At 37.9% G+C, this 57,671-nt stretch carries 61 protein-coding genes (2 of these 61 running past the window's edge); 16 read left to right on the top strand and 45 right to left on the bottom strand.

Going from position 1 to position 57,671, the window contains the following annotated elements:
- The 17 genes from CYP43_RS04535 to rpmH all read right to left on the bottom strand — a co-directional run.
- On the bottom strand, window positions 1-983 hold the 5' portion of the coding sequence (locus tag CYP43_RS04535) for a peptidase M50 (RefSeq protein WP_103582649.1). It extends 208 nt beyond the left edge of the window; the window shows 983 of its 1,191 coding nt (coding positions 1-983); its start codon is at window positions 981-983; its stop codon lies beyond the left edge, outside the window.
- 1 nt (window position 984) lies between these two features.
- Window positions 985-1,323 (bottom strand): hypothetical protein, encoded by a 339-nt coding sequence (locus CYP43_RS04530; protein WP_072594920.1) that lies wholly within the window; start codon window positions 1,321-1,323, stop codon window positions 985-987.
- Between the two features lie 73 nt (window positions 1,324-1,396).
- Window positions 1,397-2,437, bottom strand: coding sequence for a peptide-methionine (R)-S-oxide reductase MsrB (msrB, locus tag CYP43_RS04525; RefSeq protein ID WP_103582648.1), 1,041 nt, complete (start codon window positions 2,435-2,437; stop codon window positions 1,397-1,399).
- A gap of 80 nt (window positions 2,438-2,517) precedes the next feature.
- The gene (gene purH / locus CYP43_RS04520) at window positions 2,518-4,050 is read right to left on the bottom strand and encodes a bifunctional phosphoribosylaminoimidazolecarboxamide formyltransferase/IMP cyclohydrolase (protein WP_103583036.1); all 1,533 of its coding nucleotides are present in this window, start codon (window positions 4,048-4,050) and stop codon (window positions 2,518-2,520) included.
- Window positions 4,051-4,073: 23 nt separating this feature from the next.
- Entirely contained in the window at window positions 4,074-4,676 is a 603-nt protein-coding gene (locus CYP43_RS04515; protein WP_103582647.1) for a hypothetical protein, read from the bottom strand.
- 30 nt (window positions 4,677-4,706) lie between these two features.
- Window positions 4,707-5,273, bottom strand: coding sequence for a hypothetical protein (locus CYP43_RS04510; RefSeq protein WP_103582646.1), 567 nt, complete (start codon window positions 5,271-5,273; stop codon window positions 4,707-4,709).
- Window positions 5,274-6,008: a TerB family tellurite resistance protein gene (locus CYP43_RS04505; RefSeq protein WP_103582645.1), complete on the bottom strand. Its 735-nt coding sequence runs from the start codon at window positions 6,006-6,008 to the stop codon at window positions 5,274-5,276.
- Between the two features lies 1 nt (window position 6,009).
- Window positions 6,010-7,071, bottom strand: a complete 1,062-nt coding sequence (locus tag CYP43_RS04500) for an SDH family Clp fold serine proteinase (protein WP_103582644.1) — start codon at window positions 7,069-7,071, stop codon at window positions 6,010-6,012.
- 3 nt (window positions 7,072-7,074) lie between these two features.
- Entirely contained in the window at window positions 7,075-9,264 is a 2,190-nt protein-coding gene (gene purL / locus CYP43_RS04495) for a phosphoribosylformylglycinamidine synthase subunit PurL (protein WP_103582643.1), read from the bottom strand.
- Between the two features lie 343 nt (window positions 9,265-9,607).
- Window positions 9,608-10,345 (bottom strand): hypothetical protein, encoded by a 738-nt coding sequence (locus CYP43_RS04490; protein ID WP_103582642.1) that lies wholly within the window; start codon window positions 10,343-10,345, stop codon window positions 9,608-9,610.
- A 32-nt stretch (window positions 10,346-10,377) separates the two neighbouring features.
- Window positions 10,378-11,112, bottom strand: a complete 735-nt coding sequence (locus CYP43_RS04485) for a hypothetical protein (RefSeq protein ID WP_103582641.1) — start codon at window positions 11,110-11,112, stop codon at window positions 10,378-10,380.
- A 26-nt stretch (window positions 11,113-11,138) separates the two neighbouring features.
- Window positions 11,139-12,464, bottom strand: coding sequence for a tRNA uridine-5-carboxymethylaminomethyl(34) synthesis GTPase MnmE (gene mnmE / locus CYP43_RS04480; protein ID WP_103582640.1), 1,326 nt, complete (start codon window positions 12,462-12,464; stop codon window positions 11,139-11,141).
- Window positions 12,461-13,519 (bottom strand): Jag N-terminal domain-containing protein, encoded by a 1,059-nt coding sequence (locus tag CYP43_RS04475; protein ID WP_103582639.1) that lies wholly within the window; start codon window positions 13,517-13,519, stop codon window positions 12,461-12,463. The genes mnmE and CYP43_RS04475 overlap by 4 nt, the downstream gene beginning before the upstream one ends.
- Window positions 13,519-15,072 carry a membrane protein insertase YidC gene (yidC, locus tag CYP43_RS04470; protein WP_103582638.1) on the bottom strand — a complete coding sequence of 518 codons (1,554 nt, stop codon included), beginning with the start codon at window positions 15,070-15,072 and terminating at the stop codon, window positions 13,519-13,521. Before yidC ends, CYP43_RS04475 begins: the two co-directional genes overlap by 1 nt.
- A 1-nt stretch (window position 15,073) precedes the next feature.
- Window positions 15,074-15,415: a membrane protein insertion efficiency factor YidD gene (gene yidD, locus CYP43_RS04465; protein WP_103582637.1), complete on the bottom strand. Its 342-nt coding sequence runs from the start codon at window positions 15,413-15,415 to the stop codon at window positions 15,074-15,076.
- Complete coding sequence (gene rnpA, locus CYP43_RS04460) at window positions 15,412-15,747, bottom strand: ribonuclease P protein component (protein ID WP_072594909.1); 336 nt, start codon at window positions 15,745-15,747, stop codon at window positions 15,412-15,414. Before rnpA ends, yidD begins: the two co-directional genes overlap by 4 nt.
- Window positions 15,735-15,869 carry a 50S ribosomal protein L34 gene (gene rpmH, locus CYP43_RS04455; RefSeq protein ID WP_002940373.1) on the bottom strand — a complete coding sequence of 45 codons (135 nt, stop codon included), beginning with the start codon at window positions 15,867-15,869 and terminating at the stop codon, window positions 15,735-15,737. The genes rnpA and rpmH overlap by 13 nt, the downstream gene beginning before the upstream one ends.
- A 122-nt stretch (window positions 15,870-15,991) precedes the next feature.
- Here rpmH and CYP43_RS04450 point away from each other — a divergent pair, with 122 nt between their 5' ends.
- The gene (locus CYP43_RS04450; RefSeq protein WP_072594908.1) at window positions 15,992-16,645 is read left to right on the top strand and encodes a uracil-DNA glycosylase; all 654 of its coding nucleotides are present in this window, start codon (window positions 15,992-15,994) and stop codon (window positions 16,643-16,645) included.
- Entirely contained in the window at window positions 16,642-17,892 is a 1,251-nt protein-coding gene (locus CYP43_RS04445; protein WP_103582636.1) for a hypothetical protein, read from the top strand. Before CYP43_RS04450 ends, CYP43_RS04445 begins: the two co-directional genes overlap by 4 nt.
- Before the next feature lie 43 nt (window positions 17,893-17,935).
- Here CYP43_RS04445 and CYP43_RS04440 read toward each other — a convergent pair whose 3' ends face one another.
- From CYP43_RS04440 to CYP43_RS04380, 14 genes are all read right to left on the bottom strand, one after another.
- Window positions 17,936-18,325: a YbgC/FadM family acyl-CoA thioesterase gene (locus CYP43_RS04440; protein WP_103582635.1), complete on the bottom strand. Its 390-nt coding sequence runs from the start codon at window positions 18,323-18,325 to the stop codon at window positions 17,936-17,938.
- Window positions 18,326-18,334: 9 nt separating this feature from the next.
- Window positions 18,335-18,466, bottom strand: coding sequence for a hypothetical protein (locus CYP43_RS09665; protein ID WP_258032160.1), 132 nt, complete (start codon window positions 18,464-18,466; stop codon window positions 18,335-18,337).
- A gap of 10 nt (window positions 18,467-18,476) precedes the next feature.
- The gene (locus tag CYP43_RS04435) at window positions 18,477-19,670 is read right to left on the bottom strand and encodes a Cj0814 family flagellar-dependent secreted protein (protein ID WP_103582634.1); all 1,194 of its coding nucleotides are present in this window, start codon (window positions 19,668-19,670) and stop codon (window positions 18,477-18,479) included.
- A 152-nt stretch (window positions 19,671-19,822) separates the two neighbouring features.
- A complete protein-coding gene (locus tag CYP43_RS04430) occupies window positions 19,823-20,332 on the bottom strand; it encodes a threonine/serine exporter family protein (RefSeq protein ID WP_103582633.1) in 510 nt (169 codons plus the stop codon).
- Window positions 20,325-21,107 carry a threonine/serine ThrE exporter family protein gene (locus CYP43_RS04425; protein ID WP_103582632.1) on the bottom strand — a complete coding sequence of 261 codons (783 nt, stop codon included), beginning with the start codon at window positions 21,105-21,107 and terminating at the stop codon, window positions 20,325-20,327. Before CYP43_RS04425 ends, CYP43_RS04430 begins: the two co-directional genes overlap by 8 nt.
- The gene (locus tag CYP43_RS04420) at window positions 21,091-21,570 is read right to left on the bottom strand and encodes a DUF4149 domain-containing protein (RefSeq protein WP_103582631.1); all 480 of its coding nucleotides are present in this window, start codon (window positions 21,568-21,570) and stop codon (window positions 21,091-21,093) included. Before CYP43_RS04420 ends, CYP43_RS04425 begins: the two co-directional genes overlap by 17 nt.
- Window positions 21,571-21,580: 10 nt before the next feature.
- Entirely contained in the window at window positions 21,581-22,393 is an 813-nt protein-coding gene (gene prmC / locus CYP43_RS04415) for a peptide chain release factor N(5)-glutamine methyltransferase (RefSeq protein WP_103582630.1), read from the bottom strand.
- The gene (locus tag CYP43_RS04410) at window positions 22,383-23,585 is read right to left on the bottom strand and encodes a M48 family metallopeptidase (RefSeq protein WP_103582629.1); all 1,203 of its coding nucleotides are present in this window, start codon (window positions 23,583-23,585) and stop codon (window positions 22,383-22,385) included. Before CYP43_RS04410 ends, prmC begins: the two co-directional genes overlap by 11 nt.
- Window positions 23,586-23,596: 11 nt before the next feature.
- Window positions 23,597-24,970, bottom strand: coding sequence for a sodium-dependent transporter (locus CYP43_RS04405; protein ID WP_103582628.1), 1,374 nt, complete (start codon window positions 24,968-24,970; stop codon window positions 23,597-23,599).
- Window positions 24,971-25,158: 188 nt separating this feature from the next.
- Window positions 25,159-25,599, bottom strand: coding sequence for a hypothetical protein (locus tag CYP43_RS04400; RefSeq protein WP_103582627.1), 441 nt, complete (start codon window positions 25,597-25,599; stop codon window positions 25,159-25,161).
- Between the two features lie 106 nt (window positions 25,600-25,705).
- On the bottom strand, window positions 25,706-26,506 hold the full coding sequence (locus tag CYP43_RS04395; RefSeq protein ID WP_103582626.1) for a 3'-5' exonuclease: 801 nt from the start codon (window positions 26,504-26,506) through the stop codon (window positions 25,706-25,708).
- A complete protein-coding gene (rpe, locus tag CYP43_RS04390; RefSeq protein ID WP_103582625.1) occupies window positions 26,503-27,150 on the bottom strand; it encodes a ribulose-phosphate 3-epimerase in 648 nt (215 codons plus the stop codon). The genes CYP43_RS04395 and rpe overlap by 4 nt, the downstream gene beginning before the upstream one ends.
- A gap of 9 nt (window positions 27,151-27,159) precedes the next feature.
- Window positions 27,160-28,509: a hypothetical protein gene (locus tag CYP43_RS04385; RefSeq protein ID WP_180998641.1), complete on the bottom strand. Its 1,350-nt coding sequence runs from the start codon at window positions 28,507-28,509 to the stop codon at window positions 27,160-27,162.
- Between the two features lie 20 nt (window positions 28,510-28,529).
- The gene (locus tag CYP43_RS04380; RefSeq protein ID WP_103582623.1) at window positions 28,530-29,276 is read right to left on the bottom strand and encodes a hypothetical protein; all 747 of its coding nucleotides are present in this window, start codon (window positions 29,274-29,276) and stop codon (window positions 28,530-28,532) included.
- A 173-nt stretch (window positions 29,277-29,449) separates the two neighbouring features.
- Between CYP43_RS04380 and rpmB the strand changes: the two genes are divergently transcribed.
- The 3 genes from rpmB (at window position 29,450) to CYP43_RS04365 (ending at window position 31,112) form a co-directional block, all read left to right on the top strand.
- A complete protein-coding gene (gene rpmB, locus CYP43_RS04375; protein WP_021090707.1) occupies window positions 29,450-29,641 on the top strand; it encodes a 50S ribosomal protein L28 in 192 nt (63 codons plus the stop codon).
- A 23-nt stretch (window positions 29,642-29,664) separates the two neighbouring features.
- A complete protein-coding gene (locus tag CYP43_RS04370; RefSeq protein ID WP_021090478.1) occupies window positions 29,665-30,795 on the top strand; it encodes a potassium channel family protein in 1,131 nt (376 codons plus the stop codon).
- 116 nt (window positions 30,796-30,911) lie between these two features.
- Window positions 30,912-31,112: a YdcH family protein gene (locus CYP43_RS04365; protein WP_021091004.1), complete on the top strand. Its 201-nt coding sequence runs from the start codon at window positions 30,912-30,914 to the stop codon at window positions 31,110-31,112.
- Window positions 31,113-31,137: 25 nt separating this feature from the next.
- Here the strand turns inward: CYP43_RS04365 and epsC are convergent, their stop codons facing one another.
- From epsC to yajC, 13 genes are all read right to left on the bottom strand, one after another.
- Entirely contained in the window at window positions 31,138-31,689 is a 552-nt protein-coding gene (gene epsC, locus CYP43_RS04360; protein WP_103582622.1) for a serine O-acetyltransferase EpsC, read from the bottom strand.
- 4 nt (window positions 31,690-31,693) lie between these two features.
- The gene (cysK, locus tag CYP43_RS04355) at window positions 31,694-32,599 is read right to left on the bottom strand and encodes a cysteine synthase A (protein WP_103582621.1); all 906 of its coding nucleotides are present in this window, start codon (window positions 32,597-32,599) and stop codon (window positions 31,694-31,696) included.
- Window positions 32,600-32,717: 118 nt separating this feature from the next.
- Complete coding sequence (locus tag CYP43_RS04350; protein WP_103582620.1) at window positions 32,718-33,386, bottom strand: endonuclease III domain-containing protein; 669 nt, start codon at window positions 33,384-33,386, stop codon at window positions 32,718-32,720.
- Window positions 33,383-34,147 carry an ATP-binding protein gene (locus tag CYP43_RS04345; RefSeq protein WP_103582619.1) on the bottom strand — a complete coding sequence of 255 codons (765 nt, stop codon included), beginning with the start codon at window positions 34,145-34,147 and terminating at the stop codon, window positions 33,383-33,385. The genes CYP43_RS04350 and CYP43_RS04345 overlap by 4 nt, the downstream gene beginning before the upstream one ends.
- A complete protein-coding gene (gene mfd / locus CYP43_RS04340; protein ID WP_103582618.1) occupies window positions 34,144-37,089 on the bottom strand; it encodes a transcription-repair coupling factor in 2,946 nt (981 codons plus the stop codon). The genes CYP43_RS04345 and mfd overlap by 4 nt, the downstream gene beginning before the upstream one ends.
- Window positions 37,070-38,272, bottom strand: coding sequence for a Mur ligase family protein (locus tag CYP43_RS04335; RefSeq protein ID WP_103582617.1), 1,203 nt, complete (start codon window positions 38,270-38,272; stop codon window positions 37,070-37,072). Before CYP43_RS04335 ends, mfd begins: the two co-directional genes overlap by 20 nt.
- Window positions 38,269-39,843 carry a GGDEF domain-containing protein gene (locus tag CYP43_RS04330; RefSeq protein WP_103582616.1) on the bottom strand — a complete coding sequence of 525 codons (1,575 nt, stop codon included), beginning with the start codon at window positions 39,841-39,843 and terminating at the stop codon, window positions 38,269-38,271. The genes CYP43_RS04335 and CYP43_RS04330 overlap by 4 nt, the downstream gene beginning before the upstream one ends.
- Window positions 39,824-40,363, bottom strand: coding sequence for an LPS assembly lipoprotein LptE (lptE, locus tag CYP43_RS04325; protein WP_103582615.1), 540 nt, complete (start codon window positions 40,361-40,363; stop codon window positions 39,824-39,826). The genes CYP43_RS04330 and lptE overlap by 20 nt, the downstream gene beginning before the upstream one ends.
- A 3-nt stretch (window positions 40,364-40,366) precedes the next feature.
- On the bottom strand, window positions 40,367-42,832 hold the full coding sequence (gene leuS / locus CYP43_RS04320; protein WP_103582614.1) for a leucine--tRNA ligase: 2,466 nt from the start codon (window positions 42,830-42,832) through the stop codon (window positions 40,367-40,369).
- Between the two features lie 8 nt (window positions 42,833-42,840).
- Window positions 42,841-43,179 (bottom strand): DUF6394 family protein, encoded by a 339-nt coding sequence (locus tag CYP43_RS04315; RefSeq protein ID WP_103582613.1) that lies wholly within the window; start codon window positions 43,177-43,179, stop codon window positions 42,841-42,843.
- A gap of 9 nt (window positions 43,180-43,188) precedes the next feature.
- On the bottom strand, window positions 43,189-44,160 hold the full coding sequence (gene secF, locus CYP43_RS04310; protein ID WP_103582612.1) for a protein translocase subunit SecF: 972 nt from the start codon (window positions 44,158-44,160) through the stop codon (window positions 43,189-43,191).
- A gap of 2 nt (window positions 44,161-44,162) precedes the next feature.
- A complete protein-coding gene (gene secD, locus CYP43_RS04305) occupies window positions 44,163-45,743 on the bottom strand; it encodes a protein translocase subunit SecD (RefSeq protein WP_087582390.1) in 1,581 nt (526 codons plus the stop codon).
- On the bottom strand, window positions 45,743-46,015 hold the full coding sequence (gene yajC / locus CYP43_RS04300) for a preprotein translocase subunit YajC (RefSeq protein WP_021090619.1): 273 nt from the start codon (window positions 46,013-46,015) through the stop codon (window positions 45,743-45,745). The genes secD and yajC overlap by 1 nt, the downstream gene beginning before the upstream one ends.
- Here yajC and CYP43_RS04295 point away from each other — a divergent pair.
- Window positions 45,991-47,283, top strand: coding sequence for an apolipoprotein N-acyltransferase (locus CYP43_RS04295; RefSeq protein ID WP_180998640.1), 1,293 nt, complete (start codon window positions 45,991-45,993; stop codon window positions 47,281-47,283). The two genes, yajC and CYP43_RS04295, sit on opposite strands and share 25 nt — an antisense overlap.
- Window positions 47,284-47,327: 44 nt before the next feature.
- On the opposite strand, the gene metK is transcribed toward CYP43_RS04295, so the two are convergent.
- The gene (gene metK, locus CYP43_RS04290; RefSeq protein WP_103582610.1) at window positions 47,328-48,533 is read right to left on the bottom strand and encodes a methionine adenosyltransferase; all 1,206 of its coding nucleotides are present in this window, start codon (window positions 48,531-48,533) and stop codon (window positions 47,328-47,330) included.
- A 137-nt stretch (window positions 48,534-48,670) separates the two neighbouring features.
- Between metK and sstT the strand changes: the two genes are divergently transcribed.
- The 10 genes from sstT to flgB all read left to right on the top strand — a co-directional run.
- Window positions 48,671-50,038, top strand: a complete 1,368-nt coding sequence (gene sstT / locus CYP43_RS04285; RefSeq protein WP_430622337.1) for a serine/threonine transporter SstT — start codon at window positions 48,671-48,673, stop codon at window positions 50,036-50,038.
- A gap of 88 nt (window positions 50,039-50,126) precedes the next feature.
- Window positions 50,127-51,848 carry a M3 family oligoendopeptidase gene (locus CYP43_RS04280; RefSeq protein ID WP_103582609.1) on the top strand — a complete coding sequence of 574 codons (1,722 nt, stop codon included), beginning with the start codon at window positions 50,127-50,129 and terminating at the stop codon, window positions 51,846-51,848.
- 1 nt (window position 51,849) lies between these two features.
- Window positions 51,850-52,299: a hypothetical protein gene (locus CYP43_RS04275; protein WP_103582608.1), complete on the top strand. Its 450-nt coding sequence runs from the start codon at window positions 51,850-51,852 to the stop codon at window positions 52,297-52,299.
- 51 nt (window positions 52,300-52,350) lie between these two features.
- A complete protein-coding gene (locus CYP43_RS04270; RefSeq protein WP_103583034.1) occupies window positions 52,351-54,420 on the top strand; it encodes an ATP-dependent helicase in 2,070 nt (689 codons plus the stop codon).
- Window positions 54,417-55,238 carry a tRNA pseudouridine(55) synthase TruB gene (gene truB / locus CYP43_RS04265; protein WP_103582607.1) on the top strand — a complete coding sequence of 274 codons (822 nt, stop codon included), beginning with the start codon at window positions 54,417-54,419 and terminating at the stop codon, window positions 55,236-55,238. Before CYP43_RS04270 ends, truB begins: the two co-directional genes overlap by 4 nt.
- Window positions 55,232-55,462 (top strand): carbon storage regulator CsrA, encoded by a 231-nt coding sequence (gene csrA, locus CYP43_RS04260; RefSeq protein WP_021090864.1) that lies wholly within the window; start codon window positions 55,232-55,234, stop codon window positions 55,460-55,462. The genes truB and csrA overlap by 7 nt, the downstream gene beginning before the upstream one ends.
- Complete coding sequence (locus CYP43_RS04255) at window positions 55,459-56,202, top strand: 4-(cytidine 5'-diphospho)-2-C-methyl-D-erythritol kinase (protein ID WP_103582606.1); 744 nt, start codon at window positions 55,459-55,461, stop codon at window positions 56,200-56,202. Before csrA ends, CYP43_RS04255 begins: the two co-directional genes overlap by 4 nt.
- 14 nt (window positions 56,203-56,216) lie before the next feature.
- Window positions 56,217-56,669 (top strand): SsrA-binding protein SmpB, encoded by a 453-nt coding sequence (gene smpB / locus CYP43_RS04250; protein ID WP_035142320.1) that lies wholly within the window; start codon window positions 56,217-56,219, stop codon window positions 56,667-56,669.
- Between the two features lie 8 nt (window positions 56,670-56,677).
- Window positions 56,678-57,274 (top strand): thioredoxin, encoded by a 597-nt coding sequence (locus CYP43_RS04245; protein WP_103582605.1) that lies wholly within the window; start codon window positions 56,678-56,680, stop codon window positions 57,272-57,274.
- 62 nt (window positions 57,275-57,336) lie between these two features.
- Window positions 57,337-57,671, top strand: partial view of a flagellar basal body rod protein FlgB gene (gene flgB / locus CYP43_RS04240; RefSeq protein WP_103582604.1) — the 5' portion only. It continues 100 nt past the right edge of the window; only the first 335 of its 435 coding nucleotides appear in the window; its start codon is at window positions 57,337-57,339; the stop codon falls past the right edge of the window.

The raw sequence follows: 57,671 nt of genomic DNA, 5'->3' as shown, positions 1-57,671 counted from the left end.
TTTACCTTTCCAACAAAAGGTGCTACATAGTGATACCATATGAGAAATGGTGCAATCTTGTAAAGATGGGCTACGATAAAAGCAAATAAAAAGCCATATATTAAAAAATATGCAGCTAAATTTAATTTATCCAAAGCTATAAAAACAGCAGCACCAAGTAAAGCCACCAACGAAAGCACGATATTTACATTCCAGTAATCATACGCCTTTCTAACGCGTTTTTTTAAAATATAAAGTGCTTGAGCTATAAAAAGTAAAGCCGCTAAACATATTGACAAAATAGATAAATTTTCATTAAAAGCTAGCAAGATACCACCCAAAATATAGCATGCTAGTGAGGCCTTGCTAAGTGTAAATTTTAGATCGTGAGCTAGCGCAAACATAGGTAGGAGTACGCTAGCAGCTCCAAGTATCACAAGGAACACAAATCCCAGTACAAAATAAACGTGAAATTTTAGTGTCATCTCAAAATCAAGCATCAGCGTGCCACTAAGTATCATAAGCAAGCAAAAACCAAGCGTTATTCCAATTATCAAAAAGATAGCTGAAATAAAAAGTGCAAAGGCTGCAAAGCTCTTTTTTTCATTATCCATAAAGCTTAATGCGTACGTCGTAGCAAAAAAAGCGAGTGAGCAAAAAAGCAAAACTCCACTAATTTGTAAAATTTTAGCCTCAGCAAATAACATCCCGTAGCACATGCCCAGCAACGATAGACAAAAAATAGCCAAATTTAAAATAGCACCTTTTGCTGTAAAAAATGGCTTTTCTAAGATGACTGAAGTTAGCTGATAGAGCGCTCCGATGATAATGCTCATAACAAAGCCAACAAAAAATATATGCAAAAAACCAGCTGTATTTAGTGAGCTAATCGCATCAAAATCTGCATAAAAGAATGCCGGCACACTTAATGCCAAAAACAAAATTCCAGCAATAAAATATCCACCGACTAACTTAAATGGTGGTGCATAAGTATTTAAAAGCATCTTAGTGGCAAAGACTCGTATCTACGTCTTCTATATTTGCGCCGTCTTTTAGGCTAAAAACCATCTTTACAGCCCCACCATCTATATCTTCACGCTCTATATCAAAGCTCTTATCTATCTTTGGTATAAGACCAGCTGGAAATTTATGATTTAGCATCATAATTTTTGTATTTTTATCAGCAAATTTAATAGCGATTAATGCATTGACCATTGGCTCTGGCGGCACGCAAGGACGTGAATCAAAGCCAACAAAATTTACACCATTTTCATTAAATTTATAAAATGGCACAGTTGCACCATCGACATTAAACTGCTCTGCGTTTTTGAAAAAATCGCTCATTTTTTCTCCTTTTAATTTTGGAGAATTATACTCTGATTAAACTTTTCAAACTATTGATTTGCTTCAACAAAAGCTATTTTACGTAAGGTATAAATTCCTCATATCCCAGCCTAGCCATGTCTTCAAGCGGTATAAATTTAAGACTTGCACCATTTATGCAGTACCTTAGCCCACCCTTATCGCTTGGACCATCATCAAAAACATGCCCAAGGTGCGCATCGCTGTTTTGAGACCTAACTTCAACCCTTTTCATCATAAATGAGTTGTCCTCGCTATACGCAAGCGCCGTTGTCGTGATAGGCTTTGTAAAGCTTGGCCAGCCACATCCTGCATCAAATTTATCTGCGCTTGAGAAAAGTGGCTTTCCACTCGTTATATCTACATAAATGCCTTTTTGATTAAATTTATCATACTCGCTGCTAAATGGCCTCTCGGTCGCTGCTTCTTGCGTCACGGCATACTGCTCGCTACTTAATTTTTTCTTTAGCTCATCTTTACTAAGCGGCTTAAATTTCGCCTCATCGTAAAGTGGTTTATTGGCTAAACCTAGGTCGATGTGACAATATCCAAAAGGATTTTTATCAAGATAGTCTTGATGATACTCTTCGCCTAAGACGAAATTTTTAAGTGGCGCCACCTCAACCACGATCTTATCTTTAAATTTCTTTTGCTCTATTTTCATAAAGCTCTCTATCGTTGGCAGATCACTATCACTAACATAGTAAATTCCGCTTCTATACTGCCTACCTACGTCATTACCTTGTTTATTTAGAGAGGTCGGGTCGATCACTCTAAAAAAATGAGCCAAAATTTCAGCCAAAGCGACTCTATTTTCGTCGTATTTTACATAAAGCGTTTCAGCATGATCACTTTCATGAAGCTCGCGGTAGCTAGTATTTTCGCTCTTGCCATTCGCGTAGCCTACCTTTGTATCCACTACGCCAAATATCTTTTTAAAATATCCCTGCATACCCCAAAAGCAACCACCTGCTAGATAAATTTCTTTTAAATTTTGCCCTGCCATCGTCTGCTCCTTTATAAGCTCATCTTTTGCCATCAAATTTAGACCAAAAAACACTGTTGCCATTAAGATAAATTTTAAGATCTTTTTCATTCTATCTCCTTTTATTTTTGAAAGATTATACGAAAATTAAAGTTATAAAGTGTGAAGAAAGGGGCAAGCGCCCCTAAATTTTAGTGTAAAAAGTGTCTAACGCCAGTAAAGTATAGCGACATGCCATGCTCATTGGCAGCCTCTATCACCTCATCATCTCTGATGCTGCCACCTGGCTCGATGACACATTTTACGCCGACCTTACTAGCGATGTCAATGCTATCTCTAAATGGGAAGAACGCCTCACTTGCAAGTACGCAGCCGCTTAGATCGATCTTTAGCTCTTTTGCCTTTGCTACGGCTGCACGTGCAGCATCCACACGGCTTGTCATACCCATGCCAATAGCTACCATTGCGCCATCTTTTACATAAACTACGCAGTTGCTCTTCGTTAGCGCAGCCACTTTCCACGCGATCTGAGCATCTTTTAGCTCGCTACCAGTTGCAAATTTCTTGCTCATTTGCTTCATATTTTCAAGCTCTTCGTCCCTTACATAGTCTCTTTCTTGAAATACAAATCCACCATCAACGTGCTTAAAGTCAAATTTATCATTTGAGCGAACTAAAAATTTATTGTCTTGAGTGAAAATTTTGATGCGTTTTTTACTCTCAAATACTTTAAGAGCTGCATCATCGACATTTGCAGCGATGATTACTTCAACGTAAATTTCATTTATCTTTTTAGCTAGCTTTTCATCAAGTGTGCCATTTATCGCTACTACACCGCCGTAAGCTGAGATCGGATCACATTTAAGCGCAGCCTCGTAGCTCTCTAGCAAGGTATCTTTTACCGCAAAACCGCAAGGGTTAGCGTGCTTGATGATAGCCACTGCTGGAGCGTCATCAAAACTAGTTGCTAGCATTAGCGCACCATTTATATCGGTCATATTATTGAAACTTGCCTCGCCTTTTAGGGCTCTAAAGTTGTTTGTGAAGAAATAATCAAACTCATAAAGTGCGCCTTTTTGGTGTGGATTTTCGCCATATCTCGTGTCAAAAACCTTGCTTCCCACGATAAATCTAGCATCGCCAAAACCGCCATTAAACCTATCATTCATATAGTTTGCGATCATGCTATCATAAGCCGCTGTGTGCTCAAATGCCTTTATCATCAGAGATCTTCTAAACTCAAAATCATCGCTTTTCTCTCTTAGGCGCTTTAAAATTTCATCATAATCAAGCACGCTTGTAACGATAAGCACGTCTTTAAAATTTTTAGCTGCACTTCTTACCATGGCTGGGCCACCGATATCGATATTTTCGATGATCTCAGCAAAGTCATCAGTCCTAATCGTAGTCTCTTTAAATGGATATAAATTTACACAAACTAGGTCTATACCCTCTATGCCATGCTCTTTTGCCTGAGCCACATGCGTAGCGTCGTCGCGCTTATGTAAAATACCGCCATGTATCTTTGGATGAAGCGTCTTTACCCTACCCTCAAACATCTCAGGTGAAGCCGTAAATTCACTAACTTCAGTAGCCTTGACGCCCTCGCTCCTTAAAAGTTTATAGGTGCCACCAGTTGAAAGTATCTGCCAGCCAAGCTCTTCCAGCCCCTTTGCAAACTCTACAATGCCCTCTTTATCGCTAACGCTAAGCAACGCTCTCATTTTTTCTCCTTTATTAAATTTTATCATCTACACTCTTTACTCAAAATATCTCTTATAAATTTTAGCTTATGAGAACCATATAGCTTGATTATCTCTCCACTAATCACTTTTGATTTTTCCTCGCCACCATTAGCATCCAAGAAACTTCTACTAACATACAATTCATTAATTTTTTGCATTTTGGACTCTTTTTTGTCTAACGTGCCCTCAAAAGTGTATGAAAAAAGTATATCTTCTTTGTTATAAACACTTGCAAATCCACTAATATCTAAATTCTCTCCTGCCATATAAGCGTAACAAATGCTATCACCACTACCCTTTGTTGTGATAGCAGCAAATTCCGATTCTCGCTGAAACAGATATATAGTTGCCGACTTCACGCCTTTTGTTTTATAAATATTGAAATTTACATAGGATTTGCCACTATCATCTCTAAGTAACACCTGTGTTTCCCGTGAGATATCAGTGTAGTCTCCGAGTAATTTTCCATCTTCATATAATTTACCTTTGTCGTCAAAACTATATTCGACAACCTTGTCTTGCGTCTTAAAATACATAGGTTCTGGAGGAGCAAAACACCCGCTTAATCCTATCGCTATAATAACTGCTAGCAAAATTTCTCTCATTTTTTCTCCTTTAGATTGATTAAATTTATTTTATTTCTCCGCCAAACACATCGCCTTTTCAAGCACAAGTAGCCCCATAGCTGTATCTTTTTTAATATTTTGTTCCGTTATGCTTTCAAGTTTTTTTAAATTTTTATCGCTTGATTTTATGGCAAAATGACTATTTTTATTTAAATTTTCTAGCTTGCCACCAACGATATCAACACTAAAAGCATATCTTGAAATTTGTCTGCCATTAAAGTAGCTAGAATTTAACACGTTTAAATTTACGGCCTCATTTTTACCAAAGGCCTCACATATAGGGCTTTTTGAGCTAAATTTGACAACCTTTATGCCGCCTTCATCTGAAAATATATACTCTTTAAATTCATTTAAATTTTTAGTCTTTACAGCCTTAAAACTACTCTCCATGCCACTATAGCTGGCGAGAATAATACTAACACTACTTGTTTTGTTGTAGTCGCCTATTTTTTTACCATTTTCAAAAAGTGCGTTATCTTTTAGTTCAAATTTGATCTCATTGCCATTAAGATCGGTCACGCTTAGCTCTTTACAAAAGGCAACCGCCGCCAAAAGCAAAATAGCAATTTTCTTCATCTAAGCTCCAAATTTCTCTTTCAAACGCCCATAAGCCTCATTTATCTCTTGAAGCTTTTTGGTTGAACTCTCTATAACCTCTTTACTCTCTCCCCTACCCATCAAAATATCGGGATGATACTGTCTAACAAGCTCTTTATAACGAAGCTTTACCTCATCAAAATTTGCACTCTTGCTAAGTCCTAAAACCTCAAATGGATCGTTTTTTTCTATACCGGTATTAGAATTTGTTTTAAATCTTGAACTATAAAAATTATCAAATTTTAAGATAATCTCATCAAGCGTATCTTTGTCAATGCCAAATCCATAAGCGATATTTCTTATAACATCTTGCTCGCTTTTGTTAAATTCTCCATCGATGTAGGCTAAATTTAGAAAAAATGTGAGCCTAGCGACGCATATATCGTAGTTTAGATTAAAAGCACTCTTGTAGTTTCTAGCGGTTTCGTAGGCGTTATCTACATTTTCTTTTTGGCTCTTATAAACCTCTTTTAGATACTCACGCACACCGCTAACGCCGCTAACTTTCTGGCTTAGATCATCTAGCACTTGAGTGATCAGCCTAGCCTCTAGCTCGCTAACTCTACCGTCACTCTTAGCTACTTTTGCAAGCAGTGAGACTAGAAATTTAGCCTCATCTACATCTGCTTGTTTCTTGCGGTTACTACCTATTTGGACATTCATAAAGAGAAATATCGCACCGCCTAATATTAGTAAAAACAGGACTCCAGACATGTTACCACAAGTGATAGATGGTATTTTTTATTTTGCCATTTACTAGTTCGTTTTTACGCCAAGAGCTCTCGTCGTTCATCACATTCCAGCGGCGCTCTTCAGGGCGGTAGAACCAGTCTTTATCTATCTGATAATAAATTTGCTTGCCATTTGTTTCGATGATATTTGCGATATTGTTATCGTGGTAGCTATTTTCATCGTAGTCGGTAAAAGCTCGCTGTCCCATCTCAGAGTAAAGTAGCGTTAACTCTTGAAGCATTTCATTTAGATCATCATCCATCTTTTTTACATGAAGGCCGATCTCGTGCGCCTCTCTAAAGAGGATTGGATATTCATGAGCTGGGTAGTCGCCATTTAGCCTTTCAGAAATTTCTGCAATCTTTTTGTCATCCTCGATGTGATACCTAAGAAGCTCGGTGCAAATCTTAAGCGATAGCGAGCTAGCACGATCAACCGCACCAAATACTAGCGGATGGATATACTCATAAAGTGAGTTATAAGGGTTTGTGTCGTTTGGCCTATCTTTATCTTGTTCTTTCCAAAGCTTGACCACACGACTAAGTTCGTCCATCGAAACGCTCACAAGCTCATTGCCTTTATTTGTCGGGCTAAGCTCGTGTTTTAGTGAAGTATCAACAGGCGTTAGATAGGCAAGTGGGCCCATGACGATCTCATTTGCGCCAAGTGCCATCATGGTAGCAGCTGAGGCGCAGTTTGCAGGTATTAGAGCTATTAAATTTTTGCAGTAATTTCTAAGTGTAGTGATAATCCTAAGAGCGGCGATACCGCTTCCGCCGTCACTTTTTATAAAAAGATAAGCAGTATCTATCTTTTTACCCTTTAAAATTTCATACATAGCACTTGCATCGTTGCCGCAAACGCTACCAGCATTTGAATTATAGTAAGTTATGAAGGTGGCGTTTAGTCTTTTTTCGATCGATTTTATTAAATTTTGTGTCTTACTAAAAAGCACCGGCGGTTTTGCTACGCCTCGCTTTTCAACTTGTTCTGCTTCCTTTTGCTCATTTTCAGCCTCAGCGACCTTGCCCTTTTTCAAAGCCATTTCTTAATCCTCTTTTCTAACGATTTTTGCAAACTCATTTAGATAAATTTCTCTTATCTCATCCACGCTCTCATCGATATCATTTAGTTTAAATCTTCTGCCACCACTAACGCCAATTTTTTCAAATTTTACGCCAAATTTAGCAGCAAGCGCTTCAAATTTAGCCTCGTCTTTTACTCCTACGACTGCTCTTGAAAAGCTTTCATCAAAGATGAAATTTGGCTCTTTAAATTTCACCTCGCAGTTTACACCGATGTTTGATATGCTAGCCATTTTTGCTAGCGTGATAGCAAGACCGCCCACACCTACGCTATTTGCAAACTCTAAAATTTGCTCTTTATTTGCCTCTATCACTAGGTCCCAAAGGGCTCGCTCAGTTTTATAATCAACCTCTTTTAGCTTGCCACCGACCACATCAAATAGCGCCTTTGCGTAAAGTGAGGCAGCAAATTCCCCACTTGTCTCGCCAAGAAGGTAAATCGCCCTGCCCTCGCTTAAAAATGTGCTTTTTAGATTTAAGTTCACATCTTCATTTACACCTACTGTGACAATGGCTGGTGTCGGATAGACGCTCACGCCATCAGTGTCGTTATAAAGGCTCACGTTACCGCTAACAACTGGCGTATTTAGCTCACGGCAAGCCTCTTTTATGCCTTCACATCCCTCTTTAAACTGCCACATAACCTCTGGATTTTGCGGGTTGCCGTAGTTTAGGCAATCAGTGATCGCAAGTGGCACAGCACCGCTCATCGCTACCTTTCTACCAGCTGCCGCGACGGCTCTTGCAGCGCCAATTTTTGGATCAACAAAATTTGCTCTAGGATCGCACTGAGCAGCCATAGAAACGGCCTTTTTAGTGCCTTTTACTCTGATACTTGCAGCGCCCAAGCAACCAGGCTGTTTTATCGTATTTGTCTGGATATTTGCGTCGTATTGATCGTATATAAAGCTTTTATTTAGCACCTCTGGCTCTTTTAAAAGCTTGAAAAATGCGCTTTTGTTATCAACAGTATTTGGAATTTCTAAATTTGCTATCTCATCAAGATATTTTGGACGTACAACTGGGCGATCAAGCACCGGAGCTGCCTCGCTAAGTGGGCCGATAGGGATTTCGCCTGCTAGCTCACCATGCCAGTAAAGCTGCATCACGCCGCTACTTGTGACCTCGCCGATGATCTCAGCGTCAAGGTCCCACTTTCTAAAAATTTCAAGCACCTTTTGCTCATAGCCCTTTTTGGCACATATTAGCATACGCTCTTGAGACTCACTTAGCATCAGCTCATAAGGCGTCATGCCAACTTCACGCATCGGCACGCGGTCTAGATACATCTTCATGCCACTGCCGCTTCTACCTGCCATCTCAAAGCTAGAGCTTGTTAGCCCTGCTGCGCCCATATCTTGGATACCGATAATGTAGTCTTTTTTAAAGAGCTCCAAGCAAGCTTCCATGAGTAGCTTTTCGGCAAATGGGTCGCCCACTTGCACCGTTGGACGAAGCGATTTGTTCTCGTCATTAAAGCTATCGCTCGCCATCACAGCACCTCCAAGTCCGTCTCTACCGGTCTTTGAGCCCACGTAAATGACTGGGTTGCCCACTCCTTCAGCCTTGCCGTAGAAAATTTCATCACTTTTGCAAAGGCCAAGTGCAAAGGCGTTGATTAGGATATTGCCATTAAAGCTAGGATCAAATGTAGTTTCGCCACCGATCGTTGGGATACCCATGCAGTTACCATAGTGTCCGATACCTGCAACACTTCCTTTTAGTAGATATCTATGCTTTTTGGCTAGCTCGCTATCGCCTCTTGTCTCACCAAAACGAAGCGAGTTCATGTTCGCAACAACCCTTGCGCCCATCGTAAAGACATCTCTTAAAATTCCACCAACTCCAGTTGCAGCACCTTGAAACGGCTCGATAAAGCTTGGGTGATTATGACTCTCCATCTTAAACACAGCTGCAACCCCGTCGCCAACGTCAATGACGCCGGCATTTTCGCCAGGTCCTTGGATGACCCAAGGCGCCTTTGTCGGAAAGCCGTTTAGGTACTTTTTACTCGACTTGTAGCTGCAGTGCTCGCTCCACATCGCTGAAAATATACCAAGCTCTAGCAAATTTGGCTCTCTGCCTAGGATCTTTAGGATCTCTTCGTACTCTTGGTCGCTGATTTTGTGCGCTTTTACGGTAGCTTTGTCCATTTTTAGCCTTTAAAAAATTTTGGTTGATTTTACTTAAATTTGCATAAAAAGATGATAAACCAAAGGAGCGAAAATAGAACAAATTTGACGAATAAAATAAGAGTCTAAACTTCATATAGCAAGCTAAAATGTTATATTTGTAGTTATTGATTCGGCTATAAATTCAACCGAAAAATTAGCATTTTTGCGGTACGGGTCTTGGTGAACGGCTCAAATTTTAGACGAATGCCAAATTTGAACTAGCTGTGGAAATTAAAAATTTAAGCATACTAGACCCCTAAATTTGACGCAAGAAAGTCCGATACTCCGTCAAATTTAGCAGGCGATTACCCGCCGCAAACGACTATTTGCTCGGCATGCTATAGTAGCAAAGTATGTTTAGCAGGATACGCCCTTGCTTTTTGAGGTCTTGATCGATGACGTCTTGTCTAAATTTCGCAGAGGTCGCCCGTTCTTTAACCTCGGCTAGCTTGCTGCTAGGCAGGTTAAATTTAAAGTCTAAATTTTTTATCTCAAAGCCTTTGTTTCCGACTATCTTCGCGTCGATCACGGTAGCGAAAAACTCGTCAGACGCGCCCACGTAGTAGTTCGTCACGCTTCTAGCGCTTATAGGTTCGCCGCCAAAAAACGCCTTGCAAACAGGAGATTTTTGCGCACTATAAACCACGCTCTCAAGGATCCCGCCACCAAATTCGTAAAACTTAAATTTCTTTGAGTTTTGTAGCTTTTTTATCTCGTCTTTATCGCTCAAATCTACATTTCTACCGCTATCAAGATCAATTACTATCAGAGTTTTTACGCCGTCGTCGCTTGCATAAACCCAGCCTAAATTTTGGCTCGCCGAGTCGCTCTCGCCCGGCGATTTCACCTCGGCCCTACCCATGTAGTCGCCGAATTTTTCCTCTGTTTTGCCGCCGCTCATCTCGTAGACCGTAGTCTCGGTTATAAATCCGATCTGCTGTATGCTAGCGTCGTTTTCCATATACGTACGCCACGCTCTCTCGCCGCCCATCTCGCCTGTAATGGCCGCGCAACCGCTAAACGCCAATGCCGCAATAGCCGCTAGAAATAATTTTTTCATCTCGCGCTCGCGTTTAAATTTGATAAAAGCGATCAGTTTTTAGGCGCGGCGCACACGATGTTTGATAGGATTTGCTCCTGTTTTTTAGCGTCGGCGTCTATGACTTTGCTTCTAAAATCCGCCGAGCGAGCCTGCGTTTGCGTACTAGCAAGCTTGCCGTCGCTAACAAAAAATTTAAAGTCTAGATTTTTGATCTCGGCGCTTTTGCCTTTTTTCACTCCAATATCCATCAGGGTCGCGAAAAATTCGCTATTGTCGACGCTTTCTTTATCGTAATAATTAGTCACCGCATGAGCTTTTACCGTCTTGTCCGCCGCAAAACTCTCGCACACGGCGCCCGAGTCCGCACTAAAAACTACGCTCTCTAATATGCCGCCGCCAAACTGATAAAATTTGACCGTTTTTGCCTTTTTCAGGGCTTCATGCTCGGCTTTATCGCGCATATTTACGTAGCGATAGCCGAATTTTTCCTTGTCGTCAAGCTCAAGTACCGTAAACGAAAGCCCGTTTAGCGCATACATATCGCCCAGTTTCAGCGCCATATCGGCCCTTTTTACGATCGCAATACCGATGACGTCGCCGTCTTTTAGCGCGTAAGTTTTGCTTAAATTTTCCGAGTAAAACGCGATATTGCCGAGGTTGCCGTCGTTTTCAAAATACTTACTCCACTTTGGTTCGGATGAGTCCGTACCCGTTAGTTTATCTTGCAAAGGCGCGCAACCGCTAAATAACGCCGCCAAAGCGACGACTGATAGAATTTTTTTCATTGTTTTCTCCTTTAAGATAAATTCGCTCACTTGCCCAGGCAAAAGCTGCTAAACATCTCGTCTAAAATTTCACTTCTCTCAAATGGCTTTGTGATACTTGCAAGTGCCTTTATCGCACTATTTAGCTCGTAAGCAAAAATTTCTAGCTCATCTTCGTTTAGCCTTAAAAACGCTCTTTTTAAAGCTTCACTCGCCTCTTTGCAGCTTAAAATTTGGCGGTTTGAGCTTAGCATGATCTCATCAGTGTCTTGCGTCTTGAGGTAACCCTCAAGCTCTTTTAAAACTACACTCGTATCGGTTTTTGCTGAAATTTTGATAGCGCCCTCTAGCTCTATGTCAAATTTAAATGCCAGATCGCTTTTGTTTAGGATAAAAAAGGCTTTTTTACTTGAGTTAGAAACGAGTCTAATTATCTCTTTGTCTTGCTCGTCGCTTATATTTGAGCCATCAAAGATAGCTAGGATGATGTCAGCTTCATTTATGGCAGAAATCGAGTAGTTTATGCCGATTTGCTCGATCTTTCCAGCATCTTTTCTGATGCCAGCGGTATCTATTATACGAACTAGATGTGAGCCGATCTTGAAATTTTCTTCTATCCTATCTCTGGTCGTGCCCGCCTCGTCACTAACGATCGCCCTCTCGTATGCCAAAAATGAGTTCAAAATGGAGCTTTTGCCAACATTTGGCTTACCAACGATGGCAATCTTAAAGCCATCTATTAGCCCTCTTCTTTGCTCGCTAAGTGTGGCTATGCGGTCTAGCTTCTCGCTATTTTTTAAAAGCATCTGCTTGGTCTGTTCTAGTAAATTTGCAGGCAGATCATCATCAGCATAATCAATCATTGTCTCAACAAAGGCAAGAGTTTTGACCACTTCGCTTCTGATCTCGCTTACAAATTTACTAAGATCGCCTTGCATCTGACGGGTCAAAATTTTAGCAGCGATCTCACTTTTTGAAGTAATGAGCCCTTGCATAGCCTCTGCCTTTGCTAGATCCATCTTGCCATTTAAAAATGCTCGCTTGCTAAACTCGCCAGGCATAGCAAGCCTCGCGCCAGCCTTTATTAGCTCATTTAAAATTCTCTCGCTCACCATAACGCCACCATGAGTTTGAAACTCGACGATATCCTCGCCAGTAAAGCTTGCAGGAGCCTTAAAATATATAACGATGCCCTCGTCTAAAATTTCATCATCAAGGGAGTAAATTTTGGCTAGTTTTGCGTGTCTTGGCTCTAAATTTGAAAGTTTAAGGAGTTTTAAAGAGGTGGCCAGAGCGTCCTTGCCGCTAAGCCTTACGATAGAAACTGAGCCGATGCCATAAGCTGTGGCAAGGGCTGCGATAGTTTCACTCATTTTTTAAAAAAGTCATTTACGACGACAAATTTGCCGTCATTGCCGCTTTTTATGCCGACATATTTATCTGGGAATTTCTCTCTAAGCTTCTCAAGCGCGATCTTGACCAAAACTCCATCAAGTGGCTTTGTTTGAGCTCTGCCACTATTTTGCACACGCTCGATCACGCCATTTAGATACTGATCCATCATCGCTTCTTGATTTTGCAAAAATTGTGCGATCTCAAGACGAATGGCAAGGTTGTATTTTGAGTTTAACCAGTTATAAAGCATGTAAGATATCGCTTTATACCTATAACCTTCTTTGCCTATAAGTAGAGCCGCATCAGCTCCATCAAGCTCTATAAGCACAGTTTCATCGTCAAATTTGCTAACTTCAATTTTACTAATATCAAAACAACTTGCCTTAAAAAGACGATTCATGCCCTCTTTGATCTCAGGTAAAATTTTATCAAAGTCGATTGTTGCTTTTTCTTTTTTTTCTTTTTGTAAAGCTTGAGCCGCACTCTCTTCATCGGTTTGATTAAAATTTTCAATAATAGAATTATCTAAAATATTTTTAGGAGTATTTTTGCTAGTTTGTGGCTCCTTTATTTCTTTTGGCTCATCAAGTCTCTTTATCACATATCCCGGTTCAACTTCTTCACTCTTTTGAGCAAACGCATCTTTAGCTAGAGCTTCATTTTTTTCACTTAAATTTGACTTTTCATTTTTATGCTCTTTTTGCTCAAATTTAGTTTCGCTTTTTTCATCTCTATGTTTTTTAGGGCCTCGCTTTTTATCACTATGATCATGTTTTTTAGCTTGCTTTTTATCTTCTTTTACGGCCTCATTCTCATCATTTTTTTTAACAAAATTTTTATCATTTTTTGGCTTGTGTTGTGGTTTTGGCTGATTTTCTAAATTTGCTTCAATGATCGCACTTCTTTTAAAAAATCCAAAAAAACCACTGCTTGGATGCTGTAAAACTTTTATATCAAGCTGGGTTACTGAGCAGTTAAGCTTCTCAGCTGCCTTTTGAAATGCCTCTTGAAGGGTATTTGCTTCTATTTTCATTAAGCCTTTACCTCCGCAGCTTTTTTATGTTTTTCAAAAAGTTTATTTACAAATACTTGCTGAACAACCGAGCAAACGTTATTTACAAACCAGTAAAGTGTAAGACCAGCTGGGAATGTCACGAAGAAAAATGTAAATATAAGAGGTAAAAATTTCATCACCTTTTCTTGCATAGGATCAGTAAATGTCGTTGGTGTAAGCTTTTGCTGTAAAAACATCGTAAGACCCATCAAAATAGGTAATACAAAATATGGGTCCATTACCGAAAGATCGTGTATCCAAAGTATCCAAGGAGCACCTTTTAGCTCGATCGCATTTAGTAAGACGCGGTAGATTGCAAAAAATACCGGAATCTGAAGCAAGATCGGTAAGCAACCACCCATCGGATTTGCACCATGCTTTTTATAAAGCTCCATCATATGAACTTGCATTTTTTGCTTATCATCTTTATATTTCGTCTGAAGCTCTTTTACCTTTGGAGCAAGCTCTTTAAGCTTGTTCATGGATAGCATACCCTTGTATGTAAGTGGGAATAAAACTATCCTTATAACAAGTGTTAGCACAACTATCGCCCAACCCCAGTTGCCAATGTAGTTATGCAAGAAATTTAAAAATGCAAACATCGGTTTTGCTATAAATGTAAACCAACCATACTCAATAACATCATTTAGTCTCTCGTCCATCGAGCTTAAAATTTTATGCTCTTTTGGCCCAATATATGCGCCTAATTTTAAATTATCATTTGCCTTTACAAAAAGAATAGGATTATTACTAGCATCTTTGTCTACGGCTACTTCAAATGGCTTTTCAAATGAGTAAAATAGCGTTGTATAATATCTATCAGATGCGGCTGCTATCGTGGTATTTGCATAGTTTTTAACCTCTTTAGCGTCGCCATCTTCAATAATATTTAGGCTATCATCCGTGTTTCTAAGCATCACGCCGTGAACCGTATAGCTATCTACTGCGATGTTTGGCCTAAAGCCAGGAGTGATGAAATAATCAACACTTTTACTTAAATTTACTTCAACTTCATATCTACCATTTGGGTAAAATTTGATATTTTTTGTAATCGTAACGCCATCTAAAATTTGAGTAAGTTTTATAGTTTTAGGCTCGCTACTGGCATCTATCTCGCTAGCATCACTACTATATGCGACCTTAAAAGTATCGGCATTTAGCGTAATATCGTTAAATCTAAGCTCAAGTGGCAATGGATTTTGTGAAACAAGCTCGATTTTGTTACCATCTTCAGTTTTATACTTCTCTTCAGTTAGATAGAATTTTGAAATTCTTCCTAGCTTATCTATTTTTGCTTCGTAGCTTTGACCTTTGATGGTAGCGATTATCTCATTTGAAGCTAAATTTTCATTTGATTTTGGAGTATTTTGATTTGTATTTGGAGCTTTATTTTGATCTATTGCTTGAGACATTGTAGTTTGGTTTTGCTCAGGCACCACTCTTTTTGGCATAAAAAAATCATACACTATAAAAAAAACAATAGATAAAAGCGCTGCAAGAAGCAACCTTTTTTGCATAGACATCTGTTCCATTTTATTTTTTTTCCTTTAATTTATCTAATACTTTTACGACATAAAATTTACTATTCCGACAAGGGACAAACCAAAAATTTACATTTTTGGCATCACTTTTTTGAGATATAAAACATAAGTTAAATTTTTTGTAGATGATTGGGTAGTTGATACCGCCTTTAAAAAGCTGATTACATTTTAAAATTCGCATGAAGGTTGCAAAAAAAGCAGAAAAAAAACTATTTGTTTGAAATTCCCAAATCGCGTATTGTGAGCAAGTCGGATAATAGCGACAGCTTTTTGGTAGAAGTATGGAAATATATTTTTGATAAAAAGCGATAGCTTTAATCGCAATTTTTTTCATTTTAAACATCCCATTTTTTTTGTAGACCAACTTAAATTTTTACAAATTTTTTCAAATGAAATTTCTGTAATTCCATTTTTTGCGATCATAATATATGTGCCATCTTTTAATTCACTAGAAATGTTAAAAAAAGCGGCTCTCAAAAGTCTTTTAGCTCTATTTCTAACTACCGCTTTTCCTACTTTTTTACTAGCAACTACTGCTATTTTTTTTTCATTTGTTGGTTTATAAAAAACAATGCAAGCATCACAATGCCACTTGCTAGCCTCTTTATAAACTTGAGAGAATTCTTTTGAGCCGCTTAACGACTCAAAACCAGCTAAGCAGCCAATCTTTTTCTACCTTTGGCACGTCTAGCGTTTATTACCTTTCGTCCATTTTTAGTTTTCATTCTTAAGCGAAAGCCGTGAGTGCGTTTTTTAGGGGTTTTGTGAGGTTGATAAGTCCTTTTCATTTCTATCCTTAAAGTTAATATAAAAAGTGGGATTTTATCAAAGCAATACTTAAATTCCTTTGAATAACTTAGCTTAAAAAGCCACAACTCAAACTTTAAGCAAATCAAGTTATAATCCAAAAATGAATTTTAATAAAGACAATAGGCTTTTAAAAAAATTATTTTTCTTAAAACTAATTGGTTATAAGTTTATTGATAAAAATTTTCTTAGTCTAAGCAATTATCATGATTACAACAATATTGATGAGCTAAACCGCGAAGTAAAAAAATGCTCTCTTTGCTCTTTGCGAAATAGTTCAAAAGGCGTAACAGCTGGCATCGGCAATGAAAATAGCAAAATCATGTTTATATTATTTTCTAAAAAAAATGATTCTTATGAAAATAACAGTAAAAAATTTTTAGAAAATGCCATAAAAAATAGTTTAAATTTAGATATAAAAGAAATTTATATAAGTTCTCTACTTCGGTGTGAAATTTCACAAAATGATGATAAAAGTCCGATTTTAAGCCGCTCTATCGAGCTTTGTCGTCCTTATTTGCTTGAAGAGATTAGGCTGATAAAGCCAAAGATAATCGTGACTTTAGGAGAGAAAGCTTTTATGCATTTATATCCAAATTTATTATTAAAAGGCGGATTTGCAAGCATAAGAGGTAGTATTTTAAAAAATGAAAATAGCCTTATTTTGCCAACGTTTTCGCCAGAGTGGATCAGCAAAAATCCTAGTTTTGAAAATATTTTTATAGATGATTTAAGAAAGATCAAAGGAGTGATATGAGAAAAATTTTACTTTTTTTAGCCATTTTTTCGACTATTTTTGCATCGCAAGATGAGATAAATTTTGAGAGCAATACTACAAAAAACCAAAGTCTATCAAGCATACCTCCAGCAAAGATTACTTATATAAATTTAGAACCAGAATTCTGTGATAATGCCTGCTTAAATGAGCTTATCAAGGCTGATTTACTGGCTAGTTTTATGGCGAGATTTGAGCCAACAAAAATAGACGATAACGCTCTTTTAGAGCTTTATATCTCTCTTGGTGGTGAAGCTATTTTAAAAGTTAATAAAAGTGGCAAAATCGCTGTAATCATCCCACAAAAGATTATAAAATCTTATGCAAATGTTGTATCAAATGCGGTCTTAAGCTATGTCTTAAAGCAAGATGCGGATATCGAGATCAAATTTATAAATAGCAACGATGAAAGCCCACAAAGTCTTACAAATGCTATGCAAACGGCTAGAGCCCAAGGCTTTAATTATTTTATCGCAGCCCTTACATCAAATGGTGCAAACATTATAAATTCGCTAGTCCTATCAAATGAGCTTATCTACATTCCAAGCGTTCATAGCTCTTTTATCATAAATCCAAAGCCAAATTTGATCTTTGGTGGCATTGATTATAAAGAGCAAATTTCAGCTTTGCTAGCTTACTCGAATGAAAAGATAGTTGCATTTGATGATGGTAGTTCATTAGGACAAAAGCTAAATGAATATGTCCGCATGCAAAGTAGCGATTATCATGAAGCCTCTATCGTAGGCAAAGATATAAATTTAAATGATACTTTAAGCAAAAAATCCAAATTTAATGATGCAAGTATATTTTTAAACATCCCAATCGTCAAAACCTCTCTTGTAGCAACGCAGATGAGGGGCTTTGAGATAAAACCATACGCACTTTTAAGCACACAGATAAATTTTTTACCAAATATCTTTAATGCCATCGCGCAAAGAGATAGACAAAATCTTTTTATCGCGAACTCACTAAATCCTGTTAACGACTTATTCTTGGGGCTTGGTGATCTTTTTGATGTAGATTTTAGATATTCACAAATCGGCTATTCAAGCGCTTTTGGTGCCGAGTATATATATACAAATTTTATAGATAAAAGTGCTGATAGAATTTTTACCGAAAGGGTTGAAAACTCTCAAGTCTTATATGGAGTTAAAATTTATAACGCAAAAGGCGACCACTTTGACGAAACAAATCAAGAAATTTTGCTCGATCAAAATAGCTCAATGTAAAAGCAAAAAGTGGCTAAAGTTAAATTTTTAATTTAGCCACGATCTAAAATTTAGAATTCTCCAAAAATTTCTTTATCTCGTCATTTATCTTAGCAAGCTTCTCTTCTTTCATAAAGGCTAACGTAATCGTGGCTCTAAAAAGTAGCTTTTCGGCATTTTTGCCATCAAATTTATAAATTTCTTGCTCCAAAACAAGACTAGCTTTTTTAAGCTCTAAAATTTTGGTTCTAACAAATACTTCATCGCCAAGCACAGCAGAAGCTATAAATTTAGCCTCAAGCGACGAAACTACAAAGTATCCGCCCTCTTTTGTGAAATTTAGCCCAGCCTGAAAAAATGCTTCGCTTCTGGCTCGTTCGCAAAATTTAATGTAGTTTGTATGATAGACTATACCACCAGCATCGGTATCTTCGTAGTAGATTCGTATTTTCACGGTATTTCCTTAGACTTTTACATTAAGCCCAATTTTACTAAATTTTCTTAAAAGCCCCATTATATCCGCCTCTTTTCCCTCGTGAGCACTACTAAAATCATAATTTACGTTTGCGTTAAATCCGTTTACGCCGCTTATCATATTAATCCTTTTAAGCCTTTATATCCACGCTCTTAGCGTTAATTTTCATCATCGCTTCAAGTTCTTCTAAATTTTTTCTAGTATTTTGCTCTAGCTCTTTGTCGTATTTTCTGTTTTTACCCAGCATCTTTTGCGTTCGCTTTTTTTGCTCGATTAGCTTTTCTAGGCGTTTTTGCGCCTCTTTCATATCCTCTTGCATTATTTCAAAGAGGCTTTTTGATTCTTTGCCGTCGGAAGTTACGTTAGAGTTGCCGCTTAAGGCAGTGCTACCGGGCAAAAGCGACTCTTGTATTTTTTGAGACGTTAGTACATATTCTCGGTAATCCTTGCTAAGCCCGTCAAGTTCGCTTCCTTTGATGCTGTAGATGTTGCGCGAATCAATAAAGGCGTCCAGCTTTTGTCTGTATTCTTTGCCGCTTATGCTTTTGTCATAACCTTGCATCTTGCCCCAAACCGTAGTTTCGCCCTCTCGTACGTGTAAATTTGAGTTTATTACGGCTGCTATCAAGCCTCCTTTGGTTATACTACCGTCAGGGTTAGTGTATCTTTCGCCGTGAGGATTTATAAATACGCCTACGTTTTCGCCCTCTTTGCCGCCGTTATTGTTATCAAAGATATTGGTTGACGGCTTATATTGCGGCGTTGTTGTAAATGCATGATATGAGCTATTAAAAAATAGCGTTTCCATATAGGTTTTCCCAGACTTATCGTCAAAGGCGCTACGTGCCGACGCATAGTCGTAGATGTTTTTATTTACTTTAGTTACTTTTAGACTTGATTTCTCGTACTCGTATCCTTGAGGAAATTTGGCAAGGTCTTCTTTAGTAAAGCTCTCTTTTGAGTTTAGTAGCTCGTCGCCCGCTACTTGGGAGAGAATTTTATATGCATTGCCAACTGTTTTTGCTATGTCGATTTTTGAAAACATTTTATAAAATACACCAGCCTTATCATTTACGTTTACGAGCGATTTTAAGGTATCAGAGTGGATTTTGTAGTCCTTTGGGATACCTGCGGCTTCGTTAAATTCGGACGTAAAATATCCATCCTCATCGACTTTATAGCCTAAAACTTCGTTAAAACTAGGAACGGGGGAGGTAGAGCTTGAGATTTCGCTTTTATTCGTATTTTGGATTTTTGCGTCATGCTTGATATTTGCATGAAAATTTCTAGCAAAATTTGAAAATCCGCCGATTCCGCTCATCATAATAAATCCTTTTAAAATTTCGCTTTAAGCTATATCGGCAAATTTGAGGAAAAGTTTAGAGTAAAGATAATAAAAGCTATCAAATTTGGCCCTAAAAAAGAACCAAATTTAAATAAAAAGCTAGTAAAAGTATCACTAGATAAATTTAAACGCTACTTCGCCAGATCGCACTTAGCACCGCGGGTAATCATCAGCGACTGATCGTAAAATAAAATAAGCACTACCGAAACGCCCACGCCTAGAGCTAGCGAGACCGTCGTGGTCGTGATCGCGTTATCGAAAAATATGATTAGATATTCGTTTTTCTTAGCGATATCAGGCTCGTTTAGAAACGAAAACAGCGCCAAAATGCCCTTATACGCGTAAACTCCAGGCACCATCGGCAAAAGCGCGGGAAATGCGATGATCTCGGCGGGCACTTTTAGCCGTTTGGCAAAGAGCATACCTAAAATCCCGCTTAAAAATGAGACGATAAGAGTGGCGACGCTGATGTTAAAAAATCCCATCTGCATGATCCAAAAGCGGCTAGCGTGCGCAAACGCCGCAAGCAGCGCGCAAAATGCGAGAGTCCTTTTTGGCGGAGAGCTAGCGTAGGCAAAGCCAAGCCCCGCCACCGCAGCAAAAGCGCCGTCTATAAGAGTCGCGGTCAAAAGCTCAAACATGTAAAATCTCCGCATTGCTAAGCGAGAGCGTGATATAAACGCCCACTGCTATGCAAAGTATCAGGATGCCAGTGCTCACGGCTCTACTGATACCTACAAGCGTGTTGTCGTTTATGATATCAAAGACCGAGTTTATGAGAAAAACGCCCGGCATCAAAAAGAGTATCGACGAGCCGATCGCCACGTCGCTAGTGTGCGTAAAGCCATAAAATACACCAAGATAAGCGATAAAAGAGACGACGAACGACACTAGGACGTATTGGATTTTTAAATTTACGCCCATTTTAGCAAGCGCAAATCTAAGGCTATAGCCAACGAGCGTCGCAAAAAATACGCATACGACCGAGCCCGCGTCGCCGCCAAAAAGCTTGCAAAAAGCCGCATTTGCAAGGCTTATTAAAATAAGTGAGCTTGCAAATTTATGCGCCCCTATTCGCATGACGCCCTCAAACTGCTCTTTGGCCTCGTCTAAGCTCAAATTTTCATCCAAAATCCGCCAACTAAGCGACGAAAGCTCAGAAATACGGTTAAAACTCACCTGCCCTATCGGGATCTTCTTAACGTAGGTTCGGCGCAGGGAGTTGTCGGCCGAGTCCATGACGCTAATGGTAAAATACTTCACGAAAATCGTCACGCTAACGTCGTAGCCGTAGTGTTTAGCTATGCGATCTACGCACTTTTCTACACGCGCTGTGTAGGTGCCAGCACTCACCATCGCACTCGTGTATTCGGCTAGAAAATTTGTTAAGACTTGAATATCAGGCTTTGCGTTCATTTTGGCTAATCTTAAATTTCACAAAAAATAAAATGATTTGTAAAACAAGCATGATTTTCATCACATATTCACTCGCACTATGCATTTTGGCAAATTCAGCCGTCTGTGTCGCGTCAACACCCAAATTTTGAGCATAAACTATAAAAGGCGTAAAGAAAAATACAAAGCTAAAAGCTAAAGCCAAATTTAAAAAAGCAATCATTAACATGCTAAATTTTAGTGAAAAAATAAGCTTTTTTCTAAGATCAAATAGTTCACTAATCATTATAATTATGCTTATAAAAAGCAAAATATAATTAAATTTCAAAAATATCTTTGTCATCATTTGACCGCTCATAAAATGCGTAAGTACGCCATCTCCTATGATGTTTTGCGGGAAAAATATGACTGGCGCCACCAAAATACCAAGCGTTAGCTCAGCTCCTATAAGTACTGCCAAAAGCAAAAAATAAACTCCTCTCAAACTCTCTCCTTTATATTTTTAACTTCGCGCAAAAGCCTCTATCAAAGCCGGCCAAATCTTTATAAAAACTATACTCAAAACCATTGGCCTCTAAGAATTTTTGCATACTTGCTTTTTGATCGTACCCCATCTCACAAGCAACGTTTTTGATATTACGATATTTGGCTATGAGAATAATATCTTTTAAAATTTCATCTCCTACTTTGCCTCCAAAGAGCGCACTTTCTGGCTCATTTAGTACAAATTTACTAAGTTTATAGCCTCTTGCAATATATGGCGGATTTGAAACCAAAATATCAATATCTTCTAAAATTTCATCCACATAAGAGCAGTTTAAAAATTTGATCCTCCCACCTACATCAAATTTATCTGCATTTTTTCTAGCAAGCATCAAAGCTTTTTCGTTGATGTCTGTCGCTACGATATTTGCCTTTGTTTTTAGAGCTAGCATGATACTAATAATACCGCTTCCTGTGCCTATTTCTGCGATCTTTGGTTCATTATATTCGCGTGAAATTTCTATTACTTTATCCACTAAAATTTCTGTTTCAGGTCTTGGGATAAGTACTCCACTTTCCACGTAAAAATCAAGCCCATAAAAGCTAGCTTTACCAATTATATATTCAAGAGGCTCGTAGTTTTCATACCTTTTAACTAGAGCAAAATAGCCGCTCTCATCAAATTCTTTTTTTTGATTTAAAAATATCCATTCAATGCTTACGTCAAGATAGTTCATAAGCAAAATTTTAGCAACTCTGCTTGGATTTTGGCAAAGTGAGCTTAGCCTTAAACTAGCCTCTTTAAGAGCCTCTTCAATTTTCATTTTCCAGCTCGTTTATACGCTCAAAGAGGCTTGGGTGCGAGTGATAGACGAACGCGTAGATCGGATGGACCTTTGGGAAGGCCTTGTTTTCGCTGCCTAGCTTTTTTAGCGCGCTTATCATATCGGCTTTGTTTGAGACGTCGCATGCAAATTTATCGGCGCCAAATTCGTTCGCGCGGCTAAAATACGAGCTAACGGGCAAAAATAAAAACCCGAAAATCGGCGAAAAAAGCAGCAAAAACACGATCGTTCCGCCGCCTCCGCTATGAAGCCCTAGCGCCTGATACGCCGCGTCTGGGATATTGCCGAATATCAAAAACATCGCAAAAAGCATAACCGCGCTTAGAGCTATCATTTTTAGGATATCTTTGTGCTTAAAGTGCCCGAGCTCATGTCCCAAAACGGCGATTATCTCCTCTAGGCTTAGCTTTTTAACGAGCGTGTCGAAAAGCACCACGCGTTTAGTCGCGCCAAGGCCGCCAAAATAGGCATTTAGACGGTTGTCGCGCTTGCTGGCGTCTATCGTAAAAACGCCGCTACTTTTAAACCCGCACCGTGCTAAAAGCCCTTCTATACGGCTTTTTAGCTCGCCATCTTCTAGCGGCTGCATTTTGTTAAAGATAGGCGCGATAAGCGTCGGGTAGATGAGATTTATAACAAGCGCGATGGCAAAGCTAAGCAAAAACGCCCAAAACCACCAAAAATCGCCCAAAAATCTAATGCAAAGCAGCACCAGCCACACAAATAGCGTGCCAAAAACCAGCGTCAGCGCGAGCGTTTTAAGCAGATCGAGCGCGAAAATTTTAGGCGTTACGTTTGAAAAGCCGAGCTTTTTGTCTTTGACGAAGGTTTCGTAGATATTTAGCGGCAGTTCTAGCAGCGACGAAACGAGCAAAAATACCATAACCATAAAGACGTTGTCACCTATATCTCCCGTTTTATAAGCATGCCCCGATATCGCGCCAAGCCCCCAGCACGCCCACATCATAAATATCGCGGCGTGATAAAGTAGGCCTGCTATCTCAAATTTTTGATTAGTTATTGCTGCGGCAGCGGCGGTTTCATACTCCCCCTGCTCTAGCACGACGGCTGGCTTTTTGGCCTCTGCACGTATAAAATTTATCTGCAAAATCGCCAAAATCGCCTTTGCGGCGACGTAAAAAAAGTAAATACCGAGTAAAAAATAAAACATATTTTTACGCCCTATTTTAAAAAATTATCGTAAAACGAGCTAATAAAAAGCACCAAAATGATAAACGGTACGACGAATTTGATATACCAAAACCAGATATTTATTAGTTTTGCATGTTTTTCACTACCTTGCAAAATCTCTTTTTTTGCATCATCTTTTAGCACCCAACCTACGAATATTGCACAACCAAATGATGTAAATACAAAAAATATTGTTGCGCTTATTGCATCATATGCATCAAAAATATTCTTACCAAAAATGCTTACATGGCTTAGTATATTTGTGGCCATCAGTGAAGGTAAATTTCCTAAAACAAATATACCGCCAAGGACTAAAAATATTGCTTTTTTGCGTTTTATCTTAAATTTTTCTTGAAGTGTTGTGATTATTACTTCATATATTGGTAGCGATGTTGTAAGTGCAGCGATCATTAATAGTGTAAAAAACGCAACCGCGAAAAAACCACCAAATGGCATGTGAGAAAAAACGATTGGTAGCGATTTAAACACTAAACTTGGGCCACTATCTGGCGATACGCCATAGCTAAAAAGAGAAGGAAAAATCATAAATCCTGCAAGCACGGCAATTACCGTATTTAAAATGCCTGTAATGATAGAAATTTTAACCAAACCCTCATCCTTTTTCACAAAGCTAGAAAGTGTGATCATCACACCAAAACCAAGCGAAAGAGCAAAAAAGACCTGCCCCAAAACATCAACGAAAAGCTTTAAGTTTATCTTTGAAAAGTTAGGTGTCAAGTAAAATTTTACGCCTTCTATTGCACCATCTAGCGTGATATTTTTAGCGATCATAATAAGCATTAAAATAAAAAGTAGCGGCATTAAAAATTTCGCTGATCGCTCGATACCGCCGACCGCACCTTGCACCAAAATAGCATAATTAACTAGCACAAAAACAAGTGTCGCAAAGCTGATAGAAAGTGGATTGCTTACGATATTTTGCTCATAAAACGCACTTGTCTCCTCAAAACTAACCACATGTGAGAGATCAAGCAAACCAAATGAAATTTGGGCGATATAGTTTAGCACCCAGCCGCCAATAACCATATAATAAGCCATAATGCCAAAAGCACCAACAAGCCCCATCCAGCCAACGATCTGCCACTTTTTGCTGATCTTTTTGCCATTTATCGATCCACCAAAAGCATCCACAGCGTTGCATTTTAGGCGTCTGCCGATCGCATTTTCAGCCAAAATCATCGGTATGCCAATCACGATCATCGCGATACAAAACACGAGCACATAGGCGCCGCCGCCATTTTGCCCGACTAGATACGGGAAACGCCACGTCGCACCAAAGCCGACCGTAGCTCCTGCAACAGCTAAAATGTATGTGAGCCTTGAACTCCAAGATTTTCTATCCATCTTTTTGCCTTTGTGAAAAATAGGGATTATATAAAAAAATTGATTAAATTTTGCTAGCAACAAGCGGTGTTAGGATGCAAGCCCAGTTTTTTGTTAGTTTTAAGAAGTTTTATGGACAAATTTTCTTTTGCGTTTTATCTTTGTGGGTAAATTTAGACAACTGCTTAAAAATAATTTTAGTAAGCCTATTAGTGCAAAAGGCCAAATTCCACATACCCCTCCATCGCAATGAATAATATCCAGCCCTCCTTAGGACCACAAAAATAGTGATGTTCTGGGATATTTTCAACTATAAATTTTAAAAAATCATAAAAATACTCAGGCGCAAATTTAATCTCTATATTTGTTAAGTTGTCGCCGATGTAGCTTATCTCGCTACTTAAAATTTTACTTTTGATGCTTGGATTTGAGCTGAGAAATTTTTTAATGTCGGTAAAATTTTTATATTCAGCCGTTTTGTAATCTTTTAAATTTTGCAAAACTGGCTTTGAGCCAATGAAGGTAAAATTTTGCTCTATAAATTTCGCCCCATCGTTACTCACGCACCACTTATTGCTAAAATTTGATAAAAAAGCGAGCATCTCATCGTCAGCTGAGATAAAATTTGAAACTAAATTTTTCTGACTCATTTGCCTCCTTTTTTGTAAAATTTAGCAAACTGCCCACAATCCTTTAAAAACAAAGATCGCATAAAAATTAATGATTAAATTTAGGATTATGGATAATTTTTTACCGCTAATTCGCACACAAAACTGGTTCAGGTTTTAGCTTCACGCTTGGAGCTGTTTTGCTAAAGCTTATGAGATCCTCTGTAGTTTGGATACTAAAAGGTAGGCGTGTGAGGCAGACTTTAAAAATTTCAGCTGCTGCTATTGCGTCATTCAGAGCTCTGTGGTGGGTGTTATTTATACCAAGGAGTTCTTTTAGCGAGCCAAGTCCGTATTTTTGCGAAGCGATAGTGCGGCGACTAAGATCGATGGTACAAAGCTTTCTATTTAGCAGCATGCCAAGGCCGATCTCATTTAGGCTATGAGAGATAAATCCGTAGTCAAAATTTACGTTATGAGCGATAAAGACGCTAGTTCCTAGAAAAATTTTAAACCGCTCAAGCACGTTTAGTAAATTTGGCGCACCAACTAGATCGCTAGCCTTTATACCAGTTAGCTCGGTGATATTTTCAGGCACCTCATTAGCTGCCACAAAGCTTTCAAAACGCCCTATCTCAACGCCATTTTTCATTTTTATTGCACCGATTTCAATGATCTGTCCGCTCGTCGTACCACCAGTCGTTTCAATATCAACCACGCAAAATTCCTGCTCGCTAATATCTCTAAATCTCGTGCCAAGCTCGATCTCATTCTCTTCATTTCTAGTGATATCAAGTCCAAGAGTTCGCCACATATCAAGATCGCGCACGTCAATGAGTGATGAAATTTCTTCAATATCGCTAAATCTTAAAATAAACTCATGATAGCTTAAATTTTGCCTAGCTAAAATTTCAATGCTATTTTCTAAACGCTGTTTTTTTGGTTTCAAAACTCAAGCTTTATGGCGCGAATGGCTTGTTCGTAGGAATTTGATGAGAAGATGTAGTTGCCAGCCACCAAAATATCAGCTCCAGCCTCCTCAAGATCAAGTGCATTTAGTCCGTTTACGCCGCCATCTACTTCGATGAGACACTTAGCGTTTTTTCGTTCTATTAGCTCTCGTAGCGCCCTTGTTTTTTCAAGCACGACTGGCATAAATTTCTGACCGCCAAAGCCAGGATTTACGCTCATCAAAAGCACCATATCGACTTCATCGATAATGTGTTCGATCGCACTAACTGGCGTATGCGGATTTAGCACGATACCAGGGCCAACGCCATTTTTTCTGATGTGATCGATGAGCCTTAATGGATGCTTCTCTTCTTCGATGTGAAAGGTTAGAAATTTTGGCTTTAGTGGCAAGAAAAGATCAGCAAAAAATGAGTTATTTTCAACCATCAAATGTATATCAAGTGGCTTCGTGGCTGCTTTTGCAACGGCATTTACCACGACTGGTCCGATAGTTAAATTTGGCACAAAATGTCCATCCATAACATCAACATGCACCAGATCACACCCAGCCTCGCAAATGGCTCTTATCTCAGCTGCCAAATTTCCAAAATCAGCCGATAAAATACTAGGTGCAACGTACATTTCTTCTCCTTACTTGGTTACAAATACAAAGCCTATTTCGTCATCTTTTACATCTAGTCTGTTCATGATGCCTACACTATTGTGATCGAAAAAAACATCATCGGATAAAATTTTAGGCAAACTAACTTTTACTTTTATGCCTTTTTGCCAAAGATGAGTCAAAAATTTATCTGTAATGATACTAAAAATTTGAGAATATCCACTTAAATAATCATTTGAATCATCGCCTTCAGGCATAAAAATAGAGCAAATTTTGTCTAATTTATCTTTTTTTACTCCAAATAGCACTCTTGCGTAAATATCACCATAATACTGAACACAAATACGCAAGTAATCGCACTCATTCTCCATATCAAGCGCACTAACTTTGGTATCAACGCACAAAATTTCTTCTTCTGCTAATTGTGAGATAATTTTGCTCGCAATTTGCGTCACATAAGATGAAATTTGAGCAACGCTCTTGTTGATATCTACTGGCTCTGCATCAAAGTCTCTTTTTTTAAGATAAAAAATGGTGTCATCTTTGTAAAAGTCATTTAAATTTTTATAGATAAATATATTTGCATCTTTAAGGTACGTTACTAATTCGATAGATAAATTTGATTCGTTTATGCCACAAAGCGAAATAAATGCACCTGATCTTTTGCTAATGCTAGCAAGTTTGATTAGAAATTTTGCACCCCTTATATTTAAAGCACCAGAAATATTTACCCATAAAATAAAAAATTTATATCCGATTTTTAGCATAATGTCATGAGCTGACATATCAAAATCTTCAATAAAATCTGAGTCCATAAAACTTTTTATGGCATAAACAACGACACCATCTTTTATAAAAGTATCTATCTGATTTTGTCTTAATCTCACATGATTTAGCTGTGATACTGCATAACTATATAAATTCTTTTTTTTATTAAACTCGGTTGCATCTCTAGCCTCAACCACATCAAATGAGCGATTTTTGAGATAATTAGCCAAATAGTGCTTGTACTGCTCAGTTGAGTTATAAATGAATACTTTGTCATTTGCATTGTTTAGAAATTTATTTAAAAACAAGCTTGCAATATTTTCACTTTCAAACATTGAAATATTTGAAGTATTCTTAACTGTTCTCATCATCAATTCATAAAAAATTTCATTGTAATCGCAAATCGCAAATACCACGCCAAGCTTTTGTGCTTCTTCGCTTAAATTTTCAATTATTTTACCAAGCCAAATAGGACTAAAAAATGTAACATTTTTTAGTGAAAGCAGTATAGCACTGATATCACGCGAAGAAATTTGATTTATACATTTTTCACTTAATTTTAATGGAACATTCTCTGCTTCCAAAAAACCAAAAGGCCTTATAATTGCCATAGAACCATTAAAAGTTAATTTCATTTTTGTAGAGCTTTTTTAATAAATATAATGGTTTGCATCTCTAGATAAATATTGATATCTAAAATTTTATCAACTCCAAAATCATAAAATTCAGGCCTGCTGGACTCATAAGAGAGCAAAATTTCAAAAAAGTAAAGCATCTCTTTATCAATCCTACTTAATGATTGTTTATTCATATTCATTGCTTTTAAAAAAATATCTAAAATATTAAAGCCATATTTTTTTTGCAAAATTTTATTATAGCTTACGTCAGAATACGAAATAACGTCTGACATACAAGATGGAAATTTCGAAAATAAATTCTCACACACTATAATACAGGCAATAGAATACGGAGCAAGTGATAAATAGCTGTATCGTTTTTCTTTAAAAGAATTTAATATCTTTAGCCAGTCTGATAAAATTTTAGCATTAAGCTCGATCAAATCGACGATTTTAAAATTAAATACCTTATAAATTTTTGGGGATTTTAAAAATATAAAATAAGAAAGTACTATCGCTCTAAAAGTATCAATGCCAAGCATATTTGCTATTACTACCAAATCGTTGCCATCATAAGGAATATCAAATTTTGCACGCTTAAAAATGGAGCTAAAATAAGTTTTAAAAGATGCTATATTTTGTAAAGTAGCAACTGCCTCAATTACATTACCAGCTAATAAAAAGTACTCGACTTTTTCAAAAAGAGTTGGCATCTGTAAAACAAAATCAACATTTTTTTCGATCAACTCTTTACTAAGCATTTTGTATCACTCAAGATTTCTAAATATTTTTGCTATTTATAATTATAGGCAAGGGCGTTATTTTATCTAGATTATTAATAAAAATCAATTCTTTTAAAAAAGAATCTATTTAAGCATTACTTTTGTTTGTTTTAGATAAAATCAGCAGAAATTTTTGTTTATAAGGAAAAAAAATGTCAAAAAGATGTGCGATAACAGGCAAAGGACCGATGATAGGCAACAATGTGAGCCACGCTAACAATAAAACTAAAAGAAGATTCTTGCCAAATCTTAGAACGATTCGCGTTACACTAGAAGATGGTACTACAAGAAAGATAAAAGTTGCTGCTTCTACTCTAAGAACGATGAAAAAACAATCAAACTAAGAATATAAAATGAAGAGGAATTTATGTCTTTTCTCTCAAGACTTTTAAAATTCCTCAACTGGTCAAACTCTACAAAACCAGAAATAAGCCTAGATACTGAGCTTTACGAACAATTAAAACCTTTTAGATTTCCACTAATTTCAGTCGTATTGCTGTTACTTTTTGGAACATTAGGTTACGTCTTAATAGATAATTTCTCGCTAATAGATGCCTTTTACCAAGCTGGTATGACTTTTACAACAGTTGGTTTTACCGAAGTTGCTCCAATAACTCCAAAGGGCAGAATTTTTACTATCACATTTATACTTATTGGTTTTATTATATTTACACTATCGATTGGTATTGTGGTTGAGGTTTTAAAAAGAGGCACATTAATTAGCATTTTAAAGGAACGACGCATGCTTTATAGGATCGCAAGACTAAAAAATCACTTCGTTATTTGTTATCACAATCTATACACAATCGAACTTAGTGCTCAATTTCGCGAAAATCATATACCTTTTGTAGTGGTCGATGATAGAGAAGATATCGCAGAGCTAGCTCAAATTTATAAATATCCATATTTCATAAAAGCTCAGCCACACACACAAATTGCCTTTTTGAAAACACATCTATCAAGCGCAAAAGGACTTATAACTCTTAGCTCAAATATTGCTGATAACATTGCCCTTATAGCATCTGTAAGACTTTATGAAAAAGAGATAGGTCGCAGAAAGCCTTATCATATCATCACAAATGCAGAGACAGAAGACGATACGCAAAGATTAAAAAAATTAGGTGCTGACAATGTAGTAAGCCCATCTCGCTTAGTCGCGCAGCGGTTAAGTGCCATGAGCGTAAGGCCGGACATGGAAAATTTATTAGAGCAGTTTTTGTATACAAAAAATTCACCTATCGATATAGAAGAAATTCTTGTTCCTGATTACTCTTGGATAAGATTTAAAAGATTAAAAGAGACTCATCTACGAAATATCACAAATGCGGATATAGTAGGTATTAGAGATATAAATAATAATTTTGTACCAATGCCAAATGGTGACACATTAGTAGGAACAGGATCAAAGCTTTTAGTCATCGGTACCGTTGATGGAATACGTCTAACTAAACGCGTTGTAAAAAGCAAACACAAACCTGAAGAATTCAAATACGTATAAAATAAATTTTTCTACTCGCTCTTTTTAAAAATTTAAGCAATGGCTTGGCACCTTTTTTTATATCCAAGCATTTACAAAGTCTTGATAAAATTTCTCAAAATTTTATAGGAGCCGATATGTTACATGAATATACAGACCTTATAAATGAGCTAAAGAAAACCGATGCTCGTTTTGCTGCTCTTTGCAAAAAACATGATGAGCTAAATAAAAAAATAGACGACAATCTAGCAAAACCATCTGAAATTGATAATTTAAAGAAAGAGAAGTTAAAACTAAAAGACGAAATTTATGCTCAAATTTTAAAGCATAAAAAGTAAGAGTAAATTTATATAATCTTTAAGATTAGATAATAAATTCTGGCTCAAATTTTGTCCCATTTACTCGAACTATTCTCGCTGGTATACCAACGACTGTCGCGTTTGCTGGGACATTTTTTAACACGACTGAGTTTGCGCCGATCTTAGCATTTTCACCAATCGTTATGGCACCTAGTATCTTTGAGCCAGCTGCGATAGTCACGCCATTTTTTACAGTTGGGTGTCTTTTGCCACACTCTTTTCCAGTGCCTCCAAGTGTTACTTGATGATACATCATTACATCATCGCCTATCTCAGCTGTCTCACCTATAACCACACCCATGCCATGATCTATAAAAAATCTCCTACCGATCTTTGCTCCAGGATGAATCTCGATACCTGTTAAAAATCTTGCAATTTGCGAGATGAGTCTAGCTAGAAAAAAATACCCTTTTTTATATAAAAAATGAGAAATTTTATGAAACAAAACCGCATGGATGCCAGGAGTGTTTATAAGTATTGCCAAAAAGCAACACTTATGTACCGATGGGTCTTTTTCACGAACAGTTTGAACTAGCTCCTTTAGACTCTCCCACATATTTTTATGCTCCGTAAAGCTCTGTACTTAGGTATCTCTCGCCATTATCTGGAGCTATGAAAAGTACTTTTTTGCCAGCGCCAAGTCTTTTAGCCACTCTTTTTGCAGCCACGTAAGCAGCACCACCGCTTATACCTATCATGAGTCCATCACTTTTAGCGATTGCTCTAGCTGCGTTTAGCGCATCATCGTTGCTCACTTTTTCTACTTCACTAACTAGGCTCATATTCATAGTATTTGGCAAAAATCCGGCTCCAATGCCTTGAATTTTATGTGGTCCTGGGTTACCACCACTTAAAACCGGCGATGCTTCAGGCTCAACTGCGATGATCTTAGTATCATAGCCTTTTTCTTTTAAAATTTTTGCTACGCCACTTATTGTACCACCTGTGCCAACGCCAGCTACAAATGCATCAAGCTTACTAAAATCAGCCACAATTTCAGCTGCTGTTGTTAGTTCGTGAGCTTGTGGGTTATACTTGTTTTCAAACTGGCTTAACATTATATGATTTGGCTGAGCTGCTAGCTCTGTAGCTCTTGCGATCGCTGCTTTCATGCCACCAGACGCTGGAGTAAGCTCAAGTTGTGCGCCATAAGCAGCCACTATTTTGCGTCTTTCGATACTCATGCTCTCTGGCATGCAAAGTATCACTTTAAAACCAAGTGCAGCACCGCACATCGCTACACCAATGCCAGTATTTCCGCTCGTTGGTTCAACGATAGTATCACCATGTTTTAGCGTACCGTCAGCTAGCATTTTGGTTATCATATTAAATGCGATCCTATCTTTTACAGAGCCACCTGGGTTAAAAAACTCTAGTTTTACGTAAATTTCGGCTTCATCAGCACCTGTTTTTATCTTTACAATAGGTGTATTACCAATCGTTTTAACGATGTTATCGTAAATCATCACTCCTCCTAAATTAAATAAGATAAATTTTGTGTAAATTTAGCACAGAATTTTAAAATAGATTATAAAAAGTCCCAACCTTTGGCAAATTTATAAAGAGTTGTTACATATTAGTAGTTTAATTTTTAATGCTGCTTAATATTTTTTGACCATTTTGGCTTAAGATTTTACCTTTGAAATTTTCCTTGCAAAACTCCAAAATAAGAGCGTGATAGAGTTTTAAAATTTCAACCTCATCAAATTCCTCACTATCAAGAAATTTATAAATTTCATTATAATCAAGCGAGCTAAACCACTCAGCCGCCTCGTCGTAGCTCTCAAAAGTATAGTCAAAATACGCCATTATCCTAAGTGCGTAAGCATCAACGACCATATATGGCTTGCCACAAGCATATGCCAGCATTGCATCACAAGTCTCGGCTCCAACACCTTTTACGCTTATGAGCCACTCACGACTTACATTTTCTTTGAAATTTTCAAAATCCTCAAATTCATTTCTTATGGCTTGGCAAAGCGTCTTTAGCCGTTTAGCCTTTGTATTATAAAAACCACTTGGCTTTATAAGCGTGGCAAGTTCGCTGTTTTCAAGTGTGCAAATGCCTTGCAGGCTATCTTTACCTGCGTTTTTTAGATTATCTAGCGCCTTTTCTACATTTTTCCAGTTAGTATTTTGCACCAAGATAGCTCCCAAAATAATCTCGAAAGTGCCCTCACCTGGCCATTTTAGCTCATCAAAATTTCTGCTTTTGTGATTAAATAAGGTTAAAAATAGATCGGTTGAAGTCATTTTAAATTTTCTTTAAAAGTTAGATAAAACTGCTTTGCTGTTCTGCCACTTCTGCTGGCTCTAAGTGTTGCGAAATTTTTAGCAAGCGTATGAAGCTCCTCTTTGTCACCTGCGTAGTCTTTAAAGTAAAAATCAACCATTTTTAGGTACTCGTCGTAGTTGCCTTGATAAAAGCTGATCCAAAGGCCAAAGCGATCTGAGAGAGAAATTTTCTCCTGAGCTGCGTCGCTGTAGTGAATTTCGCCGTCAATTAGCTCTGAGTTTTCATTCTCGCTTTTAAACTCGCTTATTAGGTGTCTGCGGTTTGATGTAGCGTATAAAAGGACGTTTTTTGGCGGCTTTTGGATAGAGCCATCCATGATAGGCTTTAGAAATTTGTACTCATTGTTACCATTTTCAAAGCTTAGATCGTCGCAAAAAATGATAAATTTAAACTCACTCTTTCTGATCTCATCGATGATGTCACCAAGGTATTTTAGATCCTCGCAGCCGATCTCAATGATGCGAAGTCCCTCTTTATAAAATTTAGTAAAAACAGCCCTTACAAGGCTTGACTTGCCACATCCTCTCTCGCCCCAAAGAAGCACGTGATTTGCGTCTTTACCTTCTATAAAATTTAGAGTATTTTTTAGCAAAATTTCTTTTTGTTTCTCCAACCCATAAAGCGAGTCGATATCGACAAAATCAATATCATCAACTGGTTTTAGCATGCCTTTTGTGCTTTTATAAATCGCTGCGTATTTCACACCCCAATCTATCATTTCTTATCCTTTCTTAGATAGACCAAAATTTCAGCCAAAACATCGTCATCGTCCTTGCTACGTGACTTTAGCCTGATCTTCTCATCATCATTTTTTGTTATTAGTATGTTTTGCTCGCTGTTTGAGATCGTTTTTATGCCAGCTTTTAGGGCTAAAATTTTAATGATGATGACATCTAAAAACTGCTTTGTAAACGTATCTATCTTGCCAAATCTATCCTCAAGCTCACTTTGTATCTCATAGACCTCAGCGACTTCTTTGCACTTGCTAAGGCGCCTATAAATTTCAAGTCGTAGTCTATCTTCTCTTATAAATTCTTGATTTAAAAAGGCACTCACACTAAGCTTTAGATCGATCTTGTCAAGCTTTGCGGAGTCTTGATTTAGCAGCTTGTTTATCTCATCTTCTAGCATTTTTAGATATAGTGAGTAGCCGATAGCCTCAATGTGGCCGCTTTGTGCCTCGCCGATGATGTTACCACCACCTCTTATCTCAAGGTCGTGATACGCTAACACTGAGCCAGCGCCCAAAAATGAGTTGCCCTCAAGTGCGACAAGACGTTTTAGCGCGTCTTTGCTAATGGCGTTTTTATCTTCTACCAAAAAGTAGCAGTAGGCCTGCTTGTCGCTTCTGCCCACGCGACCACGCAGCTGATGCAGATCAGCCATGCCAAATTTATTGGCATTTTCTACGATTATGGTGTTTGCATTTGGTAAGTGAATACCGCTTTCAACGATGCTGGTGCAAAGCAGTAAGTCATATTCGCCCCGCTCAAATTTCATTATCTCATCTTCAGCGACTTTTGCATTTACCTTTGAGTGAAGTATCAAAATCCTAAGCTTTGGCAAAATTTTTCTTAGCTCATTTGCCGTCTGCTCGATATCTGCGATGTGGTTGTGGATGTAAAAAGTCTGTCCACCACGTCTTAGCTCACGCATGATCGCCTCTTTGACGACCTTTTCGTCCCACTCTCTCATACTGGTTCTCACATCCAACCTCGAGTTTGGCGGAGTGGCCAAAATGCTATATGTTTTTATCTTGCTAAGCGCCATATTTAGGCTTCTTGGTATCGGTGTGGCGCTCATACTTAAGATGTGCGAGTGCTGAGAAATTTCTTTTAGCTGCTCTTTTTGCTTAACGCCAAATTTATGCTCTTCATCAACTACTATAAGCCCTAAATTTTCAGCCTTTACGCCAAGAAGCGCATGCGTACCCACGCAAACTATAGGCTCATTTTCTTTTAGCGCTTTTTGTAGGTTTGATTTTTCTTTGGCACTTGAGAAGCGATCCAGCCTAAAGACCTTTATGCCAAATTTGCTAAATCTTTGGCTTAGCGTCTTGTAGTGCTGTGAGCTAAGAAGCGTCGTTGGCACAAAGAAAAACGCGCTAAAGCCTGATTTTATGCAGGTAAATATAGCATTCATCGCTACTTCAGTCTTGCCAAAGCCAACGTCTCCGCTAAGTAGCCTATCCATGACCTTGCCGCTTTTTAGCTCATCCCTTATATCATTTACCGCCTTTTGCTGGTCGCTCGTGTATGAAAAGCCAGCGTCTTGGACGAAATTTAGATAAGAAATATCCTCTTTTTGTAAAATTTTGCCTGCGATTAGCTCCCTTTTTGCAGCCATTGCTACGATCTTTGAGGCGATCGCGAAGAGTTTTTCTCTAACCTTTTCTTTTATCTTGGCAAAATTTGCCTTACCTAAGCGGTCCAGTACCGCCATAGAGCCATTTTGCGCAATGTAGCGGTCTATTAAATTTAGATGTTCAACCGGCAAAAGAAGCTTGTCGTCATTTTGGTAGGCGATAACCACAAATTCTTTCGTCGCGCCTAAAACCTTGATCTTTTCAAGGCCCAAAAAACGTCCTATACCATAATCTTCATGCACGACGTAGTCATTTACTTTTAGCTCATCCACCACGAGACTTGAGCGTTTAACTCGCCTTTTTTTCTCAAATTTATTTAGTGATACTACGATCTTATCACTTGAGGTTAAATTTACTACAAGGGGTGAAATTTCAAGCTTGACGTTGACAAAACCATCAAGCTCATAGCCTTTAAAAAGCCCCTCATTTCTTGAAAGAACGGTTATGTTTTTGCTCTTATTTAGCTCAAAAAAGTCAAAATTTAAAGTAACTTCTAGATCTTTATAGGTCTTTGACTCAGGCAAAATTTCAATACCCTTAAATTTCTCCTCAGGCACATCATAAATTTCAAAATCGATCTTTTTAACAAGCTTTGAGTCAAATTCTTTTAAATAGTCACTAAAGCTATCTATCGCCCAAAATCCAAGTGAATTTAGGTCGCTCACCAAGGCGTCGCTTTGCATATCCTCGATCTTTTGGCTGACCTTTTCAAACTCGTCTTTGCTCAAATTTGCGATAAATGGCACGATCTCGGCTTCGCTTAGCTCAGCTTTATTGCTAATTTGCGTTGCGGTGCTATAATTTCTTATGCTCTCCACCTCATCGCCAAAGAGTAAAATTCTAACAGGATCTTCCATATTTACGCCGTAAATGTCAATGACTTCGCCACGAATGCTAAACTCGCCAACGCTCTCAACGATATCGACGCACTCGTAGCCAAAGCGTATGAGCAAGTCGGCAAATTCGCTTAAATTTAGATTATCTTTTAGCTTGATTGTTGAGCTTTCTAGGTTTTTTTGCGTTGGAAGTGGGTTTAAAAGTGTGCTAAATGGGCTTATGATGATCTTTTTGCCATCAAATTTATAGTATTTGCTAAGAACGGATGAAATTTCAAAAAGCTCTTCGTTAAAGCTTCTTAGATCATCGCCCTTTTTAGCTCTAAAATCAGGTAGTTTAAATGCGCTAAAGCCAGCAAAACTGGCCGTATCCGCACAAAGTGCCGCCTCTTTGTCATCTTCACAGATGAGAATTTGTGGGGCGTGTGTTAAAAGATACTCATAGACCTTTGCTTGCATAGTACTCTTTTAAAAAGGCTTCGGCCAAGTGAAACGAACCAAATGCTAGGTAAATTTTGCCGTTTTTTGCATCTTTTATATCGTTCATATCGCTTGACTCAAACTCTCTATGCGAAATTTTAAGCTCGTTTAACGCTTTATTTATGAGCTCTCCGCCAAGCTCCCTACCCTCGCAGTGATAGTGATAAAGCAGCACATCCTCAACGACTGGCTTTAAAGCTGCCAAAACCGCTTTGAAATCTTTATCCAAGAACGAATTATATACCAAGGTAAGCTTCTTGCCAACAAACTCACCTTGGCTAAATTTCTTAGCAACAGCCTTTGCGCCAAGCTCGTTGTGACCGACATCAACGTATAAATTTGAAGCGATCTTTTCGCATCTGCCTCGAAGCGTAAGAGCACCCAGCTTTTTGATATCTATGCTGCTATCTAAAATTTTAGCCGCAGCGTAGGCTAGAGTTAAATTTGATCGTAAAAACTCTGGCAGATTAAATTTATTTGCATAGTTTGCGATCTCGTTTAAATTTTCTTTGGTTAAAATTTCTCTTGGGAAGCTTAAAGTGGAGCCTTTTTCACTTGTGATCTCTTTTGCGATAGCGATACTTGTATCGTTCATTTCGTCATTTAAAATAGCTCTTTTGCCCATAGCCTCAAATTTCGTACGTGAGATTTCTTCCAAACTATCCCCAAGAACTGCCGTGTGATCAAGCCCAATAGGCGTAAAAATGCTTAACTCTTTTTCAAAAACATTTGTCGCATCAAGCACACCGCCCATACCAGCTTCGCAGACAAAATAATCGCAACCCTCAAAAAGTACCGCAGAAATCAGCGTCATATACTCAAAATAGCTCGTTTTTATCTTGTACTCGTCACTTAAAAGAGCCTGCAAGCGCTCGTGAGCTGCTTCTAAAATTTCATCGCTAGCGACCTCGCCATTTAGCCAAAATCGCTCGTTAAATTTAAATATATGAGGGCTCGTGTAGTGCCCTACTTTTGCACCATTTTGGCTTAAAATTTGCGCTAAAAAGCGGCCAGTGCTGCCTTTGCCATTTGTGCCTATTACGTGAATAATCTTAAATGGCTTTATGTGCTCTTTTATAGTCGCATACGCTCTAATGATCCTACCATAATCAATCTCTTTGTAGTAAAGTGGTTTGCCATCAAGAAATTTAGCTAGGCTCATTTTTCCTCGATTATCTTTGGCATTACTTGATTTCTACCATTCTCTTTTGAGAGATAAAGCATCTTATCAGCAGCCTCAAGTGTCATCGTCTCGCTTAAATTTGCACTTCTTGTCGCTATGCCGGAGCTTATAGTAACCTTGATACGCTCATTTTTATAGATAAATTTGAAATTTTCTATCATACTTCTTAACTTATCTCCAAATTTAACACTATCTTTTAAGCCAGTGCTTGGAAGTAAGATTACAAATTCTTCGCCGCCATATCTACCAACAAAATCAACCTTTCTAGCATTTTTCTTAAGTACTTGAGCCACTGCTGAAAGAATAACATCTCCGGCCTCATGTCCATAAGTATCGTTTATGCTTTTGAAAAAGTCAATATCAACAAAGCATATAGAGTAATCAGTCCCATAGCGTTTATACGCCTCTTCAATGCGTTGAATCTCGTTCATCAATGCACGCTTAGTAGATACTTTTGTCAAAAAGTCCTCTTTGCTCTCCAGCTTGGCTTCCTCAAGCTCTTTTTCAAGGCTATTCACTCTGTTTTGAAGCTCTAAGATAGTAGCTTGCCTATTGTGCATCTCGATACCAAGCTCTTTGCTCTCGATCTCCAAAGCTCCAGCGATCTCAATAAGCATGCTTCTTACTTGATCAATGCTGTTTGTATTTAAATTTACATTTTTTAGATCATTTTTAATGCTTTTTACTTTATCAGAACTACTTTGCGAACTAACCGCGATATCAGAAATTCTCTCGCTTATATTTTGTAAGACATTATTTAACGAACCAACTTTTTCTATGATTTCCGTTCTATCTTCTTCTATTCTGCGATCAACAAATGCCTTTACCTTTTCTTGAAATTCTTTGCTATTTAAGGTTTTAGGATTTTGCTTCAAAGTACTTCTTATCGAGCTAAGCTCTTCATCAAGATCCTTTGTAATAGAAGGCTCAAGAGTAAGGCTTAAAAGCTGAATCAAAATATCCTCTTCGCCATCTTCATCTTTTTGTGCAAGAAATTTCTCAAGTTCAGAACTCATTGTCTTTAAATCATCAAAATTTCTAACACCATAATATTTCAAAAATTCTAAAAATTCAGTGTCGTACGAGCTAACAAAGTCAAACCATCTAAGGCACATTTCTTCAATATTTTTCTCATCATATCTTCTAGCAAGTAGCTGCATACTTTGCTCTGCTAAGCTTTTTGCATCTTTATTGTGAAGCATTGAGATAGCTTGGAGAATTCTTCTAGCAAATGCGTTTAGTGATTGTAATTTTTTATCATCAGTTGCAAGACTTGCTCCTTGTTGAGCACCCCTAGAGAGCCTAGCAGTCATAAAAGCGACAAACTCATCGACCGTCTTTATATGAAGGCTTAGGGCTTGATTTTTATATTCGTCACCAAGCCTTGAGATATATTTTTCTATCTTTTTACTCTCTTCTGTTGTAAAGCCATATTTTTTAGAAATTTCATTATAGACTTCAGTGTAATTCTCTGGCGTTAGCATCAAATGACGATCTTTGATCTCATTTAAGGCTTCCTTGACTATTTGACTAACGGTTACTGCTGCCATTTCTATATCCTTTTACCGCTAAACTTGCGATATACTCTTCAAAGGCTTCTTTTGATGCCTCTTTGATAGCTTCGTATTTTTGAGTATCACTAAGAATGCTGTCAGCGAATCTTACATCTTTTTGACGTCTTGCGACACTAAAGTCATACTCGCCAGTGGCTGGAATATCAACCACGCTACCATCTTTAAATTTAGTCTTATAATTTAAGCTTAAATGTGCTTTATATGACGTAATGTAGCCAAACTCATCATAAATGATCGCTTCGTAATTTAAATCTTTTACTGAAATAATTATCGAAGTATCAGCACTCTCTTTACTTGATAAATTTTTATTTAGCCTTGCGACCATACCCTCTTTTACAGCATCCTTTATCCAAACACTATTTTTTGGCTCTTCTTTGCTGATAATCACATCAACGTAAATTTTATCACCTACTAGATCATGTGTGATCTTTGAAACCGGCTTATAACTACACCCGCAGATAAATATCGCAATAAAAAATGCTAAAAAATATCTCAAAATTTATCCTTTAATGACAAAATTTACTAATTTGCCTTTTATATAAATCTCTTTTAAAATTTCTTTTCCTTCAAGCCATTTAGCCACATTTTGCTTAGCTAGCTTTAAAATTTCACTCTCACTCTTGCTTGCTGCCACTTCAAACTCAGCCCTTTTTTTGCCATTTACTGTAACTGCAAGAGCGATGCTATCTTTTACAAAAACCTCTTCTTTTACGGCTATCTTTGTGAAATTTTTCCTACCAAAAAGCTCTTCACTAAGCTCATTTGCGATGTGCGGTACGATAGGTTCTAGTAAATTTAAGATGATAAAAAAGCCTTCAGCATTTACATCGTCGTTATCCTGAGCATTTATAGCATTTAGTGCCTCCATGCAAGCAGCGATTAATGTATTAAAAGCAAATGTGTCGCCAAAAACCTCGGTTGATTTTTTAAGCGCTTCATAAATTTTTAACCTTGCAAATTTCTCGTCTTTGTTTAGGCTTTCATGATCTATCTGAGGCAGTTCGTCTATCTTTTTGATAGTTTGTGCCTTCTCCCAAAGCCTATTCAAAAACCTAAATGCGCCTTCAACTGCACTGTCGTTCCACTCAAGCTCTTTTTGAGGAGGTGCTGCAAAAAGGATAAATAGCCTTGCCGTATCAGCACCATATTTATTGATGATATCATCAGGATCTACGACATTGCCCTTACTTTTGCTCATCTTTTTGCCATCTTTTAAAACCATGCCTTGAGTTAGCAAATTTTCAAATGGCTCGTCATCCCTTAGATAGCCTAGATCTCTTAAGACCTTTTGGAAAAATCTAGCGTATAAAAGGTGCAAAATCGCATGCTCAATGCCGCCGATATACTGATCTACATTCATCCAGTAATTCACGCTCTTTTCATCAAGCGCTTTTTGCTCCCACGTCTTCTCATCGCTTGCAAATCTAGCAAAATACCAGCTACTCTCCACAAACGTATCCATCGTATCAGTCTCTCTGATCGCATCTTGTCCGCATTTTGGACACTTTGTAAATTTCCAAGTTGGATGTTTATCAAGCGGATTGCCCTCGCCTGTGATCTCGACATCTTCTGGAAGTGCGATAGGTAAATTTTCCTCTTTTTCAGGTACTACGCCACAGCATTTGCAGTGCACGACAGGTATCGGCGCACCCCAGTATCTTTGACGAGAAATTCCCCAGTCTCTTAGTTTGTAGTTTGTGATCCTTTTGCCTAGACCATCTTTTTCAAATTTTTCTATTATGAAATTTTTAGCTTCTTCTGAAGCAAGTCCATTTATAAGCTCAGAATTTATAGAAATTCCATACTCAGAGTATGCTTTAGAACCGTCGCTCTCGCCCTCAAGTGGCTTTACGACTGGTTTTATAGGTAGATTAAATTTAGTTGCAAACTCGAAGTCTCTTTGATCGTGTGCAGGGACAGCCATGATAGCGCCACTGCCGTAGTCAGCTAGGATAAAATTTGCAACCCAAACTGGGATTTTTTCATTGGTAAGTGGATGAACGACATAAATTCCTAAAAATTCTCCATCTTTTTCGCTCGCTTGACGCTCTCTTGGGCTTTGATTTAGGATTGCTTTTATCTTTGCTTTTTTGGTTTCGTCAAATTTATAACTCTCAAGAAGTGCTTTTACGATAGGATGCTCTGGCGCAAGAGCTGTGTAGCTAACGCCGTAAATCGTATCAGCTCTTGTAGTAAACACTTCAAAGCCATCAAATTTACCACCTAAAGCCTCTTTTGAAGCCTCATCAAGATAAAATTTAAACTCCAAGCCGTAGCTTCTGCCAATCCAGTTTTCTTGCATTGTAATTACTTGATTTGGCCATTTGCCTTCAAGAAGCTTCAAATCGTCAAGTAGCTCGCTAGCGTATTTTGTGATGTTAAAGTAATATCCAGGAAGCTCTTTTTGTACAACATCATTACCGCATCTCCAGCATTTACCATCCTCTACCTGCTCATTTGCAAGCACAGTTTGATCGTATTCGCACCAATTTATAATTGCATTTTTTCTATAAACAAGCCCTTTTTCAAACATCTTTATAAAAAAGCTTTGCTCCCACTTTGTGTAAAGTGGATCAGATGTGGCTAAAATTCTCTTTTTAGAAAATGAAAAACCAAGGCTTGCTAGCTCTTTTTTCATATAGTCGATGTTTTCGTAAGTCCAAATTTTAGGGTGAATTTTATGTTTTATGGCTGCGTTTTCAGCTGGCATGCCAAAGCTATCAAAGCCGATAGGATGAAGCACGTTGTAGCCGCTTTTTCTATATGATCTAGCAAGTGCATCACCGATAGAGTAGTTTCTTACATGCCCCATATGTATGCGTCCGCTTGGATAAGGAAACATACTTAGGATATATTTTTTTGGCAAGCTCAGATCGTCTTTTGGCTCAAATTCCTCATTTTTATCCCAAATTTCTTGCCATTTTTTTTCTATCTTTAAAGGCTCATATTTTATCTTCTCAGCCATTTTTTCTCCTAAAATTCTTCTTGTGATTTGCTTGACTCTATTAAAACCAAGGCTAGTGAAAATATATTTGCGATGACCGCACCAATGGCTAGCGAGTAGCTAAGCGTCATATTTTCAGAGACTTGCAATATAACAAAGGCTGGTATAAGGTGCAAGTCAGCAACCAGCGAGCTCGCAAAAAGCTCAGCTGAAAGTAAATTTTTAACGCCGATCTTAAGTAGCGTAGAAACCAAATTTATACTAGCTGCCACAAAAAGGGCGATCTCATTTTTATCGTATAAAAACTCCGCCGTGGTCGTAAGACTCATCAATGCAAAAAATATGTAGATAACTTTTCCCCAGTTCATTATCCCTCCTTACACAACGCCTTTCTCAAACATAGCACGCTCTTTTTCGCGCTCTTTTTTTATCTTTTGCTTTTCAGTCTCTCTACTTCTAAAATGCTCGATGCTAAATTTAAACCAGATAAGAAACGGCGAAGAGATGTAGATCGAACTGATCGTTCCTATGACAATACCAACGATAAGAATAAATGAAAATCCATGTATCATATCTCCACCAAACAAAAATAGCACAAGAACTGTCATCATCGTAGTTGCTGAAGTTAAGATAGTCCTTGAAAGTGTGGCTGAGACTGACTCGTTGATAACGCCTTCGATATCAGTTCGCTTGCTCTCTTTGATACCTTCTCTGATCCTATCAAAGATAATAATCGTATCATTTAGAGAGTAGCCAAGCACCGTTAAAACGGCAGCTAGCGTGTCCAAATTTACATCGATATCAAATAGTGAAATAGCACCGACAGTTATAACTATATCGTGAATTTCAGTTGCGATCGCAGCAAGCGCAAAACGCCACTCAAACCTAAATGTGATGTAGATTAATATGCCAATTAGTGAAATTCCAAGAGCCATCAAGCCTTTTTCTCTAAGCTCGTCACCAACCTTTGGTCCAACGATATCAACACGTCTTACTTCAAAATTTCCAGTATCTTTTAAAATTTGCTTTATCTCAGTGCCAATGTCACCAGTTAAATTTGAGCTTGAACCTGAAAATCTAATAACAGCCTCATCTTCGCTTCCAAACTCAGTAACAGAGGCGTTTTTAAGCACTTCATTTGTGCCAAAAGCATCACGAATTTTATCAAGTGGCGCTTTGGTGTCGTATTTTAGCTGAATAAGCGTACCGCCAGAGAAATCAATGCCGTAGTTTAGACCCTTTGTTGCAAGCAAAAAGATCGAGCCAACAAATAAAAATATAGAAAGTGCCAATGAAGCAAATCTAAACCGCATAAAATCATAAACTTTTGCCTTAGTAAAAATTTGCATCCCTAGCTCCTTTTATAGCCAAACCAAAGTCTGGTATTTCCGCTTTTTTCTATCTTGTCCATAACCGCATCAAACATGCCATGAGTACCAAGTATAGCTGTTAGCATAGAAGCCATGATACCTATTGCCATTGTTACTGCAAAGCCTTTAACCGGACCAGTGCCATAAGCGTAAAGCACTGCAACTGTAATGATAGTAGTTAAGTTTGAGTCAATAATCGCGCTCATAGCGTGCTCATAGCCCTTTTGCACGGCCGTTCTTATCGCCACGCCTTCACGCAAAAGCTCACGTATACGCTCATTTATGATGACGTTTGCATCAACCGCCATACCGATAGTTAGCACGATACCAGCCATACCTGGCAAGGTAAGTGTCGCACCAAAAAGCGCCATGACGGCTACTAATATAACAACATCCGCAACTAGTGCGATATTTGCAAAAATTCCAGAAATTCCATAATAAACTAGCATAAATAGCACGACTAAAATAGATCCAGCAGCAAGAGCTACCATGCTTTGGTTGATGCTCTCTTGACCTAAAGATGGACCGACACTTCTTTTTTCTAGCATCTTAACAGGTGCTAAAAGTGCGCCACTTCTAAGCGCGATCGCTACGTCGTGAGCCTCATCAAGAGTAAAGCCACCGCTGATCTGGCCGCTGCCGCCACCTATTCTTTCATTTATAACTGGAGCTGAATAGACCTTACCATCAAGCACGATAGCAAGCCTTTTACCGACATTTGCACCAGTAAAATCACCAAAAATTCTAGCACCTTCTGAATTTAGTGTGAAATTTATGATCGGTAGGTTATTTTGCTGAGAAAATGCAACCTTTGCGTCAGTTAGCATCGAGCCATCAAGCACAGGGATATTTTTAACGACATATTTTACGCGGTCATTTTTAGCATCTTTAAAGATCACGTCACCATAGCTTTCAGCCTCTGCCTCGCTCATGGTATTAGCCTGATCTTGTCTTTTATCATCAACTGCCATAAGCTGCAAGTGAGCGGCCTTTGCGATAAGATCTCTCGCTCTTTGCTCGTCTTCTTCGGTTTTTATGCCAGGAAGCTCGACTAGGATATTATCTTTGCCTTGTCTAGCGACTGTTGGCTCAGCTAGACCAAACTGATCAAGCCTGTTTCTAATGGTCTCAACAGCTTGTGAGATCGCATACTCGATCGTATCAAGCCTCTCTTGCTCTGTAAGAGTGATGTGATAGTTTAGACCATCTTTTTTGATATCAAGCCCTTTTATCTCAGCAAGCGCTTTATCAACCTTTGGAGCCTCGTCACTATCAAGCAGCGCAAAATCAACACTATCTTCTTTTATCTTAAATTTATCAATGAGCACATCTTCTTTTTTGGCATAATAATTTATGCTTCCAGCGATTGACTTGATCTTAGAGTGGATGGCTTCGTTAGTTTCAACACCAAGAAGCATATGAAGACCGCCTTGAAGGTCAAGTCCTAGCGAAATTTTAGCTCCGCTTTGAGTCTGAAAAAAAGATGGCACCGAAAAGCCAAAACCAAAAACCAAGGCTAATATTAATATAATTAGCCTATATGTGACTCTTGCGTTACGCATTATTTATCTTCGATCTTTTTAGCTACAAACTCGCGTGCTATACGAACGATTACATCATCGTTAAGTTTAACTTTGATAAAATCATTTTCGGCTTTAATCACTTCGCATATAAGTCCGCCATTAGTTATTATCTTATCACCTTTGTCAAGAGCTGCAAGCATTGCTGCGTGGGCTTTTTGTTGTTTTTGTTGAGGTCTGATAACCAAAAAGTAAAATATGGCGAAAAGCACAACAAGAGGTAGTAATGATGTTAAAAAATCAGCGTTTTGCATGGATTTCCTTATTTGTAAGATTTTTAAATGGGCATTTTAGCACTAAAATTATAATAAAAGCCTTTGTCGGTGCTTTTTTGCTCTCTAACTTTATTTTTTTAAGCCTCTTCGAAAATTTACTCTTAAATTTTATCTCGCCATTTTTAACTTTGACTGGAATTTGCATTATAATAAATTTAAGCAGAGCTGGTTTTTTCGTGGTTGGATTTTTCACAGGAATTTTATGGTTTTACTGGATCAGCTTTAGTTTTATCTACTATGATCTCTTCTGGCTTATACCATTTGTCATTCTCTTTGTAGCCATTGTTTATGGACTTTTATTTTGGATAGCCTCTTTTCCAAGCTTTGTGGCACTAAGAGCCGTTTTACTATTTTTAATAAGCTACGTTCATCCATTTGGCTTTAACTGGTTTAACCTTGAAGTCACGCTTGTTTTAGGGCCTTTTGAACCAAGCACGAGAGGGCTTATATTTATATTTTTAGCAGCCATCTCTTTAAGCTTAAGTAATAAATTTTTAAAATTTGGCCTAGCTTTTATCTGCCTGATCGCCGCTTTACAGTTTAAAAGTGGCGAGGTAAAAACTCTGCCATTTAACGTGGAGCTAATAAACACTAATGTCGCTCAAAGGGTGCGCTGGGATAAAAATCTACGTATGAAATTTACAAATGAAAATTTAGAAATGATAAATAACGCTATCGCCGAGCAAAAACGCCTCATCGTGCTGCCTGAAAGCGCGTTTCCACTATTTATGACAAATGAGCCACTGCTCGTTGATGAGCTAAAAGAGCTTTCAAAAAAGATAACCATCGTAGCTGGTGCGCTTGCCTATGAAAATAAGCAAATTTATAACTCTGCCTTTTTATTTCAAGATGGCACTTTTAGGCGAATGGATAAGAAATTTTTAGTGCCATTTGGCGAAGAAATTCCTTTGCCAAAATTTATGCAAGATGCGGTAAATAAGCTATTTTTTGGCGGAGCTAGCGACTTTAAAAAGGCTGAAAATTTTAGCGACTATGAGATAGACGGAGTTAAAATTAGAAATGCTATCTGCTATGAGGCGACAAAAGAGGAGCTTTATAAGGGTGAATTTGACGTGGTTGTAGCTATCACAAACAATGGCTGGTTTGTGCCAAGCAGCGAGCCTGTGCTTCAAAGGCTACTAATAAAGCACCTTGCCACAAAATACAATAAAGTCGTATATCACAGTGTAAATGGCTCAAAAAGTGAGATCATAAAACCTAAAAAAGTATTTTGGGATGAGTTTTAAAAGAGAAATTTAAAGTGGCTTTTAGATAAAGCCACTTTTTTTGATTATTTTTTTAGTAAAGCTTTGAAAGTATCGACTGCATCAAGCTTTTCCCAAGGGTATTTTGCATTTCCTACTTGACCTTTTGCAGCTACTTTTGCATATAAAAACGTATCTTTACTTGGCTTATCAAGACCAAATTTATTTGTTATCCAGCGAGGTGTTAGAGCAAAGTGCTCGCTTATAAAATTTGAAAGCATATCGTCATTTATGCCATTTGCATGAGTTCCCATGGTGTCAACGCTAACCGAAGTTGGCTTTGCAACGCCGATCGCATAGCTTATTTGAACGATACATTTTTTAGCAAGGCCAGCTGCGACGATATTTTTAGCTATCCAGCGCGCTGCATAAAGTCCGCTGCGATCAACCTTCGTGTAGTCCTTGCTTGACTGAGCACCGCCGCCTATCGGGCTATATCCACCAAAGCTATCAACGATTAGTTTTCTACCTGTTAGGCCGCTATCGTGAAGTGAGCTATGGTTTACATATCTGCCTGTTGGGTTTATGTAAATGATCGTTTTTTCTTTATTATATAGCTCTTTTGGAAGACCAGTTTCGTCTATTAAATTTTGAATTAGTGCGCGAAGCTCTTCTATCTTCATGCTCTCCACGCAAGGAGCAGAGACAACGATAGTGTGGATGCTTTGAGGTTTGCAGTTTTCAAAGTTGTCTTTGCTACCGTAATCAATTGTAACTTGCGTTTTAATATCAACGCCAAGCTTATCAGGGTTTGCTTTGGCAAATTTATATACTTTATCGCAAAGCATTCTTGCGTAAGTTATAGCTGCTGGCATAAATTCTTTCGCTTCGCAGCTTGCAAAACCAAACATAATGCCTTGATCGCCCGCTCCGATCTCACCGCTACTTTGATCAACACCTTGATTTATATCTGGGCTTTGTTGATTTATGCAAACTTTAACCTCGATATCATCTGGGTGCAAACACTGCTCTTTTGTAAAATTACTCTTTCCATCATATCCGATATGCGCAAGAGCATCTTTTACGATCTTTTCATAGTCTTTATAAGAGAGTTTTACTTTTGAGTTTATCTCTCCGCCTATTACTATATTTTTTCCAGCCACAAAAACTTCGCTAGCGACGCGTCCATTTGGATCTTGCGTTAAAATAGTATCCACTATGCTATCAGCGATGATATCAGCACATTTATCTGGATGGCCCGGACTTACAACTTCAGAGGTAAATAGATACATTTTTATCCTTTTATTAACTAAAATTTTGTGCAATTGTAACAAATCTATTTAAAAAGCTAATTAATCTTTATCAAATTCTTTATATTTAAAAATTGTTTAGCTAAAATCAACAAAAAACTAATTTATTAAGGTGTCAAATGAATATGCTTAAAAACATAGCAAGAAGATACGCCGATGGAAATTTGATAATTCAAATTTTAGTTGGTATCATCCTAGGTGCCCTAGTTGGCTTTTACACACACTACGAAGCAGCTCCTTATAACAAGATCTCAGCTAAAATTCAAACTATTCAAAACGAAAGTGGTTTGAGCGTAGATGAAGTTATAAAAACTCACCTTAGTCAAGATGAAGCCAAGCAGCTAAACGAAGCCAAAGAAAAAGCTAGTTCAGCCGATTCTATCGCAGCTTCAGCTTCAGTTTTAGGCGATTTATTCAAAGGCGCTTTAAAAGCTATCGCACCAATTCTTGTCTTTGTTTTAGTGGCAACATCCATCATTTTAAGAGATTTTGGTCATACAAAAGGTATGCAAAAGATCATTACACTCTATCTAATTGGTACATTTTTAGCAGCCGTTGTTGCAGTTATTGCTAGTTTTTTATTTCCAGTGGAGCTTTCTTTAAAAGGTCTTGCAAGTGCTGATATGTCAGCGCCTCAGGGAATTACTAATGTTTTAAAAGATCTCATTTATAAAATGGTTGAAAACCCGATAAATGCTTTAGCAAATGGTAACTATATAGGTATAATCACTTGGGCGGTTGGTAGTGGTATCGCACTTAGAAACTCCACAGCTGAGACCAAAAAAGTATTTAAAGACATAAGCGATGGTGTGACTCATATCGTTAAATTTATCATTAGACTAGCTCCATTTGGCATCTTTGGTATGGTAGCTATTAGCATTCATGAAACTGGATTTGAAGTACTTGCAGGATATCTAAAACTGATTTTAGTTCTTGTTGGAGCAATGCTTGTTGTCGCATTTATCATCTATCCAGCCATGGTTTTTGTATTAACTAGAAAAAATCCTTATCCACTTGTCATGATCTGCCTAAAAGAGAGCGCTATTTCAGCATTTTTTACAAGAAGCTCGGCCGCAAATATCCCTGTAAATATGGCACTTTGCAAAAAGCTTGGTCTAAAAGAGGAGCTTTACTCGATCTCGATCCCACTAGGTGCCACCATAAACATGGGCGGTGCAGCAGTTACCATCAGCATCCTAGCGCTTACTGCGGTAAATTCTATCCCATCTATCACAGTTACATTTGGCGATGCGCTACTTCTTTGCTTCATCTCAGCTCTTGGTGCGTGCGGCGCATCTGGTGTGGCTGGCGGCTCACTTCTTTTAGTGCCATTAGCGTGCGGACTTTTTGGTATCGGCAACGACATCGCCATGCAGTTTGTCACAGTTGGCTTTACAATAGGCGTCATCCAAGACTCAGTTGAAACTGCGTTAAATAGCTCATCAGACGTGCTTTTTACAGCCGTGGCATCAGAGACTTCAAACTAACCTTCAATAAAATTTCAGCTAAATTTTGGCTGAAATTTTACTTTTATCCATTTTTTTGTAAAATGTCCCAAAAATTTAAAGGATAAATATGCAAATTTGGGATCTAAAAGCACTTTTTGCAAACGAAAAAGAGTGCGAGCAAAACGCACTAAATTTACAAAAAGAGTGCGAGAAATTTAAAGATAAATACCTTGAAAGTTATGAAAATTTAAAAACAGACGAGTTTTTAAAGGCATTTAGCGAATATGAAAATTTAATAGCTAAAATTTCAAAAGTAATGACTTATGCTTTTTTAAATTTTGCCAAAGATACAAGCAAGGGTGCATTTTACGCAAAGATCGATGAGATAGCAACAAAAGCAAATGAAAATTTGATATTTTTTGAGATCAAATTTAATGAGTTTAGCCCTAAAAAACAAGAAGAAATTATCAAAAGCTCTAAAAAATATGGCTACTATCTAAGCAATCTCGCTAAAGCAAAACCACACCAACTAAGCGTTGCCGAAGAAAGAGTCTTGCTTCGCACTGCAAGCACTGGGGCTGAGGGCTTTTCGAGGCTTTTTGATGAGAGCATGAGCAAGATGAGGTTTAAATTTAAAGGTGAGCTTTTAAATGAAGAGGAAATTTTAGCCAAGCTTCATGACAACGATCAAAGCGTGCGAAAACTAGCCGCTAAGAGCCTTTCAAACGAACTTAGCAAGCACCAGCACCTTCTTGGCTACATATACAATATGATAAAAACTGATCTAAAAATAAGCTGCGAGCTACGAAATTTCAAGCTCCCTGAAGAGCCAAGACACCTTGAAAATCAAATCAGTAAAAAAAGCGTTGATTCGCTAATTGCTGTAACTGAGAAAAATTTTGACCTAGTCTCTAAATTTTACGAGCGAAAAAGAGAAATTTTAGGTCTTAAAAAGCTTTATGATTACGATAGATACGCGCCTCTTAGCAGTGAGGGCGAGTATAAATTTGATGAGTGCAAAAAGATAGTTTTAAAGGCGTTTGGGACATTTTCACCTAAATTTGGCGATATAGCCAAAAGCGCCTTTAGTGACGGCTGGATCGACGTTTATCCAGCTCCGAACAAGCGAGGTGGCGCGTTTTCTCACTCTGGATCAAGCGACACGCACCCTTATATTTTGCTAAATCACACAAACCAGCGAAGAGACCTTTTCACGCTAGCTCACGAGCTTGGCCACGCCGTGCATCAAAAGCTCTCTTATAATGTAAGCTACCTAAACTCAGACACTCCGCTAACCACGGCTGAGACGGCTTCAGTCTTTTGTGAGATGCTAGTTTTTGACCACGTAAAAGACGGCCTTAGCAAAAAAGAGAAAATTTCACTGCTCGCTGGCAAGATCGAGGATATATTTGCCACGCTTTACCGCCAGATAAATTTCACCACCTTTGAAAGGGCTGTGCACGCACACGAAGGCGAGATCAGCCTAGATGAGCTAAATAAAATTTGGCTAAGAGAGAGCAAAAAGATGTTTGGCAAAAGTGTCACGCTAAATGACTACTACAAAATTTGGTGGAGCTACATCCCGCACTTCATCCACACGCCATTTTACTGCTACGCTTACTCTTACGCGCAGCTTCTTGTACTTGCACTTTTTGGGCTTTATAAAAGCGGTAAATGTAAAAATTTTGTCGAAATTTACACCGAGTTTTTGAACCTTGGCGGGAGTCTTAGCCCAAGGGAGCTTGTGGGTAAATTTGGCTTTGATATAGATGATAAAAATTTCTGGCAGATAGGCATAAACGAGGTCAAAAAACTAGTAGATGAGTTTTTAGAAATTTCAAAGGATTAAGATGTTAGACGAAATTTTAGACGATGAGAAATTTGCGCTTTTGATGAAGATGCACGTCTATGAGTGCATTGATTTTTTGCTTGAAAAGGGGCTAAATTTCTCAGTTATGGCAAATTTACCACTAGTTAGCTTTGAGCCAAGCTTGCCAGATGAGATAAGTAGAAGCTTTAATATGCCAGTCATTATGTTTTCACTTGGTGGCTATACGCTTGAGAGTGCGAAACTAACGCAAGATGAGCTTAGCTTTGAGGCTGGCTTTGGTAGTGAAAATTTTGCCTCTGTGGTCTCCTTTCCGCTCGGTGCAGTGGTTCAAATTTTGGTTGAAAATAGCCCGATCCTTGTAAATTTTTCTATTCATAAGCCAAAAGAGAAGCAAGCAGACCACACAAAAAAATCGGTTTCAGTCTTTTTACAAAATCCTAAAAATAAAGATATATTTAAGAAAAAATAGTAATTTTAAGCATTTTTGGTTAAAATCAAAAGAAAATTTAAAAAGCAAAAAATGGAAAAATTACTATCAAATTTAAACGAAGCCCAGCGTGAAGCAGCTACTCATATAGATGGTCCGATGCTCATACTTGCAGGAGCTGGTAGCGGCAAGACAAAGACGATCACAACTAGGCTTGCTTACCTCATCGGCGAGGTCGGTATAGACGCGGCAAATACACTAACTCTTACTTTTACAAACAAAGCCGCCAACGAGATGCGCAGTAGAGCCATGGCGATGCTAAGCCAAAGTGGCAAAAACTACTCGCCACTACTTTGTACATTTCACAAATTTGGACTTTTGTTTTTAAAGCTCTACATAGAAAAGCTTGGCAGAAAAAATAACTTTGTCATCATCGACACAGACGATAAAAAACGTATCATCAAAAGCTTTGAAAGTCCAGTTGCCACGGCGATTTTATCAAGTGAAATTTCAAACTATAAAAACTCACTTTTAAGCGTCGAAGAAGTCTATAAAAACGCAAATTTCTCTTCATTTGATAAGAGCAAGGATAACTTTTACAAACAAGCTGCTCAAATTTATGAAAAATATGAAGATTATCTCAAAACAAATAATCTTGTTGATTTTGACGATTTATTGGGGCTTACTTATAAAATTTTAGACGAAAACGAAGATCTTGCTAGAGAAATTTCAAACCGCTACAAATACATAATGGTCGATGAGTATCAAGACACAAACGACCTTCAGTATAAACTGCTAAAAAAGCTCTGTCTATGCCACGAAAATATCTGCGTCGTGGGCGATGATGACCAGAGTATCTACGGCTGGCGCGGCGCAAAGATCGATAATATCTTAAATTTTAAAGATCAGTTTAAAGACGTAAAGATCATTAGACTTGAGAAAAACTACCGCTCAAGCGAGGCGATACTAAAGGCTGCAAACGAGCTGATAGATCATAACCGTAACCGCCTTGGCAAGAAGCTTGTGGGCACAAAAGGCGAAGGCGAAGCAGTAAATTTGATAGAGAGTTTTGATGAGAGCGTTGAGGCTGGTAAGATCGCAAAATGCATAAAAGAGCTTTTAAGCAAAGGTGTGCAGGCAAAAGATATTGCGATCTTATATCGCATAAACGCGCTCTCTCGCTCGCTTGAAGATGGGCTAAACAAAGAGCAGATCGCTTATAAAATGGTCGGTGGAGTTAAATTTTACGAAAGAGCCGAGATCAAAGATATCATAAGCTACCTAAGACTGATAAACAATCCAAACGATGATTTTTCAATAAGGCGCATCATCAATCGCCCAAAACGAGGACTAGGCAAAGTGAGTCTTGATAAGCTTGAAAAAATGGCATTTGAGGGCAAAATTTCCATTTACGAGGCGATCTCAAATATCTCTGATAACGATGAAGCCTTTAGTAAAAAGGTGAAATCGGCACTTGTTGAGTTTGCGAACAGCCTAAAAGAGCTTCAAGAAAGCAGCTCAGTTTTTGACCTCATAGATAAATTTGAAGCTAAATTTGGCGTGAAAAAATACTACGAGAGCTTGCCAGATGGTGCTGAAAGAGCGGCGAACATCGACGAGTTTTACGCTGTTTTAAAAGATCAGATCAAGCAAAATCCAAGCTTTGATCTAGAAGAGTTTTTAAACGAGATCACGCTAACAAGCGAGCAAGACGGCATTAGCAACGAGGCTATAAGCATCATGAGCGTGCATGCGAGCAAGGGACTTGAGTTTGAGCACCTTTTTGTGATCGGCCTTGAAGAGGGATTTTTCCCGCTCATTGGCGACGGTAGCGACATCGAAGAGGAGCGCAGGCTTGCGTACGTGGCGATAACAAGAGCCAAAAAGACACTTAGCCTAAGCTTTGCAAATTCGCGCTTTTACAAGGGTCAGCGCACGAGGCTAAATAAGAGTAGATTTTTAAGTGAGAGCGGTATCACGCATGGCTCGCTAGTCATCGAACAGAGTAATGAATTTAAAAAAGGCGACTTGGTTAAGCATAAAATTTTTGGTATTGGCAGGGTGAGCGCGGTTAGCAAGATCAAAAAAGAGTTTAAGCTAACTATAAATTTTGGTGGCAATGTAAGAGAGATAATGTCAAGCTTCGTGGAAAAGGCCGTATGAACGCCATCTTCGTGGCAAACAAGCCAGCTGGCATGAGTTCAAACCACTTTTTAGGGCGACTAAAGAGAAAATACGGCGTTAAAAAGGCTGGATTTTCAGGCACACTTGATCCATTTGCGAGTGGCTGCCTAATAGTCGCTTTTGGCTCATATACGAAATTTTTTAGATTTTTAGATAAAAGTCCAAAAGTCTATGAAGCTACGATCTGGCTTGGGGCGAGTAGTCCGAGCATGGACAATGAAAATATCACTGAAATTTCAAATGTAAAAGAGATAAATTTAGAAAAACTTGAAGCCATAAGAGGCGAGCTGACTGGCAGAATAAGTTACATCCCGCCAAAATTTAGCGCCAAGCACGTAAATGGCACAAGAGCCTATAAGCTAGCTAGAAACGGCGAAGAATTTGAGCTAAAGACAGAAACAATGGAAATTTTTGATAGCCAAATTTTAAACTATTCGCACCCATTTTTAACTATTCGTCTAAGCGTAAGCGAAGGAAGTTATATCCGTTCGTATGCAGAAATTTTTGGAAAAAAGCTTGGTTATAATGTAACTTTAAGCTCATTAAAAAGGATAAGTGAAGGTAAATTTTGCTACGAAAATGAAAAATTTTTGAATATTTGTGATTTTTTAAATATTCAGGGAAATACATACTTTGGGGATATAAACGATATTCTTGATGGTAAGAAATTAAAAATTAACGATTTTGAAACACAAAAGCAAGGAATTTATTTGCTAAATTATGATAAATTTATGAGCGTAATCCAAATCACGGATGATACTATAAATTACACTCTAAATAAGGTTGAAAAATGTTAATCCTAGCAAGAAAAGAAAATGAAGAAATTTTAATAGGAAATGACATAAAAGTTGTCATAGTAAATATTTCAAAAAATACTGTTAAACTCGGTATAGAAGCGCCACGAAATACAATGATACTAAGAAGCGAACTAGCAAACGATATCAAAAACGAAAATATCCATGCCACAAAAACTGCAAGCGAAGCCGATATCCACGAGCTAGCCAAAAAAATCGAGAAATGAAAAGCTTTGCAAAGATCAATGTCTTTTTGAAGGTAGTTGGCACTAGAGGCAACTACCACGAAATTTTATCGCGTTTTATCCTCTGTGAGCAACTTTTTGATGAAATTTATTTTAAAAAGTCAAATTCATTTGCCATAGAATGCAATAACCACGATATAAAAGATAACATCATCCAAAAAGCGGCAGATGAGCTAAAAAGAGCCGGCTTTTCAAACGAGCTCGACGAGTTTTTTAGCTCTCATAAAATCATCATCAACAAAAATATCCCAATTGGTGCGGGCCTTGGTGGAGGTAGTTCAAATGCCGCCACCTTTTTGCTAATGGTAAATGACGAACTAAATTTAAATATAAAACATGAAAATTTGATGCAAATAGCCTCCAAAATCGGTGCAGATGTAGCTTTTTTCGTAAGTGGCTACAAGGCAGCAAATGTAAGCGGCATAGGCGAGATCATAGAAGATTTTAACGATGAAGTGCCAAATTTAAATATCTTCACGCCAAATGTTTTTTGCTCCACACCGATGGTTTATCAAGAATTTAGAAGCAATTTCTTACAATACATAGACGTTAATGCTGCAAAAAAGATGCAAAATTTAAAAAGCAAAGAGCTACTTGAAATTTATAAAAACGAGGAGCTAAACGATCTTTTTGCCCCATGCTTTAAGCTCTATCCACAAATGAATGAGTTTAAAGATAAATTCCTAAGTGGTAGCGGCAGTAGCGTATTTAGCATAAAATAAAAGGTAAAATTTTGATAAAAGATCTAGCAAAAAATAAAAAAGCTTTGCATGACTTTAGCATACTTGAAACCTTCGAGGCCGGCATCGTTTTAAAAGGTAGCGAGGTCAAGGCACTGAGGGCTGGCAGAGCAAATTTAAAAGATAGCTTTGTGCGCGTCATAAAGGGCGAGCTTTTTTTATTAAACGCACATATCAGCTATCTTGAGACCACACATAGCGCATTTCGTCCAAATGAGCGAGCAGCCAGAAAACTTTTGATGCATAGAAAGCAGATCGATAAAATTTTCGGTCAAGTCTCACAAGATGGGCTGACACTAGTTGTCCTAGCACTTTATCTAAGCGATAAAAACATCGTAAAAGCAAGGCTTGCCCTTGCAAAAGGTAAAAATTTACACGATAAACGCGAGACTCTAAAAAGACGCGAGGCAGACAAAGAGGCAAGAGCTGCCATAAAAAGATACGTTTAAGGGATAAGATGAAGAATTTGCTTGTTTTAATAATCACTTTATTTGCTTTTTTTGGTTGCGATGAGGACGAGAGCGGTAGTATAAATTTTAAAGAATTTAGTCCAAACGAAGAGGTTAAGCTTATAGACGTAAACGGCAAAGAGCTTATTTTAGTTCGAAAAGACCGCGGCTTTGCTATCAAAAATGATGAAAATAAGGTTTTAATGATCGACATTTTTGGCACATTTTGCCCGCCTTGTCAAAAAGAGGCAGCTGAGCTTACAAAATATCAGCTTGAAAACAAAGATAAATTTACACTAATTGGACTAACTCATTTTGAAAATATCACAAATGAGTATGTTTTGCACGAATTTATGCAAAAATTTAATGCTTATTATTTCATAACAAACGATCAAAAGATAAATGACAGACTTGCCGAGCAAATCGTAAGAGACATCGAATATAAACACGAGATCGCACTACCTTTTAAGGTCGTGATAAAAAATGGCGAATATCAAATTTTAACAGACGTAGATAGCGGACAATACGGGGTAAAATACTATCTTGGTGGTATAAAAGTCACAAAAATGAAAGAAGATCTGGCAAAAATTTATGAGACAAAATAAATTTACCCTATATTTGGAACATCGTTTGCTTATAAAAATATGAAATTTCATAAGGATTTTAAATGTTTGTTTTAGATAAATCAAAATCTAGCCCACTTGTTGAATCAGCTCTTGCAGGCAGAGAACTACGCCAAAAACTAATCTCTGGCAATCTTGCAAACGTTGATACACCATTTTATAAAGCTAGAGATATAAGATTTGAAGATGTTTTAAAAGAAAAAGCAAATGAAATTTATAACACTTCAAGCCAAAAAAAACTACAACTTGCTAAGACAAACGAAGCGCATATGGCTGCAGTTGATTTTCCAAAAAGCGACACAGCTCAAATTTTCTTGCGTGATGGTCACATGGCTAGAAATGACGCAAATACAGTTGATCTTGATGTTGAGACAACAGA

Source organism: Campylobacter concisus (assembly GCF_002913045.1).
Lineage (GTDB): Bacteria > Campylobacterota > Campylobacteria > Campylobacterales > Campylobacteraceae > Campylobacter_A > Campylobacter_A concisus_AP.
Note: the sequence above shows the minus strand (reverse complement) of the source record. Positions and strands in the feature narration are given on the sequence as shown.

Bases quoted from the DNA above. Each gene is read 5' to 3' on its own strand.
- CYP43_RS04350 (WP_103582620.1), bottom strand. From the start codon at position 33,386: ATGACTTCAACCGATCTATTTTTAACCTTATTTAATCACAAAAGCAGA.
- secF (WP_103582612.1), bottom strand. From the start codon at position 44,160: ATGCAAATTTTTACTAAGGCAAAAGTTTATGATTTTATGCGGTTTAGA.
- CYP43_RS04270 (WP_103583034.1), top strand. From the start codon at position 52,351: ATGGAAAAATTACTATCAAATTTAAACGAAGCCCAGCGTGAAGCAGCT.
- CYP43_RS04380 (WP_103582623.1), bottom strand. From the start codon at position 29,276: ATGCTTAGTAAAGAGTTGATCGAAAAAAATGTTGATTTTGTTTTACAG.
- CYP43_RS04485 (WP_103582641.1), bottom strand. From the start codon at position 11,112: ATGAAAAAAATTCTATCAGTCGTCGCTTTGGCGGCGTTATTTAGCGGT.
- rpmB (WP_021090707.1), top strand. From the start codon at position 29,450: ATGTCAAAAAGATGTGCGATAACAGGCAAAGGACCGATGATAGGCAAC.
- msrB (WP_103582648.1), bottom strand. From the start codon at position 2,437: ATGAAAAAGATCTTAAAATTTATCTTAATGGCAACAGTGTTTTTTGGT.
- CYP43_RS04430 (WP_103582633.1), bottom strand. From the start codon at position 20,332: ATGTTTGAGCTTTTGACCGCGACTCTTATAGACGGCGCTTTTGCTGCG.
- csrA (WP_021090864.1), top strand. From the start codon at position 55,232: ATGTTAATCCTAGCAAGAAAAGAAAATGAAGAAATTTTAATAGGAAAT.
- CYP43_RS04400 (WP_103582627.1), bottom strand. From the start codon at position 25,599: ATGAGTCAGAAAAATTTAGTTTCAAATTTTATCTCAGCTGACGATGAG.
- CYP43_RS04405 (WP_103582628.1), bottom strand. From the start codon at position 24,970: ATGGATAGAAAATCTTGGAGTTCAAGGCTCACATACATTTTAGCTGTT.
- prmC (WP_103582630.1), bottom strand. From the start codon at position 22,393: ATGAAAATTGAAGAGGCTCTTAAAGAGGCTAGTTTAAGGCTAAGCTCA.
- CYP43_RS04295 (WP_180998640.1), top strand. From the start codon at position 45,991: ATGTTAAAAAATCAGCGTTTTGCATGGATTTCCTTATTTGTAAGATTT.
- yajC (WP_021090619.1), bottom strand. From the start codon at position 46,015: ATGCAAAACGCTGATTTTTTAACATCATTACTACCTCTTGTTGTGCTT.
- CYP43_RS04345 (WP_103582619.1), bottom strand. From the start codon at position 34,147: ATGATAGATTGGGGTGTGAAATACGCAGCGATTTATAAAAGCACAAAA.
- mfd (WP_103582618.1), bottom strand. From the start codon at position 37,089: ATGCAAGCAAAGGTCTATGAGTATCTTTTAACACACGCCCCACAAATT.
- mnmE (WP_103582640.1), bottom strand. From the start codon at position 12,464: ATGAGTGAAACTATCGCAGCCCTTGCCACAGCTTATGGCATCGGCTCA.
- CYP43_RS04450 (WP_072594908.1), top strand. From the start codon at position 15,992: ATGAATTTTAATAAAGACAATAGGCTTTTAAAAAAATTATTTTTCTTA.
- CYP43_RS04245 (WP_103582605.1), top strand. From the start codon at position 56,678: ATGAAGAATTTGCTTGTTTTAATAATCACTTTATTTGCTTTTTTTGGT.
- CYP43_RS04425 (WP_103582632.1), bottom strand. From the start codon at position 21,107: ATGAACGCAAAGCCTGATATTCAAGTCTTAACAAATTTTCTAGCCGAA.
- rpmH (WP_002940373.1), bottom strand. From the start codon at position 15,869: ATGAAAAGGACTTATCAACCTCACAAAACCCCTAAAAAACGCACTCAC.
- secD (WP_087582390.1), bottom strand. From the start codon at position 45,743: ATGCGTAACGCAAGAGTCACATATAGGCTAATTATATTAATATTAGCC.
- rpe (WP_103582625.1), bottom strand. From the start codon at position 27,150: ATGTACGTTGCACCTAGTATTTTATCGGCTGATTTTGGAAATTTGGCA.
- sstT (WP_430622337.1), top strand. From the start codon at position 48,671: ATGAATATGCTTAAAAACATAGCAAGAAGATACGCCGATGGAAATTTG.
- CYP43_RS04370 (WP_021090478.1), top strand. From the start codon at position 29,665: ATGTCTTTTCTCTCAAGACTTTTAAAATTCCTCAACTGGTCAAACTCT.
- CYP43_RS04365 (WP_021091004.1), top strand. From the start codon at position 30,912: ATGTTACATGAATATACAGACCTTATAAATGAGCTAAAGAAAACCGAT.
- CYP43_RS04490 (WP_103582642.1), bottom strand. From the start codon at position 10,345: ATGAAAAAATTATTTCTAGCGGCTATTGCGGCATTGGCGTTTAGCGGT.
- metK (WP_103582610.1), bottom strand. From the start codon at position 48,533: ATGTATCTATTTACCTCTGAAGTTGTAAGTCCGGGCCATCCAGATAAA.
- CYP43_RS04335 (WP_103582617.1), bottom strand. From the start codon at position 38,272: ATGAGCCTAGCTAAATTTCTTGATGGCAAACCACTTTACTACAAAGAG.
- CYP43_RS04445 (WP_103582636.1), top strand. From the start codon at position 16,642: ATGAGAAAAATTTTACTTTTTTTAGCCATTTTTTCGACTATTTTTGCA.
- yidC (WP_103582638.1), bottom strand. From the start codon at position 15,072: ATGGAACAGATGTCTATGCAAAAAAGGTTGCTTCTTGCAGCGCTTTTA.
- CYP43_RS04330 (WP_103582616.1), bottom strand. From the start codon at position 39,843: ATGGCAGCAGTAACCGTTAGTCAAATAGTCAAGGAAGCCTTAAATGAG.
- CYP43_RS04500 (WP_103582644.1), bottom strand. From the start codon at position 7,071: ATGGCTTTGAAAAAGGGCAAGGTCGCTGAGGCTGAAAATGAGCAAAAG.
- CYP43_RS04315 (WP_103582613.1), bottom strand. From the start codon at position 43,179: ATGAACTGGGGAAAAGTTATCTACATATTTTTTGCATTGATGAGTCTT.
- CYP43_RS04505 (WP_103582645.1), bottom strand. From the start codon at position 6,008: ATGTCTGGAGTCCTGTTTTTACTAATATTAGGCGGTGCGATATTTCTC.
- CYP43_RS04385 (WP_180998641.1), bottom strand. From the start codon at position 28,509: ATGGCAATTATAAGGCCTTTTGGTTTTTTGGAAGCAGAGAATGTTCCA.
- CYP43_RS04435 (WP_103582634.1), bottom strand. From the start codon at position 19,670: ATGATGAGCGGAATCGGCGGATTTTCAAATTTTGCTAGAAATTTTCAT.
- epsC (WP_103582622.1), bottom strand. From the start codon at position 31,689: ATGTGGGAGAGTCTAAAGGAGCTAGTTCAAACTGTTCGTGAAAAAGAC.
- purH (WP_103583036.1), bottom strand. From the start codon at position 4,050: ATGAGAGCGTTGCTTAGCGTTAGCGATAAAGAGGGCATTGTAGAGTTT.
- CYP43_RS04280 (WP_103582609.1), top strand. From the start codon at position 50,127: ATGCAAATTTGGGATCTAAAAGCACTTTTTGCAAACGAAAAAGAGTGC.
- CYP43_RS04275 (WP_103582608.1), top strand. From the start codon at position 51,850: ATGTTAGACGAAATTTTAGACGATGAGAAATTTGCGCTTTTGATGAAG.
- leuS (WP_103582614.1), bottom strand. From the start codon at position 42,832: ATGGCTGAGAAGATAAAATATGAGCCTTTAAAGATAGAAAAAAAATGG.
- CYP43_RS04475 (WP_103582639.1), bottom strand. From the start codon at position 13,519: ATGAAAATAGAAGCAAATACCCTTCAAGAGGCATTTCAAAAGGCAGCT.
- CYP43_RS04510 (WP_103582646.1), bottom strand. From the start codon at position 5,273: ATGAAGAAAATTGCTATTTTGCTTTTGGCGGCGGTTGCCTTTTGTAAA.
- purL (WP_103582643.1), bottom strand. From the start codon at position 9,264: ATGGACAAAGCTACCGTAAAAGCGCACAAAATCAGCGACCAAGAGTAC.
- CYP43_RS04515 (WP_103582647.1), bottom strand. From the start codon at position 4,676: ATGAGAGAAATTTTGCTAGCAGTTATTATAGCGATAGGATTAAGCGGG.
- CYP43_RS04530 (WP_072594920.1), bottom strand. From the start codon at position 1,323: ATGAGCGATTTTTTCAAAAACGCAGAGCAGTTTAATGTCGATGGTGCA.
- CYP43_RS09665 (WP_258032160.1), bottom strand. From the start codon at position 18,466: ATGATAAGCGGCGTAAACGGATTTAACGCAAACGTAAATTATGATTTT.
- truB (WP_103582607.1), top strand. From the start codon at position 54,417: ATGAACGCCATCTTCGTGGCAAACAAGCCAGCTGGCATGAGTTCAAAC.
- cysK (WP_103582621.1), bottom strand. From the start codon at position 32,599: ATGATTTACGATAACATCGTTAAAACGATTGGTAATACACCTATTGTA.
- CYP43_RS04410 (WP_103582629.1), bottom strand. From the start codon at position 23,585: ATGTTTTATTTTTTACTCGGTATTTACTTTTTTTACGTCGCCGCAAAG.
- yidD (WP_103582637.1), bottom strand. From the start codon at position 15,415: ATGAAAAAAATTGCGATTAAAGCTATCGCTTTTTATCAAAAATATATT.
- CYP43_RS04255 (WP_103582606.1), top strand. From the start codon at position 55,459: ATGAAAAGCTTTGCAAAGATCAATGTCTTTTTGAAGGTAGTTGGCACT.